This window comes from Pseudomonas sp. NPDC090201, from assembly GCF_044746825.1.
In the GTDB taxonomy this organism is placed as follows: domain Bacteria; phylum Pseudomonadota; class Gammaproteobacteria; order Pseudomonadales; family Pseudomonadaceae; genus Aquipseudomonas; species Aquipseudomonas putida_AD.
The window spans coordinates 842,011-884,084 of record NZ_JBIVCX010000002.1 but is presented as its reverse complement, the minus strand read 5'-3'; the positions used below and the strand labels follow the sequence as shown (position 1 = coordinate 884,084).

At 61.4% G+C, this 42,074-nt stretch carries 35 protein-coding genes and 1 pseudogene (1 of these 36 running past the window's edge); 26 read left to right on the top strand and 10 right to left on the bottom strand.

Features of this window, described 5'->3' with window-relative positions; all coding sequences use genetic code 11:
- The 7 genes and pseudogenes from ACIPOO_RS10170 to glmS form a co-directional block, all read left to right on the top strand.
- Positions 1 to 245 (top strand): annotated as a pseudogene (locus ACIPOO_RS10170) (F0F1 ATP synthase subunit alpha); the annotation flags it as partial.
- Positions 246 to 295: 50 nt separating this feature from the next.
- Positions 296 to 1,156 carry a F0F1 ATP synthase subunit gamma gene (gene atpG / locus ACIPOO_RS10165; protein WP_110951681.1) on the top strand — a complete coding sequence of 287 codons (861 nt, stop codon included), beginning with the start codon at positions 296 to 298 and terminating at the stop codon, positions 1,154 to 1,156.
- 28 nt (positions 1,157 to 1,184) lie between these two features.
- Positions 1,185 to 2,561 carry a F0F1 ATP synthase subunit beta gene (gene atpD / locus ACIPOO_RS10160; RefSeq protein WP_166593945.1) on the top strand — a complete coding sequence of 459 codons (1,377 nt, stop codon included), beginning with the start codon at positions 1,185 to 1,187 and terminating at the stop codon, positions 2,559 to 2,561.
- Positions 2,562 to 2,605: 44 nt separating this feature from the next.
- Positions 2,606 to 3,031: a F0F1 ATP synthase subunit epsilon gene (locus ACIPOO_RS10155; RefSeq protein WP_274132100.1), complete on the top strand. Its 426-nt coding sequence runs from the start codon at positions 2,606 to 2,608 to the stop codon at positions 3,029 to 3,031.
- Between the two features lie 133 nt (positions 3,032 to 3,164).
- Complete coding sequence (glmU, locus tag ACIPOO_RS10150) at positions 3,165 to 4,529, top strand: bifunctional UDP-N-acetylglucosamine diphosphorylase/glucosamine-1-phosphate N-acetyltransferase GlmU (RefSeq protein WP_400606310.1); 1,365 nt, start codon at positions 3,165 to 3,167, stop codon at positions 4,527 to 4,529.
- 140 nt (positions 4,530 to 4,669) lie between these two features.
- Positions 4,670 to 5,437 carry a DeoR/GlpR family DNA-binding transcription regulator gene (locus ACIPOO_RS10145; protein WP_274132102.1) on the top strand — a complete coding sequence of 256 codons (768 nt, stop codon included), beginning with the start codon at positions 4,670 to 4,672 and terminating at the stop codon, positions 5,435 to 5,437.
- Positions 5,438 to 5,446: 9 nt separating this feature from the next.
- Positions 5,447 to 7,282, top strand: coding sequence for a glutamine--fructose-6-phosphate transaminase (isomerizing) (gene glmS, locus ACIPOO_RS10140; RefSeq protein WP_274132103.1), 1,836 nt, complete (start codon positions 5,447 to 5,449; stop codon positions 7,280 to 7,282).
- A 102-nt stretch (positions 7,283 to 7,384) separates the two neighbouring features.
- Here glmS and ACIPOO_RS10135 read toward each other — a convergent pair whose 3' ends face one another.
- Together ACIPOO_RS10135 and ACIPOO_RS10130 are read right to left on the bottom strand one after the other, a co-directional pair.
- Entirely contained in the window at positions 7,385 to 8,305 is a 921-nt protein-coding gene (locus ACIPOO_RS10135; RefSeq protein ID WP_400606307.1) for a LysR substrate-binding domain-containing protein, read from the bottom strand.
- A gap of 63 nt (positions 8,306 to 8,368) precedes the next feature.
- Positions 8,369 to 9,292 (bottom strand): DMT family transporter, encoded by a 924-nt coding sequence (locus tag ACIPOO_RS10130; protein WP_400606305.1) that lies wholly within the window; start codon positions 9,290 to 9,292, stop codon positions 8,369 to 8,371.
- Positions 9,293 to 9,448: 156 nt separating this feature from the next.
- On the opposite strand from ACIPOO_RS10130, the gene gcvA reads away from it, so the two are divergent.
- From gcvA to ACIPOO_RS10085, 9 genes are all read left to right on the top strand, one after another.
- Entirely contained in the window at positions 9,449 to 10,357 is a 909-nt protein-coding gene (gcvA, locus tag ACIPOO_RS10125; protein ID WP_274132106.1) for a transcriptional regulator GcvA, read from the top strand.
- 358 nt (positions 10,358 to 10,715) lie between these two features.
- Positions 10,716 to 11,159 (top strand): cupin domain-containing protein, encoded by a 444-nt coding sequence (locus ACIPOO_RS10120; protein WP_400606302.1) that lies wholly within the window; start codon positions 10,716 to 10,718, stop codon positions 11,157 to 11,159.
- Positions 11,159 to 12,667, top strand: coding sequence for a methionine--tRNA ligase (locus ACIPOO_RS10115; protein WP_400606299.1), 1,509 nt, complete (start codon positions 11,159 to 11,161; stop codon positions 12,665 to 12,667). The genes ACIPOO_RS10120 and ACIPOO_RS10115 overlap by 1 nt, the downstream gene beginning before the upstream one ends.
- 15 nt (positions 12,668 to 12,682) lie before the next feature.
- Positions 12,683 to 13,807, top strand: coding sequence for an NAD(P)/FAD-dependent oxidoreductase (locus ACIPOO_RS10110; protein ID WP_400606296.1), 1,125 nt, complete (start codon positions 12,683 to 12,685; stop codon positions 13,805 to 13,807).
- Entirely contained in the window at positions 13,804 to 14,754 is a 951-nt protein-coding gene (locus ACIPOO_RS10105) for an ABC transporter substrate-binding protein (protein WP_400606294.1), read from the top strand. Before ACIPOO_RS10110 ends, ACIPOO_RS10105 begins: the two co-directional genes overlap by 4 nt.
- A gap of 52 nt (positions 14,755 to 14,806) precedes the next feature.
- Positions 14,807 to 16,165, top strand: a complete 1,359-nt coding sequence (locus tag ACIPOO_RS10100; RefSeq protein WP_400606292.1) for a SidA/IucD/PvdA family monooxygenase — start codon at positions 14,807 to 14,809, stop codon at positions 16,163 to 16,165.
- Positions 16,162 to 17,181 carry a 2,3-diaminopropionate biosynthesis protein SbnA gene (sbnA, locus tag ACIPOO_RS10095; protein WP_400606290.1) on the top strand — a complete coding sequence of 340 codons (1,020 nt, stop codon included), beginning with the start codon at positions 16,162 to 16,164 and terminating at the stop codon, positions 17,179 to 17,181. Before ACIPOO_RS10100 ends, sbnA begins: the two co-directional genes overlap by 4 nt.
- Positions 17,174 to 18,181 carry a 2,3-diaminopropionate biosynthesis protein SbnB gene (gene sbnB, locus ACIPOO_RS10090; RefSeq protein ID WP_400606288.1) on the top strand — a complete coding sequence of 336 codons (1,008 nt, stop codon included), beginning with the start codon at positions 17,174 to 17,176 and terminating at the stop codon, positions 18,179 to 18,181. The genes sbnA and sbnB overlap by 8 nt, the downstream gene beginning before the upstream one ends.
- Positions 18,172 to 19,989, top strand: a complete 1,818-nt coding sequence (locus ACIPOO_RS10085) for an FAD/NAD(P)-binding protein (RefSeq protein WP_400606286.1) — start codon at positions 18,172 to 18,174, stop codon at positions 19,987 to 19,989. Before sbnB ends, ACIPOO_RS10085 begins: the two co-directional genes overlap by 10 nt.
- Before the next feature lie 83 nt (positions 19,990 to 20,072).
- Here ACIPOO_RS10085 and ACIPOO_RS10080 read toward each other — a convergent pair whose 3' ends face one another.
- From ACIPOO_RS10080 to ACIPOO_RS10060, 5 genes are all read right to left on the bottom strand, one after another.
- Complete coding sequence (locus tag ACIPOO_RS10080) at positions 20,073 to 20,837, bottom strand: substrate-binding periplasmic protein (RefSeq protein WP_400606283.1); 765 nt, start codon at positions 20,835 to 20,837, stop codon at positions 20,073 to 20,075.
- A 159-nt stretch (positions 20,838 to 20,996) separates the two neighbouring features.
- Positions 20,997 to 22,280, bottom strand: coding sequence for a hypothetical protein (locus ACIPOO_RS10075; RefSeq protein ID WP_400606281.1), 1,284 nt, complete (start codon positions 22,278 to 22,280; stop codon positions 20,997 to 20,999).
- A gap of 2 nt (positions 22,281 to 22,282) precedes the next feature.
- Positions 22,283 to 23,584, bottom strand: coding sequence for a hypothetical protein (locus ACIPOO_RS10070; protein ID WP_400606279.1), 1,302 nt, complete (start codon positions 23,582 to 23,584; stop codon positions 22,283 to 22,285).
- Positions 23,585 to 24,045: 461 nt separating this feature from the next.
- A complete protein-coding gene (locus ACIPOO_RS10065; protein ID WP_274132118.1) occupies positions 24,046 to 25,665 on the bottom strand; it encodes a glucan biosynthesis protein D in 1,620 nt (539 codons plus the stop codon).
- Between the two features lie 180 nt (positions 25,666 to 25,845).
- Positions 25,846 to 26,475, bottom strand: coding sequence for a LysE family translocator (locus ACIPOO_RS10060; RefSeq protein WP_400606276.1), 630 nt, complete (start codon positions 26,473 to 26,475; stop codon positions 25,846 to 25,848).
- Positions 26,476 to 26,610: 135 nt separating this feature from the next.
- Here ACIPOO_RS10060 and ACIPOO_RS10055 point away from each other — a divergent pair, with 135 nt between their 5' ends.
- Positions 26,611 to 27,102 (top strand): Lrp/AsnC family transcriptional regulator, encoded by a 492-nt coding sequence (locus tag ACIPOO_RS10055; RefSeq protein ID WP_400606273.1) that lies wholly within the window; start codon positions 26,611 to 26,613, stop codon positions 27,100 to 27,102.
- A gap of 25 nt (positions 27,103 to 27,127) precedes the next feature.
- Here the strand turns inward: ACIPOO_RS10055 and lpdA are convergent, their stop codons facing one another.
- Positions 27,128 to 28,528, bottom strand: a complete 1,401-nt coding sequence (gene lpdA, locus ACIPOO_RS10050) for a dihydrolipoyl dehydrogenase (protein WP_400606270.1) — start codon at positions 28,526 to 28,528, stop codon at positions 27,128 to 27,130.
- A gap of 208 nt (positions 28,529 to 28,736) precedes the next feature.
- Positions 28,737 to 29,378: a CDP-alcohol phosphatidyltransferase family protein gene (locus ACIPOO_RS10045; protein WP_400606267.1), complete on the bottom strand. Its 642-nt coding sequence runs from the start codon at positions 29,376 to 29,378 to the stop codon at positions 28,737 to 28,739.
- Between the two features lie 401 nt (positions 29,379 to 29,779).
- Between ACIPOO_RS10045 and fae the strand changes: the two genes are divergently transcribed.
- From fae to ACIPOO_RS10025, 4 genes are all read left to right on the top strand, one after another.
- Entirely contained in the window at positions 29,780 to 30,292 is a 513-nt protein-coding gene (gene fae / locus ACIPOO_RS10040; protein WP_274132125.1) for a formaldehyde-activating enzyme, read from the top strand.
- Between the two features lie 10 nt (positions 30,293 to 30,302).
- Positions 30,303 to 31,337: an aldo/keto reductase gene (locus ACIPOO_RS10035; protein WP_400606264.1), complete on the top strand. Its 1,035-nt coding sequence runs from the start codon at positions 30,303 to 30,305 to the stop codon at positions 31,335 to 31,337.
- Positions 31,334 to 32,767 (top strand): NAD-dependent succinate-semialdehyde dehydrogenase, encoded by a 1,434-nt coding sequence (locus ACIPOO_RS10030; RefSeq protein WP_400606261.1) that lies wholly within the window; start codon positions 31,334 to 31,336, stop codon positions 32,765 to 32,767. Before ACIPOO_RS10035 ends, ACIPOO_RS10030 begins: the two co-directional genes overlap by 4 nt.
- A 207-nt stretch (positions 32,768 to 32,974) precedes the next feature.
- Positions 32,975 to 34,336 carry an MFS transporter gene (locus ACIPOO_RS10025; protein ID WP_400606259.1) on the top strand — a complete coding sequence of 454 codons (1,362 nt, stop codon included), beginning with the start codon at positions 32,975 to 32,977 and terminating at the stop codon, positions 34,334 to 34,336.
- 123 nt (positions 34,337 to 34,459) lie between these two features.
- On the opposite strand, the gene ACIPOO_RS10020 is transcribed toward ACIPOO_RS10025, so the two are convergent.
- Entirely contained in the window at positions 34,460 to 35,335 is an 876-nt protein-coding gene (locus tag ACIPOO_RS10020) for a LysR substrate-binding domain-containing protein (RefSeq protein WP_274132129.1), read from the bottom strand.
- Between the two features lie 355 nt (positions 35,336 to 35,690).
- Here ACIPOO_RS10020 and hflK point away from each other — a divergent pair, with 355 nt between their 5' ends.
- The 5 genes from hflK to cfaB all read left to right on the top strand — a co-directional run.
- A complete protein-coding gene (gene hflK / locus ACIPOO_RS10015) occupies positions 35,691 to 37,667 on the top strand; it encodes a protease modulator HflK (RefSeq protein ID WP_400606256.1) in 1,977 nt (658 codons plus the stop codon).
- A gap of 11 nt (positions 37,668 to 37,678) precedes the next feature.
- Positions 37,679 to 38,719: a protease modulator HflC gene (hflC, locus tag ACIPOO_RS10010; protein ID WP_400606253.1), complete on the top strand. Its 1,041-nt coding sequence runs from the start codon at positions 37,679 to 37,681 to the stop codon at positions 38,717 to 38,719.
- Positions 38,716 to 39,783: an SPFH domain-containing protein gene (locus ACIPOO_RS10005; protein ID WP_400606250.1), complete on the top strand. Its 1,068-nt coding sequence runs from the start codon at positions 38,716 to 38,718 to the stop codon at positions 39,781 to 39,783. The genes hflC and ACIPOO_RS10005 overlap by 4 nt, the downstream gene beginning before the upstream one ends.
- Positions 39,780 to 41,732: a cation-translocating P-type ATPase gene (locus ACIPOO_RS10000; protein ID WP_400606248.1), complete on the top strand. Its 1,953-nt coding sequence runs from the start codon at positions 39,780 to 39,782 to the stop codon at positions 41,730 to 41,732. Before ACIPOO_RS10005 ends, ACIPOO_RS10000 begins: the two co-directional genes overlap by 4 nt.
- Before the next feature lie 293 nt (positions 41,733 to 42,025).
- A protein-coding gene (cfaB, locus tag ACIPOO_RS09995; protein WP_274132134.1) for a C17 cyclopropane fatty acid synthase CfaB crosses the window boundary here: on the top strand, positions 42,026 to 42,074 show its beginning. 1,136 nt of this gene lie beyond the right edge of the window; 49 of the gene's 1,185 nt are visible here — the first part of the coding sequence; it begins with the start codon at positions 42,026 to 42,028; its stop codon lies off the right edge, out of view.

Sequence of the window (42,074 nt, the reverse complement as noted above, 5' to 3'; positions counted from 1 at the left end):
AGAAGCAATACGCGCCAATGTCGATCGCTGACATGTCGCTGTCGCTGTATGCCGCTGAGCGTGGGTTCCTGACCGACGTTGAAATCGCCAAGGTCGGCAGCTTCGAACAAGCGCTGATTGCTTACTTCAACCGCGATCACGCCGATTTGATGGCAAAGATCAACGTGAAGGGTGACTTCAATGACGAAATCGATTCTGGCCTCAAAGCCGGTATCGAGAAGTTCAAGGCCACCCAAACCTGGTAAGCCGCAGCGGGAGTCGCGAGGCTCCCGCTTGCTAACCTGATAGGTGTTACATGGCAGGCGCAAAAGAGATTCGCAGCAAGATTGCGAGCATCAAAAGCACGCAAAAGATCACCAGCGCCATGGAAAAAGTGGCGGTCAGCAAAATGCGCAAGGCTCAAATGCGCATGGCTGCTAGCCGTCCTTACGCGGAGCGCATCCGCCAGGTGATTGGTCATCTTGCCAACGCTAACCCGGAATACCGCCACCCGTTCATGATCGATCGCGAAGTAAAGCGCGTCGGTTATATCGTGGTAAGCAGTGATCGTGGTCTGTGCGGTGGCTTGAATACCAACCTGTTCAAGGCTTTGGTCAAGGACATGGCGAAGAACCGTGAAAACGGCGTAGAGATCGATCTGTGCGTGGTCGGCAGCAAAGGTGCGGCGTTTTTCCGCAACTTCGGCGGTAACGTCGTCGCTGCGATCAGCCACTTGGGCGAAGAGCCTTCGATCAACGATTTGATCGGCAGCGTCAAGGTGATGCTGGATGCCTACCTGGAGGGCCGTATTGACCGCCTGTCCGTGGTATCCAACAAGTTCATCAACACCATGACTCAGCAGCCAACGGTCGAGCAGTTGATTCCGTTGGTCGCCACCCAGGATCAAGAACTCAAGCACCACTGGGATTACCTGTACGAACCCGACGCCAAGGAGCTGCTGGACGGCTTGATGGTCCGTTACGTGGAGTCGCAGGTCTACCAGGCGGTGGTCGAGAACAACGCAGCTGAACAAGCCGCGCGGATGATCGCGATGAAGAACGCAACCGACAACGCCGGTGACCTGATCAGCGATTTGCAGCTGATCTACAACAAGGCGCGTCAGGCAGCGATCACCCAAGAGATCTCGGAAATCGTCGGCGGCGCTGCCGCGGTTTAACGGTTCAAATATTCAGAGGATCCAGCTAATGAGTAGCGGACGTATCGTTCAAATCATCGGCGCCGTGATCGACGTGGAATTTCCACGCGACAGCGTACCGAGCATCTACAACGCGCTGAAAGTACAAGGCGCGGAAACTACCCTGGAAGTCCAGCAGCAGCTGGGCGACGGCGTAGTTCGTACCATTGCGATGGGTTCCACCGAAGGCTTGAAGCGCGGTCTGGACGTCATCGACAGCGGTGCAGCCATCTCCGTACCGGTTGGTAAAGGTACCCTGGGCCGTATCATGGACGTCCTGGGCAACCCGATCGACGAAGCGGGTCCGATCGAAGCTGACGAGCGTTGGGGCATTCACCGTCCAGCGCCTTCGTTCGCTGACCAGGCAGGCGGCAACGACCTGCTGGAAACCGGCATCAAGGTTATCGACCTGGTCTGCCCGTTTGCCAAGGGCGGTAAAGTCGGTCTGTTCGGTGGTGCCGGTGTCGGCAAGACCGTAAACATGATGGAACTGATCCGTAACATCGCCATCGAGCACAGCGGTTATTCCGTGTTCGCTGGTGTGGGTGAGCGTACTCGTGAGGGTAACGACTTCTACCACGAGATGAAGGATTCCAACGTTCTGGACAAAGTGGCACTGGTATACGGCCAGATGAACGAGCCGCCGGGAAACCGTCTGCGCGTTGCTCTGACCGGCCTGACCATGGCCGAGAAGTTCCGTGACGAAGGTAACGACGTTCTGCTGTTCGTCGACAACATCTACCGTTACACACTGGCCGGTACTGAAGTATCCGCACTGCTGGGCCGTATGCCTTCCGCAGTAGGTTACCAGCCGACCCTGGCTGAAGAGATGGGCGTGCTGCAAGAGCGCATCACTTCGACCAAAGAAGGTTCGATCACCTCGATCCAGGCCGTTTACGTACCTGCGGACGACTTGACCGACCCGTCGCCAGCGACCACCTTCGCCCACTTGGACGCCACCGTCGTTCTGTCCCGTGACATCGCTTCCCTGGGTATCTACCCAGCGGTTGACCCACTGGACTCGACTTCGCGCCAGCTGGACCCGAACGTTATCGGCCAGGACCACTACGACACCGCTCGCGGCGTCCAGTACGTTCTGCAGCGTTACAAAGAGCTGAAAGACATCATCGCGATCCTGGGTATGGACGAGCTGTCGGAAACCGACAAGCAGTTGGTATCCCGCGCTCGTAAGATTCAGCGCTTCCTGTCGCAGCCGTTCTTCGTGGCTGAAGTCTTCACCGGTGCTTCGGGTAAATACGTTTCCCTGAAAGACACCATTGCTGGCTTCAAAGGCATCCTCGCCGGTGAGTACGACCATCTGCCAGAACAAGCGTTCTACATGGTCGGCGGCATCGAAGAAGCGATCGAGAAAGCCAAGAAACTGTAATCCAGGCGCCCGGCAACGGGCGCTAATCAGGTTGAGGCAAGCAAATGGCTATGACAGTCCATTGCGATATCGTCAGCGCGGAAGGAGAGATTTTCTCCGGTCTGGTCGAGATGGTGATTGCACACGGTAACCTGGGTGATATCGGTATTGCTCCAGGTCACGCGCCGCTGATCACTGATCTGAAGCCGGGTCCTATCCGTCTGATCAAGCAGGGTGGAGAAGCCGAGGTGTTCTACATCTCCGGTGGTTTCCTTGAGGTTCAACCGAACATGGTCAAAGTGCTTGCCGATACCGTGCAACGCGCTGCCGACCTGGACGAAGCCTCTGCTCAGGAAGCCGTCAAGGCTGCCGAGAAAGCACTGCATGAACGCGGCGCGGAGTTCGATTACGGATCTGCTGCTGCACGTCTGGCGGAGGCCGCAGCCCAGCTGCGCACCGTTCAGCAAATTCGCAAGAAGTTCGGCGGCTAAGGCCAACGATGCTTATGCGCGATTGAGTAAAAGGGTAGCCTCGGCTACCCTTTTTCTTTTTCAAGCCTTTGTACATCGGCCCTTCTTTTGAATCATCTGCACAGCTGTGGCTGCGCTCGTCTGGAATCTCTTCATGTCTCTCGATATCGTCATTCTTGCCGCCGGCCAAGGCACACGCATGCGCTCGGCCTTGCCCAAGGTGCTGCACCCTGTCGCCGGCAACTCCATGCTGGGCCACGTTATCCACAGCGCTCGCCAGCTGTCTCCGCAAAGCATTCAAGTGGTGATCGGCCACGGCGCCGATCAGGTACGTGAGCGCCTGTCGGCCGATGATCTGAATTTCGTTCTGCAAGACAAGCAACTGGGTACCGGCCATGCGGTCGCCCAGGCCGTGCCTGCACTCAACGCCGATACCGTGCTGATCCTTTACGGTGACGTGCCCCTGATCGAAGTCGAAACGCTCAACCGCCTGTTGACCCTGGTAAACGACCAGCAGTTGGGCCTGCTGACGGTCAATCTGAACGATCCGACCGGTTACGGCCGCATCGTGCGGGACGCGCAGAATCGCGTCAGCGCGATCGTCGAGCACAAGGACGCTAGCGAGGCGGAAAAAGCCATCAAGGAAGGCAACACCGGCATTCTGGCGGTGCCTGGCAAGCGTCTGGCGGACTGGCTGGGTCGCCTGTCGAACAACAACGCCCAGGGCGAGTACTACCTGACCGACGTCATCGCCATGGCCGTCAGCGACGGTCTGACTGTCGCCACCGCGCAACCGCTGGACGCCATGGAAGTGCAGGGCGCCAACGATCGCAAGCAGCTCGCCGAGCTTGAGCGGCATTATCAGTTGCGTGCAGCGCACCGCCTGATGGCCCAGGGCGTCACCCTGCGTGATCCTTCGCGTTTCGACGTGCGGGGCGAGGTCACTGTTGGCCGTGATGTGCTCATCGACATCAACGTCATCCTGGAAGGCACGGTCGTCATCGAGGACGACGTTTACATCGGCCCGAACTGCGTCATCAAGGACAGCACCCTGCGCAAGGGCGCGATCATCAAGGCCAACAGCCATCTGGAAGGCGCCATCGTCGGTGAGGCTGCCGATGCCGGTCCGTTCGCCCGCCTGCGCCCAGGCAGCGTACTGGAGGCTCGCGCCCATGTGGGTAACTTCGTCGAGCTGAAGAATGCACACCTGGGCGAGGGCGCCAAGGCGGGTCACCTGACCTACCTGGGAGACGCGGTCATCGGTGCGCGCAGCAACATTGGCGCCGGCACCATCACCTGCAACTACGACGGTGCCAACAAGCACAAGACCGTGCTGGGTGAAGACGTGTTCATCGGTTCCAACAACTCGCTGGTCGCCCCTGTGGATATCTCCACCGGTGCCACCACCGCAGCCGGTTCGACCATTACTCAGGACGTTGCCGCCGAGCAACTGGGCGTCGCCCGGGCACGCCAGCGCAACATCGATGGCTGGAAGCGCCCGGTCAAGATCAAGAAGTAAGTTATCCACAACGGGTCCCGGATCGCCCCTTGGGCGGTTTCGGGCCGTGCGTGATGAAATTTGCGCATCCTGCTTGACGAAAATCTTTCGATAGGTTTCTATTCGCATCGTTATCTTTCGAAACGAAACTTAAGCGCGAAATGTCGAAACGAAATACTCCCCAACGTCGCCACAACATCCTCGCCTTGCTCAACGAGCAGGGCGAAGTGAGTGTGGAAGCCTTGGCCCGGCGTTTCGAAACTTCCGAAGTTACGGTTCGTAAGGATCTTGCGGCACTGGAAAGCAACGGCCTGCTGCTACGTCGCTACGGTGGCGCAGTGCCCATGCCTCAGGAACTGATCGGGGAGCCCGGCCAGCCGGTGTCCAGGTACAAGCAGGCCATCGCTCGCGCTGCAGTGGCGCGAATCCGCGAACACGCCAGGATCATCATCGACAGCGGCAGCACCACCGCCGCGATGATTCCTCAACTGGGCCTGCAACCGGGCCTGGTCGTCATGACCAACTCCCTGAGCGTTGCCAACGCACTCGGTGAACTGGAGCACGAACCGGTGCTGCTGATGACAGGCGGCACCTGGGACCCTCATTCCGAGTCGTTTCAGGGGCAGGTCGCCGAACAGGTCCTGCGTTCCTACGACTTCGATCAGCTGTTCATCGGTGCCGACGGCATCGATCTGACGCGTGGCACCACGACCTTCAACGAGCTGTTGGGCCTGAGCCGTGTCATGGCTGAAGTGGCCCGCGAAGTGATCGTGATGGTGGAAGCCGACAAGGTCGGCCGCAAGATCCCCAATCTGGAACTGCCCTGGAGCAGCGTCCATACCCTCATTACCGATGATCGCCTGCCTCAGGAGGCACGCGAACAAATTCAGGCCCGCGGCGTTACTTTGATCTGCGCCGCTGTTTCCTAGGAGAAGACCATGTGTGGAATTGTCGGCGCCGTCGCTGAACGTAATGTCACTGCCATCCTGCTCGAAGGCCTCAAGCGCCTCGAGTACCGCGGCTACGATAGCGCCGGTGTGGCGCTTTTCAGCAACGCCGGTGTGCTTGAGCGCCGCCGCCGCGTTGGCAAGGTCAACGAGCTGGAGCAATCGCTGGCCGGCGAGCCACTGGCTGGCCGTCTGGGCATCGCCCACACCCGCTGGGCGACCCACGGTGCGCCGGTCGAGCACAACGCTCACCCGCATTTCTCCAGCGGCGAGCTGGCAGTTGTCCACAACGGCATCATCGAAAACCACGAGCCGCTGCGCGAGCGTCTGAAGGGCCTGGGCTACCTGTTCACCTCGGATACCGACACCGAAGTCATCGTCCATCTGCTGCATCACAAAATGCAGGACACGCCGGACCTGACCGCCGCCCTGAAAGCCACTGTGAAGGAACTGCACGGCGCCTACGGCCTGGCGGTCATCAGTGCACGTCAGCCAGACCGCCTGGTTGCCGCCCGCAGCGGCAGTCCGCTGGTAGTGGGCCTGGGCCTGGGTGAAAACTTCCTGGCCTCTGACCAGTTGGCCCTGCGCCAGGTGACCGACCGTTTCATGTATCTGGAAGAAGGCGACATCGCCGAAATCCGCCGCGACAGCGTGCAAATCTGGGACGCCGCCGGCCTGCCGGTCGAGCGTGAAACCGTGCAGTACCGCGAAGGCGCCGAAGCCGCCGACAAGGGCGAGTTCCGCCACTTCATGCTCAAGGAAATCCACGAGCAGCCAAAAGTCGTGCAGCGCACCCTGGAAAACCGTCTCGGCCAGCAGCAGGTACTGGTACAGGCCTTCGGTCCGCAGGCAGCCGAGCTGTTCGCCAAAGTGCGCAACGTGCAGATCGTTGCCTGCGGCACCAGCTACCACGCCGGTATGGTCGCGCGTTACTGGCTCGAAGGCCTGGCGGGCATTCCATGCCAGGTCGAAGTCGCCAGCGAATTCCGCTACCGCAAGGTGGTGGTCCAGCCCGACACCCTGTTCGTCTCGATCTCGCAATCCGGTGAGACCGCCGACACCCTGGCTGCACTGCGCAACGCCAAGGAACTGGGCTTCCTGGCAAGCCTGGCCATCTGCAACGTCAGCATCAGCTCACTGGTGCGTGAGTCGGACCTGACCCTGCTCACCCAGGCCGGCCCGGAAATCGGCGTCGCGTCGACCAAGGCGTTCACCACCCAACTGGTCGCGCTGATGCTCCTGACCCTGTCCCTGGGCCAGGTCAAAGGCACACTGGCCGAGGGCGTCGAAGCCGAACTGGTCGAAGAACTGCGCCGCCTGCCGACCCGCCTGGGCGAAGCACTGGCAATGGACGGCACCGTGGAAAAAGTCGCCGAACTGTTCTCCGAAAAGAACCACACCCTGTTCCTGGGTCGTGGCGCACAGTTCCCGGTGGCGATGGAAGGCGCCTTGAAGCTCAAGGAGATTTCCTACATCCACGCCGAAGCCTACCCGGCCGGCGAACTCAAACACGGCCCGCTGGCGCTGGTGGACAGCGACATGCCGGTGGTCACCGTCGCGCCCAACAACGAACTGCTGGAAAAGCTCAAATCCAACCTGCAGGAAGTCCGCGCCCGCGGCGGCGAACTGATCGTCTTCGCCGACGAACAAGCCGGCCTCAACAACGGCGAAGGCACCCACGTCATCGCGATGCCGCACATCATCGACGCCTTGGCCCCGATCCTCTACACCATTCCGCTGCAGCTGCTGTCGTACTATGTGGCAGTGCTGAAGGGAACGGACGTCGATCAGCCGCGTAATCTGGCGAAGTCGGTGACTGTGGAGTGAGTTATCCACATGCTTGAGTGGTCGGTTCGCTGACCTCAAACAATCTACAAACCCGCCTAAATGGCGGGTTTGTTATTTCTGGCTGTTGATAACTACCCCAACCTAAGCCGCATCGACCTCAACCGCCGTCCCCCGCGCACATTTCCCGGCCTGCTGCACCGCCCACTTCATGAATTCCACAATCGCCCATTCCTCCCGCCGTTCCTTGGCGCAGTACACGAAGTAATCGAATTTCAGCTCCGATGTGGCATGGGTGACTTGCACCAGCCGCTTTGATTGCAGGGCTTCGGAGGCGAATACGCTGTTGACCAGGGCGATCCCCTGGCCGGCGCAGGCGGCACTTATCAACAGGGACTCGTCGCCGTAGCTGGAGCCCTGGATCATTTTGCGGTTGCCCATGCCGAAGGCGTTCATCCAGACCTTCCAGTAGTTGCGTTCGGTGTCTTGCAGCAGTGGATAAGTCAGGCAGTCCTGTGGGCTTTCGATGTTGCGTTGCTTGGCCAGCAGGTCGGGGCTGCATACGGGGATCAGGTAGGACGACCACAGGCGGGTGGCGTGGTTGTCGGGGCTGGCGGCCATTTCGCGCTGGATCGAGATATCCACATGGCCGTGCTTGAGATCTGAGAGGCCGTTGCAGATCTGGATCGATATTTCGATGGTCGGGCAACGTTCCTTGAAGCTGCCCAGTGCCGGGATCAGCCAGGAGCTTGCAATGGTGGAGGTGGTGCTGATGGCCAGTCGGGTCTGGCGGGGTTGTTTGAGCGCGGCGCCTGACCAGGCTTTTTCGATAACGTCGAAGGTGCCGCTCAGTTCGTCGTACAGGGTCCGGCCGCTGGCGGTGAGTTGAATGCCCTTGGCGTCGCGCTCGAACAGGCGTTTGCCGATCTGGTCTTCGAGGCCCTTGATCTGCTGGCTGATGGCCGCAGGCGACACACACAGGTGATCCGCCGCACGTTTCATGCTGCCGACCTTGCACACTTCCACGAAGGTGCGAAGGGCTATCAACGGGATCGCTCTACTCATCGTGCGTACTCCACCCGGTTGCTACAGCCAGGAAACCATTGTCCTCTGTGGATAACTTTCAAATCAGCTGGTGGCTGGGGTGTCCTGGGTTTCCACCACCGGCTTGGGTTTGCTCTTGCTGAGGACGAACCACACGGCGAGGCAGATCAGTCCGCCGCCGTACAGGTGGCCAGCCGCCAGGCTTTCATTGAGGAACAACACGCCCCAGAGCACGCCGAAGGGAGGAATCAGGAAGGTCACTGTGAGTGAGCGAACCGGGCCGATGTCGGCAATCAGCCGGAAGTACAGAATGTATGCACAGGCCGTGCAGATAAAACCTACGGCTGCCAGCGACAGCCAGACCGTTGAATCACCCCAACTGGCCGGTGGGCTGACGGTGGTGGAGATGGCGAAGAACGGTGCGAGGAACAGCGTTGCACCGACCTGGCTGCCGAAGGCCACCAGCTTTGCGTCAAGGCCACCCTGGTCGGCGATCCATTGCCGTGTCAGGAAACCGGCTGCCCCGTAGCAACTGGTAGCGACCAGGCACGCCAGCGCGCCCATGACCACCGTGCTGGTGAATGTGACGGGGCCGGTGGTGGTCAGCAGAGTTATCCCCAGCAAGCCGATGAACACGCCGGCCATTTTCTTTGGCGTGAGGGAATCGTTGAAGAACATGGAGCCGATCAACACGCCCATCAACGGGGTGGTGGCGTTGAGAATGGCCGAATAACCGGCCGGCAACATCAAAGCGGCCATGCTGTACATCAGGAAGGGGATACCCGAGTTGATGACGCCCAACACCATGGTTGCCTTGAGTTTGCCTTGAAAGTCATGGCGAGTATTGAGTATCGCCAGAATCACCAATAAGCCAATGGCGCCGAGTAATACCCGGAAGAATGCAGTCGGTAATGCGCCTAATACTGGCGCGGCCACCCGCATGAACAGAAAACTTGCTCCCCAGATCGCGGCGAGGAGAAGTAACCGAACATAATCAGATAGCCTCATGACACTTCCTTCCTGGTTTACAACATTGAAAACGCGACCGGAAACTTGCCGATTGACGCTTGTCGAGTCGGGGTGTGATGATTTGAGCAGTGTCTGAAGCGGTGCTCAAGCGAGCTTTTCTAAAGCACATTAGATTTTCTTAACCCAAGGACCTGCATGAAATTCCCGCCCCTCTACGCATTACTCTGCTTTGAAGCGACGGGGCGTCACTCGAGCATGAAAGGCGCGGCGGGCGAGCTTTTCGTCACTCCAGCGGCGATCAGCCAGCAGATCGCCAAGCTGGAAAAAGCGGTCGGCGTCACCCTGTTCATCCGCAATACCAAGCGCCTGGAACTGACCCCCGAAGGCAAGATCTACTTGCGTGCGGTGCGCCCGGCGCTGGGCCAGATCAGCGATGCGACCCAGCGGCTCATGAGCGACAACGGCCCCAATACCATCACGGTCAGTTGCACCAGTGGCTTTGCGATGCAGTGGCTGTTGCCGCGCCTGCCGGACTTTCACGCACAGTGCCCGGGCATCGAAGTGCTCATCAGCACCACCAACCGCCTGGTGGACCTGCTGGGCGATGGCGTCGACTTCGCGGTGCGTCATGGCCTGGGGCGCTATCCGGGGCTGGAGGTGGAAATGCTGATCAACGACCGCCTGCAGCCGGTCTGTAGCCCCAGCCTGCTGCCGGACACACGCTACCTGTCTTCGCCTATCGATCTCACCAATTACAACCTGCTCCACGATGAGCATCGCGAAGACTGGGCATTGTGGCTGCGGGCGGTGGGTATCGAGGACGCTGAAGCGGCGGTGCACCGTGGCTCGGTTTTCGTTGATTCCAACGGGGTGATCGAAGCGGCGCTGGCGGGGATGGGGATCGCGCTGGTGCGTCGCTCGCTGATTCGCGAGGAGCTGGCTTCGGGGCGCTTGGTGGTGCCGTTTCGTGCGACGATCGACACGCCCATCGCGTATTACCTGGTCTATGACGAGACCGCGATCCTGCCCAAGTCCAGCCGCCAGTTCCGCGACTGGCTGGTGTCCCAGGCCATCGCCAGCCAGCGGGAATTCACTACCCGATAGTTCGTAGAACGACCCTGTAGGAGCGAGCTTGCTCGCGATGCGGTGTGCCAGGCACTACGGATGTGTCTGAACGGACGCATCGCGAGCAAGCTCACTCCTACAGGTCATCAATACAGTTAAGTCCTGCTTCAGTGTTGATAAATACAACATTGAACCGTCATTGGCGGCTTAAACACCTGATATTTTTAACGATTAAGCAAAGTTGAGTTAAGTCAGACTTAACTGCCAATTGCGTATTTCTTGTTTGCTCCCTTCCCCGAATTTCTTCAGCTTATCTCCCCATTCAACGGCGTTATTGCGCAGGGGTTGGCGCCGATAAAACAACGCGCAGCGATGCTGCGGGGTTAAGGAGAACTTCATGACTGACTTCCAAATCTTCCGTCCCATGGCTTGGGACAAACTGGTCCATGAATATGATCTGGACGGGTCCAGGCTGTTGCCCTGGAACGGTTATCCAACGCCAATCGGTGGCGGCTGGTGCGTCGTTCGCCCGCACACTCAGTCGTTGTCGCACACGCAGATCGATCAGGAATTCTTTATCGGTATCAAGGGCAGCGCGACGCTGGTGGTAGGCGATCAGACCTACCCCTTCACCATGGGCGATATCGCTGCTATCCCCAAACACACCGACCACTACGTGGTGAACGACACCGACGAAGACTTTCACTTCTACGTGGTCTGGTGGGACCGCGATTCGGCCAACCGTTTCCTCGATGAAGATGCTCAGCAAGCCCTGGCCTTGAACGAGTTCGCCATGCAGAAGGCGCCGATTCACGATGTGTCCGGGCCGAGGGCTTCGTAATGGGCAAGCTCCTGGTCACCATCACGCCGCCGACTCCCAACGGCGATCTGCACATCGGCCACATGGCCGGTCCATTCCTGGCGGCGGACATCTTCACCCGCGCCCAGCGCCAGCGCGGGCATGACTGCACGCTGGTGTCGTACTCCGACGATTACCAGTCCTACATGCTGCGCCGGGGCATCGAACTGGATCGCGCGCCTCAGGAGCTGGCGCTGGAAAACACCGACAAGATCAACGATACCCTGAAGAAAATGGGTATCGAGATCGACTTCTGGATGCGCCCGTACCGCAACAATTACTTCAAGAAAGCCGTTGATGAGATGTACGAGCATGCCGTGAAGGCGGGTGCCATTTACAAGAAAGTCAGCCAGGAACCCTACTGCGAACACTGCGACAAGTGGGGTTACGAGGCCTTTGGGCGGGGCAATTGCGATCACTGCGGTTCGGACTCCGACGCCAGCCAGTGCGAGGAGTGCGCGCACACGCCCAACGCCTCGAAGATGAGCAATTTCCGCTGCAAGCTGTGCTCTGCGGCCATGATCTGGAGGCCGGTGGAGCGTGAGTTCCTGGCGCTGTCCAACTTCCGCAGCCACCTGAAAAACAGCTTCGAGCACACGCCGCTGCGCCCGTTCATTCGCCGCTTCCTCAATGAGGAATTCGAGCTCGGCCCGGTGGACTGGGGCATCACCCGCCCACATGACGGCGGCCTGGACCTCAAGCCCGATGGCAGCCGGCGCATTCACACCTGGGTCATGGGGCTGTGCGGGTATCTGGGTGCGTTTCGCGAGTATCTCAACGAGCACAAGCACGCGCCGTGGGAATACGACGAGTACTGCCGCTCAGGCAAGGGCCGCCTCGTGCATTTCCTGGGTTATGACTGCGCCTTCAGCCACATGATGGTCTATCCGGCGCTGCTGCAGACCATGCATGGCTACCGCATGCGCCAGACGTTCTACACCAACCAGTTCCTGACCCTCAATGGCAAGAACTTATCCACAAGCCGCAACTACGCAATCTGGGCGCGGGACCTGGTCGCCGACGCCTGCACCGACAGCGCCCGGTTCTACCTGGCGCTGATCGCACCGGAGCAGGACACCGACGATTTCGACGTTGAGAAATTCGCCACCTGGCGCGAAGAGATTTTCAACGAGGTGCTGCTCAAGCTGGCCGTCCAGGCCGAACGCGAGCGGGTAGACGGTGACAATCTTAAGGTGACCTCGGCCGATGCCGCCGCGATCAAGATCCTGGTCGCCCGCTGGTTCGAGGTGACGTCCGTGGACCACTTCACCATGAAGGGCCTGGCGGTGCTGCTGTCCGACATCATCAACGCAGCCCGCGACCGGCAATTGCTGGGCAAGCGGATCCTGCCTTACATGGCCTTGATCGGGGCTATCGGCGCACCGGTGTTCCCTGATCTTGCCAGGCAGATCCTGCGCTACTGCCGGTTTACCGAAAACGAAGTGTTTCATCAGTTGGTGTACGTCAGCGCCGTCGAATACGAGATCTGATCGGGAGGCACGTTGATGAAAACCACCTTCGATGTGATCGTGATCGGCGCCGGCGTGATGGGGGCTTCGATCGCTGCGGCCCTGGTCGAGAACGGGCTGGACGTTGCCCTGATCGAAAAGGGCATCGGCGGCGGCCAGGGCGCGACCCGGGACACCGGTGGCATCGTGCGCAGCCTGGAACTGGACCCCGTGCTACGGCCGCTGACCAGCCGCGGCGCCAATTACGCCAGCACCGGCATCGTCAACACGTTGTTCGAGGGGGCGCTCAAACGCACGGGCGTTGCCTACATAGGCAGTGCCGAGGTGTGCGGCAAGTACCTTGACGCGGTGGGCAGCGAAGGCTCCCAGAGTGTCGAGCTGCACGCCTCGGTGGGCGCCCTGGACAACGGCCGGTTCTCCGCGTTCTGCCCGGACGAATGCCTGCTGATCGAACGCAACGCCGGCATGGTCGATGCGCGGATCGCGGTGTCCAGCCTGTGCCAGTACGTGCGCAGCAACGCGACCTTTCTTGATCATCTGGCTGTGGATAACTGCGTCGAGCTGGATGGCGCAGTCCAGGTGAACGCCGGCAAGCTGCGCCTGCAAGCCACCTGGGTGATCGATGCCTGTGGCGCCAGCAGTCCGGTGTCCAGGCCGTACGGTGCAGTGCATGCGCGCACCATTCCGTTCACCAGGCTCAGCTGTGACCAGGCGCCGAGCATGCCGGTGATCGCCCATCATCTGAACACTTACCTCCTGCCATTGGGCAGCAACCTGATGCAGGTCGGCGGACAGCGTCGCCATCGCGCCGCCCGTGTCGAACAGCTCAACCTGTCCGTGCTGGACAACGAGCAGGATGTCGTCGAGCGCATTGCCAGGCTCGGGTATGACAGCCAGCACAGCCTGCCGATTGCGACGCACATCGCCTGGGACGCCTACACAGAAGACGGCCGCCCCTTGATTGGCCGGGTGTCGAGCAAGAGTCATCTGTACCTGGCGACGGGGTTCTGCGGCATCGGTTTCAAGATGGCGCCACGGGTGGCTGAACTGCTGGCCTCGGAGCTGGGCGGGCTGATGGCGGGGATCGCACTGGATTCCGCGCACCGCTCGACCATGGAGGCGTTCTGTCCCTCGCGGTTCGCCGAGGTGGCCTTGTCATGATGCGCCTGGGTATCTGCGCGGCGCTGGACGTCGGCACCACACTGCACGCCCGCAGCTTTCTGCGCGGGGTTTATCTCTCCAGTCATCTGTTCGGCAACGTTCGCCGTGCGCAGCACTTCTATTTCGACGACGGAGCCAACGCAGCGGGAGGGCGGGCGGCGGCTGAGCGTTTCATCGAAGCAGGCGTCGATGCGGTGATCGGCCACTTCGCTTCCGAGTCCGCCGCGGCGGTGGTGGAAACTTATGCACAGGCACAGATTCCGCTGATCCTTCCGGCATCGACCTGTGCGGCGCTGACCGAAGAGGGCAGCACCACCTTCCGTATCTGCGCATCGGACCGTGTGCTGGCCAGGCGCTTGCTGGGGTTTGCCCAAGCCCAGGGATTACGCAGGCTGGCGTTGTTTGCCGACCCCAGCCTGCACGGTCAGCGGCAACTGCAAGAGCTGAGGGACGGGGCTGATGACTTATCCACAGTGCAGATCGTGGAGGACATCTCCCAAGCCGACGCAGTGGTGTTCTGTGGACGCCTGAAAGCCAGCCGCCAGTTCCTTGTGGAAAACCGCGCCAGCGGCTGTGGATTACCGCTGTTCTTCACCGACGACGCGGCATCACCTGCGCTGGTCGCGGGCCTGGAGCGCACCGGCACCATCTATGCCGTGAGCTTTCCCGTGGCGAGCGACCTGCCCGAGGCGCAGTCGGTGGACCATGCCTATCAACGTATTTATGGGGAACAGGCCCCGGTCTACGCCATCGAGACACTGGCGGCCTTTTCGCTGATTGAAATGGCCGCCGGCCAGCGCCGCAGCCTGCTCAACGCCCTGCGTTTCGACCAGTTCACGACGCCCGCAGGGCTCATCAGTTTCAGCAATGGGGAAAACGATCACGCCCGGGTTTCGCTGTGGGTCTACGAAGGCCAGCGCGTCCACGAGCGACGTCTGTTGAGTTGAATCGGGCCACGAGCGGCTCGCCAAGTCTTTGAACATTTCAGGAAGAACCATCATGAATCAGTTTGAAAACGAGGGACTGCGCCAGGAACTGGACGTCGTATCGGTCGGCTTCGGCCCAGCCGGTATCGCCCTGGCCTGTGCACTGGAAGATGAAGCCGAGGACAACGGCAAGAAGCCGTTCGCCAAGGTGCGGTTTTTCGAGAAGGGGCGCGATTCAACCTGGCACGGCGCGTTTCTGCTTTCCGGCACCGACATCAATCACCACGTGTTCCGCGACCTGGTGACCCCACGCAATCCGCGCAGCCGCTTCTCGTTCGCCATGTACCTGAAAGAGAAGGGGCGCCTGTATAAATTTGGCTTGCTGGGGCGTCCTGCAAGCCGGGTGGAATGGTCCGACTACATTGGATGGGTCGCGGCACAACTCAAAGACTACGTTGCCTACGACGAGGGCGTGCTGGATGTGCTGCCGGTGGCCGAAAAAGGCATCTTGCGGGCAGTCGATGTCGTGACAGCCCAAGGCACCTATCGCACAAAGCGCCTGGTGCTTTCCCACGGCAGCCTGCCGCGAATTCCCGAGGCATTCAGCGCCCATCTCGGCGGCAGGGTGTTCCACACCTCGCAATACCTGAAGAACATCCATCTGGGCGGCGGGCCGATTGCCCAGCGTTGGCTGGTGCTGGGGTCCGGGCAAAGCGCCGGGGAGGCGGTCGCGCACCTGCTGGGCGCCGCGCCGACCACCCAGGTGCATTCGGTGCATCGCGGGGTCGGTTTCCGGGTCGGACAATTGGGCCAGTTTCCCAACATGGCTTTCCTGCCGGAGCAGGTCGACTACTTCCATCAACTGGAGCCGGCCCGCCGCAGCAAGGTGTTCGACGAGATTCGTTCGACCAACTACGCAGGCATCGACGCCGATGAGAGCCAGGCGTTGTACTCCTTCATGTACGAAGGCGAGGTCAGCGGGCATCAGCGTCTGAACCTGCACACCTGGTCGAATGTGGTGTCTGTGGAAAAGGTCGGCGACGCCTACTCGGTGGTGCTGCGTGACAGCAATACCGGGCTTGAGAGCACGCTGTACGTCGATGGCATTGTGCTGGGCACCGGCTACGAGCAACTGGCGGTGCCGCCGCTGCTGACATTGCTGCAGCCCTGGCTGGTGCGCGATGAAGACGGCAGCCTGGCGGTGGATCGGCAGTACCGCGTGAGCCTGCAACACAGTGAAGGTGTACAGATTCTGGCCAACGGCACGTCGGAAAAGACCCATGGCATCAGCGATGCGCAGTCCTTCTCCATGGTCGCGTTGCGCGCCCAGCAACTGACCGATGCCTTGCTGGCGACGCAACCCCGGCAACTGGCGCCCGTGGTGGCTCACCCAAGGATGCCGAAACCGGCACGCGCCGAGGCCCGCCCATGAATTTCATCTCCCATATCGTCGGCGATTCGAACTTTGTCCGTCTCAAAGGGCTGGGCTTCGATAATCTGCATTTGAAGCTTGAGTCCTGCAACCCGGCCGGCTCGATCAAGATGAAAACTGCCATCGGCCTGATCGATTCCTACGCCGAGCGAAGACTTATCCACAAGGACACCGTGCTGATCGAGTCATCGTCCGGCAATCTCGGCGTGGCATTGGCCATGATCTGCGCCGAACGTGGCTACAAGTTCTGCTGCGTGGTCGATCCCAACACCAATCTGCACAACATCAAGATGATGGAAGCGTTCGGCGCGCAGATCGTGATCGTCACCGAACGTGATGACAACGACGGCTATCTGGGCACCCGCATTCGTTATATACGCGAAACCGTCACCCGTGACCCGCGCTACCTGTGGCTCAATCAGTACAGCAACCCGGCGAACGCACTGACTCACGAACAGACCACCGCGCGGTCGATTCACATCGCCTTTCCAGCCCTGGACTACCTGGTGGTTGGCGCCGGGACTACAGGCACGCTGATGGGGTGTGTGCAGTATTTCCGCAAGCATTCGCCGCGCACCAAGATCATCGCGGTAGACAGCGCAGGCTCCGTGACCTTTGGCCAGGCGCCGGGCAAACGATTCATTCCGGGGCTGGGATCGAGCCAGATGCCGCCGATCTTTCGCGCCACCCATCTGCACAAACAGCAGGTCGTGGACGAGCGCGCGACGGTTGCGATGTGCCGCTGGCTGGCCAAGTCCAACGGCGTCCTGGCGGGCGGATCGACCGGCACCGTGGTAGCCGGTCTGGCGGCGCCGTCGCTGGGGATTCCCAAGGACGCCGTGGTGGTCGCGATCTCTCCGGACGCCGGCGAGCGCTATCTGGAAACCATCTACAACGATGAATGGGTGATGCAGAAGTTCGGTCGCGCGGAGCTTGCCGCGCTAGGTTCGCAGCCCATCGGCCGTTACCTGAAAAACTATGTGCACACTTTCGAAGGAGAGGCGCTCAATGTCTGATTTCCATGTCATTCCGGGCGCGGTCATCAAGGATATCCTCGACGCCCAGGCCCACACCATGGTCGCCCGCGTCGAGCAGGTGTACCTGCAACATCACGACGGTCAGACCCTGAACCCCGACAGCTATTTCCTGCGTTTCCCACGGCAGCCCGCGAACCGCATCATCGCGTTGCCCGCATCGCTGGAAGGTGAAGAGGCGGTTGCCGGGATCAAATGGATTTCCAGCTTTCCGGGCAACGTCGCGCAGCACAAACCCCGCGCTTCTGCGGTGGTGATCCTTAACCATCGTGACACCGGCTACCCCTATGCCTGCCTTGAAGGGGCGCAGATCAGCGCTGTAAGAACTGCGGCGTCGGCGGTGTCAGGGGCTTACTGGCTCAATGGTCAGTCCCGCAGGGCCGCAACGGTAGGATTCATCGGTGCAGGGGTGATTGCCCGCAATATTGCGCGGATGCTGGCGGTGGAGGGTTGGGAAATCGCTCATGCGGTGGTCCACGATTTCGACGAGGCATCAAGCCGGGCGCTCACCGGTTATATCGAGCAGACCGACTTATGCACAGCCCGTAGCGGATCACTGGACGAGGCGTTGGCCGCCGATCTGGTGATTTTTGCAACAACGGCAGGCGAGCCTTACGTACAGCCGCCAATGAGCTTCCGCTCTGGTCAGGTAGTGCTCAACATCTCCCTGCGGGACATCGCACCGCAATTGTTGCTGGCGTCCAACAACCTGTGTGACGACATCGAGCACTGCATGAAGGCTAACACCTCGCCCCATCTGGCCGAGCAGTTGACCGGCAACCGGGATTTCATGATCGGTACGCTGGCAGGCCTGATTCGTGGGGAGGTCGCGCTGGATCCGCACAAGCCGTCGATCTTCTCGCCGTTCGGCTTGGGGGTGCTGGACCTGGCCTTGAGCAAGTTCATCGTCGACACCGCGCTGGCCGATTCACGAGCCGTCGCCATCGACTCCTTCTTCGGAGAAACCCTCAGATGGAACTGACCACCGCGCTTCGCCTGGATGAGGTGTTTGCTGACAAATGGCCTGTGGATAAATCAGGAGAGAAGCCCGCCGTCAGAATTGGCATCGTGGGCTGCGGGTCTCGCGGGCTGACGGTGCTTGAACGGCTGTGCGCGTTGGCGGAAAAAACTCAGCGGCGTATCGAGATCAGCGTGTTCGATCCGCACCGGCCGGGGCCGGGTCTGCATTCGGTCGAACAGCCCGAGTACCTGATGCTCAACACGGTTGCATCGCAGATTTCCATGTTTCCCGATCAGGCAGCCTTGGGCGGTTTCAGTGGGCGTCAGGGACCCAATTTCTATGAGTGGTGCCTGCGCTTCAAGCCTGCGAGGGTGGTCCAGCCCAATGAATTCCTGCCCCGTCAGTGGCTGGGTGAATACCTTGCCTGGACCTATGAAGAGATCATCAGGACGCTGCCCGAGCAAGTGCGGATCAACCATGTCTCCCGGACTGTGGATAACATCGAGCACACCGATTGGGGTGGCTATGTACTGTCCACAACGGGGGGGCATCGACATGCAGTGGACTGGTTATTACTGACAGTCGGGCATGCTCGGGCGCCGGCTATCGCTGAACACTCCACAGGCCAAACCCGTCGTTTGCAGGCTTATCCACAGCCGCTTTCCCTGCAAGGTATTTCATCCACAGACCGGGTCGGCGTCGAAGGGTTGGGCCTCTCGGCGATGGACGCCATCGCCGGGCTGACAGTCGGACGCGCGGGGCGCTTCGAACATGGCCCTGATGGCTTGCGATACATTGCGTCGGGTGAAGAACCGCAGGTGTTCATGTATTCGCGCAGCGGGCTGCCGTATCGCACGCGCCCCGACATTACCCCGAACAGGGCGGGCGGCACTGCCCTGATTTTCACCTTGTCGGCCGTCGCTGATCTGCGCGCTCAACACCCGCAGGGCCTGGATTTTGAAGCCCAGGTGCTGCCGCTCATCAAGGCGGAAATGTACGCCGAATACTTCGGGATGGTTGCAGAGCAGGCGGGGGAATCCGGGCTCAAGATCAAGTCGCAGATCATGACCGCGTTCCTCTTGGAAGATCTGGCGGCCAAGGTTGAAGAGCTTGCCCAGCGCTTCAGCGCGCCGATGTTGCCAGAGAGCCTTCTCAATTCTCGGGCCCTGCAGCCACCGATTGAGAATTATCCACAGTGGATGCGCAGTTTCATCGAAGCAGACCTGCTGCAAAGCCAAACCGGCCTGGATCGCTGCCCGATCAAGGCCGCTGCGGAAGTATGGAGAAGTTGTCGTGAACAATTGCGCAGGGTTGTGGATAACAAAGGCCTGAGTGCGAATTCCCATAGGGTTTTCTTCGAGGAGTACGCGCCATTGGTCAATCGTCTGGTGGCGGGGCCCCAGAAAGAGCGGCATCAGGAGCTGCTGGCGCTAGAGGAGGCGGGGATACTGAGGTGGGTACATGGCTCGAAAGTTATGCACAACGCGCACACGGGCCAGACGTCGATTGTGGACAGCGAGGGCAGCCATACCGTCCTCGACGCCATCGTCGTAGCCCATGTCACCGGGCCTGACGCACCCGCGCTGCCAGGAATCATCCGCCAGCTCAAAGCCAGTGGAATTATCCACAGCCAAAATGGCGAAGGTCAGGGTGTGAGTGTCGACGGAGAGGGCAGGGCCCAGCCCAATCTGTGGATAACCGGCCCGATCGTCGAAGGCGCGACCTACTACAACCACTATGTGCCGTCATCGGGCAGCTATTCTCGAGCTTTCGTGGACGCCGACCGGATTGCGCGGGAGATGTTGGGGCTTTGCGTGTCGGTCCAGTAGCAGCACGGCTTGCCGGCGGGGCGGCCTCAAGGTCGCTCCCGCTGGCAAGCCATGCTGCTACGAGAACCGGTGAGTGTGGACGATCAGCGTGCGGCCTGTTTAGGCACCTGCAAATACCGCCCCCTGATCCTCTCCAGTTCGCCACTGCTGCGCATCGTGTCGATAGCGTGATTGATCCGTGGCAACCACTGCGCAAGCTGGGGCTGGAGCTTGAACACCAGTGGCGCTTCGCTGAGTTGAGGGCCCTGGCGGAAGAGGCTGGGGTTGAGGTGGCTGGTGACGAGGAGGGTGTCGAAGATGTCATCGACCATCGCCACCGCATCGACCCGGCCGCTTTGCAGCAGCTTGAGCAGTGCGTCGTCCTGCGAGGTTTCCAGGCGGGTGAGCCGGTGGCCGTTGAAGGCGGGGTCGAGTGCCCAGTAGGTGTAGCCACGGACTGTGCCGATGGTGAGGTGGTCCATCTGCTTGATCGTTTGATCCGCGCCGGGGTGGTTGGCGAGGAAGTAGAGGTGCTCGTTGACGCTGGAGTAGGGTTTGGAGAACAGGTAATGATTCTGTTCTTCAGGGCTGTTCCAGATCAGCGCGTCGGCGTAGCTGATGTCTATCTCGCCCTTCTGCAGCATCGATTGCAGGCGGTTGACCGGGTAGGTGACGAAGGTGACGTCCAGCCCTGCCAGCTCGGTGATCCGTCGCGCGATATCGACTGACACCCCTTGCAGGTGACCGTTTTCATCCTCGAAGGCATAGGGCTTCCACTGCGCGCCACCGGCCACATATGGGCCAGCCAGCACAGGCAATGCGAGCAGGCAGAGCAGGCAACCGCCGATGAATCCGCGTCGAAACCCCATACACTCCCTCGTTCCGGGCGCTTCAAAAAGACGTCCAGCCTAACAGCCGGAAATGTCTGTGGTATGTCGTAATGCCACTATTTTGCGAATCGTCCGACAAAAATACCAAAAAAAACCCGCACTGATCGAGTCAGGCGGGTTTTTTGTCGTGCGAACCGCTCAAGCGCCGGGGTTTAGCCGGTAAATCTTTGGAAACTCGGTCAGGGTGACGGGCACTGCACACTGGTCGCCGGTGCAGGTCCAGCGCTGACCACTGTCGAGCATGCCCTTGTCCGGCACTTGCGTATCCAGCATGCGCAGCGGAGTGTTGTTCAGCGCGGTTGCGGTGATGCGATCCTCACGCGGGCGACCCGTCGCCCAGGCCACCATGATCCGCTCGCGCCCGTTACTGAACACCAGTTTGTAGACATTATCGGCCTGCAGGCTTTCGCTGGGGACGTAGTTGAAGTCACGCAGGTAAGGGGTGATCGCCTTGAGGGTCGAGTACGCCGGCTTGGAACTCAGATCGACGTTGAGCAGGCCGAAATGGTGTTCCTGCTCGTCGCGCACCTTGCCGTCGTCGATCAGGTCGTACCACCACATGCCCTTGATATTGGGCAGGGTGCGCGCCAGGAAATAGGCCCGCGCCAGATACGCCGACTGGCGTACCGGGCTGATGCCGCAGGTGCCTTCGTGGCTGGGCCAGCTCATTTCAGTGAGGTACAGGGGAACCGGTTTGCCGGCCTTGCTGCTGATGTCGTGGTCGACGCTGCGCATCCAGCCGATCCAGCTCTCCGGTGTGTTGCGGTCGCGGCCCTCGCAATGCACATAGGGGTGCAGCGAAATTCCGTCGGCGTACTTGAGCACGCCCGCTGCCACTATGCGATCGACAAAACCGCCCTTGATACCGGCGGACGTGACTGCGCCTGCAAGCACCCTGGCCTGCGGATTGTTCTTGCGGATGATGGGCGCCGCGTCGCGGACCAGCGCCACGTAGTCGCTGCTCAGGCGGGGGTCTTTGGGCCCCTCGATGTCCCACTCGTTCCAGACTTCGTAGTACTTCACCGGATTGCCCAACTGGCGGGTGATGTAATCGACATAGTTGAGGTAGGGAGCTTTCACCGCAGCGGTGCGTGGCTTGGCGTTGCCGTTGAACGAGGTGCCATAGCCCAGGATGACCATGGGTGAGAGGTCCAGCGCGTTGGCCGTGCTCAGCCATGCCCGCCACGGGGCAATGATGCGCAACTGGCCGGGGGCAGGTTCTGCGGTGGACCAGAAGCCATCATCGCGCACTGACGTCACCCCCGCCGACTTCGCCAGATCCAGGCTGCGCAAGGGTTGCGTCGTGTTGTTCATCGAATGGGTGGCGACGCCCACAATGAACGGCTCGGCCAGAACGAGCGGGCTGATGAGCAGACAGCACAGCAACAACAGGCCTTTGCGGCCAATACCAAATCCACTCATGGTCAGCTCAAGCCTGGCAGGCCGTTCCACTGGGCACGCTCATGGGGCTTTGGGGCGGTGATGTGAGCCCGCGACCTCGCCGCCATTGCGTGCCCGATGGCCATGCCGAGGAACAGGTTGGCGAGCGTCACTTCCAGCGTGTCGGTGGTCCAACTGACGATGCAGATGCAAAAGCCCGTGGCGAGCATGGCGCGCCCGTAGCGCGTGTTGGTCTGGGCCAGTACGAAAAACAATGGGATGTGCAGCGAGTAGAGGAACAGGCCGGCGATGCCGAAGATGGCCCAGAGGTAGACCACGGTGCTGTCGGACACCATGAATATGTCGGCGCCGGGAACAGGGAACGCTGCCACCGCGCTGCCCACCAGCCCGAAGCCTGCGCCCGTGTAGGCGCGGCCTTCGTGGGTCAGGGCCCTGATGACGTTGGGCCAGGTGTTGACCAGGCGATCGTAGAGGGAGGACAGCGAGTCGCCGGTGGAAATCTTGTTGGGGTCGAAGTCGAACATCATGGCCATGAACGGCAATGACATGCCCAGCAGTACGGCAAACACGATGAAGCCGCGGGCGGTCCAGTGCAGGCGGGTGATCATCATCAGCCCTACCGCGCCAGCGAAAGCAAGTACCGGCGCCTTGCTGGTGGTCAGGATGATGCCACCAAGACCCATGGCGCAGACCGCCAGTATCAGGGTTTTGGAGCGCAGCGTGGCCATCAGGTACAGGCTGAAGATCGCGATGATGATCGCCAGGGCACTGGAAATACGGGCGAAGCCGGCAGGGCGGTCGATATCTTCAGCGGCCCACGAGGTGTTGGCGCTCAGTTCGGTGCCGCCCACGGTGTAGCTGTAGCCTTTCCAGGGGAGGGCGGTGTATTTGTCCAGCACGATACCCGCCAGTGATGCCATCAGCGCGAGCGCGATCACCCACATGAACAGGCGCTTGTGGCGCATGATCTGGTCGCCACAGGCCAGGCCGAACAACAATGGGCTGATGCCGTAGAGGGCAAAGGCAAAATTGTTCACGGTTGCCCCGCCGAGCATGCCCCAGCCCGCGGAGAGCAGCAGCACCAGAAAGCACAGCCATACCGCGGGGCTGGCCTTGAAACTGCGCAGCTCCAGCGCGAAGAACACCAGGCACGCGACTTTGGGGCCGTACAGCAGCACCGAGAGGCCAGCCTGGTCGAGATAGAAGCGCAGGGCGCCGGAAAAGGTCTCGACGAAGATCAGGCTGATCGCAACCAGAACGATGGCGGTGGATTTGTCGAATGACAGGATCGACGGCTTTTCGACGTGAATAGGTGAGGTCGACATCATGGACACAGCCCCTCGGGAGCACTGGAGTAGGAAAGATCGGTGCAGGTGGCGCGAAGAAGGCAAAGCTACCGCTGATCGCGTTCGGAACGGGCCGGCGATGGCGTCTGGAGAAACACTGTTCGTTGCACGACCGTGACAGGAGGGGACCGCCGAAAAAGGTCCATTCAAACGGCGTGACAGGGATATATCAGCCTTCGGGACGCGGGCTGTCAATGAATTCGTCAAATATTCGGACAGAATTCATGAGCTGATTTTTCTTGGATCTATAAGCTGTTGATTTTATTGATGGCTAGAAATTTGACGCTGGTTATCGAGATAACAAATGGCCTGTTTGCCAGGCTGGCTATGACTCATTTTTGTTACACAGATTGTAGCAGCACGGCTTGCCGGCGGGGGCGTCCTCAAGATCGCTCCCGCGGGCAAGCCCGGCTGCTACGGGTTCTGGGTGTTCCCGTAAATCAGGTATACCGACGCTTGTCCGGCGCTGGCGGGAAGTACTGATACAGCCAGGTTTCGCTGAGGGTGCGGTCGCCGGTCTTGATGAACATGCGCATTTCCACGGGATCGACCGAATCGTTGGTCGGGTACCAGTCGAAGGTGACGCGGAAGCCCTTGATGTCCGGCAATACCAGCACGTTGAAATCCTGAACCTTGCCGTTGGACACCGTCACTACAGGCTCGATGCCGGAACCTTCGGGCAGGCGATCCAGACCGCCGCCGTTGAAGTCCACGGCGAAGCGCCGCGCCCAGACGTCCGGATAATGCTCGCCCGGTGCCCAGCCTTCGATGAAGCCGCCCATTCCTGAGCGCGTGGCGTGAACCTGTGCCAGGGGTGTGCTCACCGGTGGCAGCGGGCTCCAGTAGAGCTTGTAGCCGAAGTTCATCGACATGCCGGCCTTCACCGGATCCCGCGGGTTCCAGAACGCCACGATGTTATCCAGCGTCTCGCCCGTGGTCGGCAGTTCGAGCAGGTCGATGGAGCCCTCGCCCCAGGCGGTGGTCGGCTCGACCCACAGGCTTGGGCGACGGTGGTACCAGTCGACGGTGTCCTGGTAGGTCTTGAAGTCGTGGTCGGTCTGCACCAGCCCGAAACCCTTGGGGTCCTTGTCGGCGAAGGCGTTGAACTGAAGCTTGGCCGGATTGTTCAACGGACGGCAGATCCACTCGCCGTTGCCGCGCCACATGGCCAGACGGTCGGAGTCATGGATCTCGGGGTGAATGGTGTCGCACATGCGGCGCTCGTGAGTGCCACAGCTGAACATGCTGGTCATGGTCGCGATGCCCAACTGCTCGATGTCGGCGCGGGCGTTGATGTGCGCGTCGATGTCCATGACCACGCGGTCGGCCTGGCAATCGATGTCGAACTTGTAGGCACCGGTCGCGCTCGGCGAGTCCAGCAGCGCGTAGACCACGAAGCGGGTGGCGTCCTTGGTCGGCTTCTCGAACCAGAACTTGGTGAAGTCAGGAAACTCTTCAGGCTTGTGGGCATAGGTGTCGATTGCCAGGCCCCGCGCCGACAGGCCGTACTGCTTGTTGCTGTCGATGGCGCGGAAGTAGCTCGCGCCCAGGAACGAGAGGATGTCGTTGATCGCGATCTCAGGCGCCTTGAACAGCTTGAAGCCGGCAAAACCCAAGTCGCCCTTTAGCTGGGTCTGGTCGATGCGGCTGGCTTCGTAGTTGAACAGCTCGGGACGGAAATGCACTTCCCGCGCCTGCTGGGTCGCAGGATCGACGCTGAACATGCGCACCGGCGTCTTGAAGCCTGCGCCGACGTGGAAGAAATGCACGTCCAGCTGGCCTTTGACGTCGTTCCACAGGGAATGACCGGCGTCGTATTTGATTGCGTTGAACTGTTGCGGCGTCATGTTGGCCAGGGTCGGCGGCAGATTCTGCTTGGTGCTGACGTAGGCCTTGCCAGCCATTTGCTTGGCCAGGTCCTGCAAGGTTTTGAAATCGAAATGCTCGGCGTCGCCATCGGCTGCTGCAGCCAGCGCGCGTGCCGCGTAGAGACCTGAAGCCGGTAGCGCGCTATAGGCTGCCAGCGCCATGGAAGCTTTCAGGAGATTCCTGCGATTCATAAGGTGAAGCCTCTGAAGAAATGCCGTGCTTTCCTGCACGATGAAGTGCGCTTTCCCAATCCTTGCCGAACGCAAATTACCAACAAACAGATAACAATCTCGGCATCTTGTTCGCAAAAAAAAGAAAAAATCGTTTCAGGGCACTACTGGCAGATCGCCAAAGTACTTCCGGGCATGTTGCTACGCCTGCTGGATGAACGCCAGACGCACGGCAAAGCCGATGAGCAGGCTGCCAAACAGCCATTGCTGGACCCGTTGCGCTGTGGCGCTGCGAGCCATCCAGCGGCCAATCCAGCCGCCTGCCATGGCGTAGACGCTGTCGAACGACAGGCCCACGACCAACAGGATCGCCCCCAGCTCGGCAAATTGCGCAGCCACCGGGCCGGCTGCCGGATTGACGAACTGCGGCAGGAGCACAGAGCAGAACAGCAGCGCCTTGGGATTGAGCAGATTGGTCAGCAGGCCTTGCACTACGGCCGTTTGCCAGGAGATATGGCGTGCGTCCGCACCCTGGGACGCACTCGGGTCCATGGCCCCAGGCTTGAACATCTTGACGCCCAGCCACAGCAGATACGCCGCGCCGATGATGCGTACCGCTTCGAACGTCCAGGGTGACACCTTGAACAGCGCCGCCAGGCCCAATGCGGCGAGCGCCACGTGGCATCCCCGCGCCCCGGCCAGGCCCAGCGCGGTGGCAAAGGCCTTGGCGCGGCCATGGCGGGCGCCGGTTTGCAGCAACAGAATCATGTCCGGCCCTGGCACCAGCATGATCATCGACAGGGCCACGATAAACAGCGCGATACCTTCCATCTTCTGCAGCTCCGGGGTTAGGTGATGGAAGAAAATTCTACGGCCGAGGGGCAGGGCAGGTGCTTGCGTGTTTGACCCTGATGGCGCCTAGTATTGGCATCTTCTGCCAAAGCTGACGCTGAAAAGGTTCCAGATATGCCAACCAGTCAAAATCCCAAGCTTGACGCCTATGACCGGCGGATCCTCAACGCCCTGCAACGGGATGGTCGTTTGACCAACGTGCAACTGGCAGATGAAATTGGTCTGTCAGCGTCGCCCTGCCTGCGTCGGGTGAGGCATCTGGAGGAGGCGGGGGTGATTCGCGGCTACCAGGCCACCCTGGATGCCGACGCACTGGGGCTCGGGATGACGGTGTTCATCGGTGTGAAAGTCGACCGTCATCACGAAGATGAAGCGCAGAAATTTCATCAGATGGTGTCGGCATTGCCTGAGGTGATCGCGGCCCACCTGGTGTCGGGGGAGTCGGATTTTCTCCTGCATGTGGTGGTCCCGGACTTGCGCGGCTACGACCGTTTTCTCACCGAGACCCTGTTGAAAATGCCCAGCGTGCGGGACATCCGCAGCAACTTCGCGATACGCACGCTCAAGTCGCAAGCGCCGCTGCCGCTGGGGCATTTGCCGGTTTAGCGGCTGCTACGGTGAGCAGGAGTCTTTAAGCCTGCGTCGTATGCCCACCTGAGCCCATCGCCGCCTGGCGCAGCGCCTCGGAGCGGGTCGGGTGAGGGTGGCAGGTGAGGGCCACGTCTTCGGCCGAGGCGGCAAACTCCATCGCCACGCAATACTCGGCGATCATCTCGCTGACACTCGGCCCTACGAGATGCACGCCAAGAATCTCGTCGGTCTTCTCGTCAGCCAGCACCTTGGCGAAGCCATCCGTTTCGTGATTCACCTTGGCCCGGCTGTTGGCGCTGAACGGGAATTTTCCGACCTTGTAGACGCGGCCTTCCTCCTTCAACTGCTCCTCGGTCTTACCGACGCTGGCCATTTCCGGCCGCGTGTAAATCACGTTGGGGATCAGGTTGTAGTTCAGCTCGCCTTTCTTGCCGACGATGCGCTCCACGCACACCGCGGCTTCGTCTTCTGCCTTGTGCGCGAGCATTGGCCCGGATGTCACGTCACCGATGACCCAGATGCCGTCCACGGCCGTGCGATGGCCCTTGTTGGCGAGCACGCCGCGTTTGTCGACTTCCAGCCCGACCGTCTCCAGACCCAGACCTTTCGTTACCGGACGACGGCCGATGGACACCAGCACGTAGTCCGCTTCAATCACCTCGGCTTCGCCGCCAGCGGCAGGCTCGACGGTCAGGCTGACACCCGTTTCGCTGGAGACGGCCGACGTCACCTTGGAGCTGAGCTTGAAGTTCATGCCCTGACGGGACAGCGAGCGGTGTAGGGTTTTGCCGGTTTCCAGGTCAGTGCCGTGGGCGACGTGATCGAGAAACTCCACCACCGTGACCTTGGCCCCGAGCCTGCGCCACACCGAGCCCAGCTCCAGCCCTATCACGCCTGCGCCGATCACCACCAGGTGCTTGGGTACTTCACTCAGGGACAGCGCGCCGGTGGAATCGAGGATGCGCTTGTTGTCGATGGTCACACCCGGCAGCGGCGTGGGCTCGGAGCCCGTGGCAATGATGATGTCCTTGGCGGTCAGCTCGGTTTCGGCGCCGCTGGCGTCCTTGACGATGACCTTTCCGGGCCCTGCCAGGCGGCCCCAGCCCTTGATCCAGTCGGCCTTGTATTTGCGGAACAGGAACTCGATGCCCTTGGTCAGGCCCGTCACGCTTTCGACCTTCTGCGCCATCATCTGCCCAAGGTTCAAGGTGGGCGTGACCTCGATGCCCAGCTTCTTGAACTCATCGCCCACCGCCGCTTCGTACAGTTCCGAGGCGTGCAGCAGGGACTTCGACGGGATGCAGCCAACGTTCAGGCATGTGCCGCCCAGGGTTTCACGGCCTTCGACGCAGGCGACTTTCAGGCCTTTCTGGCCGGCGTGAATGGCTGCGTTGTAGCCGCCCGGGCCGCCGCCAATGATGACAACGTCATAGTTACTCATGTGCGCACTCCTGAAGGAAAAATCGACAATGGAGGGAAGCGTAGACTTCTGCTCGCAAAAGACTTGGAGACCTGTGCTGAATAAAAATTACGCTCATAATATTTCTTCACAATACGACTTCAGGTCAAGCGTCGATATTCAAAGGGTGAAATTCGCCTGTGGATAAGCTGTTTGCAGGGTGTGTGTAAAGCTGTTGAAACAGTGCAGGTCACTCCTGTGCATAAGCCTTCTGAGTAGCCGCTTCGACTGGCCTGGTGACCTCGGCCACAGCGCGCTTGATCCTGTTGAAAATCGTCACTAGTAGCAGGATGGCCATCACCGCCATGGCGATGTTGATCGGTGCGGTGAGCACGTGGCCGGAGCCGATTCCGACGCCGAAAATGGCAAAACACAGCATGCGGATATCGCTGGTCATAGGCCCGTCGCGTCTTCGGGAGGCCTTTATGGCGGGGCCGAGCAACCCGGCAAACTCACTGAAAATCGACAGCAGGGTCACCAGCAGGACCAGCAGCAGGCTGACCTTGGGAATCACTGAAAACGGCAAGAACAGAGCGGTTTCAGTCACCACGACGCTGAGTTCGCGGGCGCAGGTGCTCAGTTTCGACTGCTGCCCGAACTCTCCGGCGAGCACCGACTCGACCGCATTGAACAGCATACGAATCAGCAGCCAGGCCGGAATCAGCAGGAACATCCAGGGGTACCACGCAAAGGCCGCGACCAGTACCCCGACCGCGATGGAAATGAGGCCTGCGCACAGCGTCACGTGAATGGCGCGCACACCGTCATCGAACAGGACCTTGGCGACCGGATGCAGGATTTTCTGCAGCCAGGTTTTGAGTGTGGTCAGCATAATCGCGGGCCAGCTCCCTGTGGATAACTTTCTGGGAGCATAGTGCATCTTTCGCTTGTAGGAGCGCGCTTGCCCGCGACGGCGGTGTGTTATCCGACATATTTGTTACAGGCACATCGCGGTCGCGGGCAAGCGCGCTCCTACAGGGGATTTGCGGGGTATGACTTGAACTCATACCCCCTTGAGTTTTTATGGTTACAGCCCGCGAAAATCCCGGTGATACAAATCGCATCACAGCTCACCCACAACAACAAAGAGCGCTTGCGATATGACTTCACTGCACGCCCCCATTCCGTCCAGCCCAATGCGGCGCTCTCCGACTTCCTCCATTCGCCACGCGATGCCCGGCATCCGCGTGCGGTTCTGATCACCTGCATTTTTTCCGTTTCGGAGAACACCCCATGAAAGAACTCAACCTGTACATCGGTGAAGGCTTCGAAGGCCCAGGCGTCAACGCTGCCCACATCAACATCCTGATCGGCCCGCGCAACGGCCCTGCCGGCCAGGCCTTCGCCAACAGCCTCGCCTCGCCAAGCCAGGGTCACTGTCCGTTCATGGTCATCGCCCAGCCGAACATCCCGGTCAAACCGATGACCCTTTACGTGAACAAGGCCGCCATCGGCAGCGACCTGCACGGCAACGCCACCTGGGGCGCGTCTCAGGCCGGCATCGCCAAGGCCGTCACCGAAGCGCTGCTCGACGGCACCCTGCCAGCCGAAGCGGAGGACGAGTGGGCGATCGTCACCGCCAACTGGGTCAACCCGGCCTGCGACGACCTGGATGCCGTCTACCTGAACAACTACAACGCCTGCCGCACCGCGATCCGCGCAGCCCTGACCGGCAAGCCCGAGCGTTCGCAACTGGCCGATGTGGTCAACCGCATCAGCAACCCTTTCTACACGCCAAAAGCCTGAGGTCCGCGCCATGCAATACATTCGTTTGGGAAATTCGGGCCTCGAAGTCTCACGCCTGTGCCTGGGTACCATGAACATGGGCACCCCTGACTGGAAACCGTGGATCTTCGACGAGAAGAAAAGCGAGCCGATCGTGCGCCATGCGCTGGAAAACGGCGTCAACTTCATCGACCTGGCGGACTTCTACTCCGCCGGCGTCGGCGAGGAAGTGGTCGGACGCATCGTCAAGCGCCTGGCCCGTCGCGAAGACCTGGTCATCACCACCAAGGTCGGCTACGGCACCCGCGCCGGCAAGAACGCCAGCGGCCATTCGCGCAAGCACATCATGGACAGCATCGACGCGTCCCTGAGCCGCCTGGGCATGGATTACGTCGATGTGTTCATGCTGCATTACTTCGACGTGAACACTCCGGTCGAAGAAACCATGAGCGCCATGAACGACATCGTGCGTTCCGGCAAAGCACGCTACATCGGCGTCTCGACCATGCTCACCGGGCAGTTGGCGAAGATCCTCATGGCCTGCGAGCGCAATGGCTGGGTCAAGCCGATCAACATGCAGTTGCAACTGAACTGCGCCTACCGCGAAGAAGAGCGCGAGATGATTCCGTTCTGCCGCGACCAGGGCCTGGGCGTGTCGGTATTCAGCCCGCTGGCGCGTGGCCTGTTGACCGGCGACGTGCAATCCACCCGCAACCAGACCGACTTCTTCACCCAGCAGATGTACAGCGACGAAGCCTCGTTCCAGATCGCCCATTCGGTGCAGCGCGTAGCCCAGCGTCGCGGCGTGTCCAACGCGCAGATCGCCCAGGCGTGGGTCGCCAACCATCCGGGTGTCGATTGCATGCTGGTCGGCGCGGACACCACGCAGCAATTCGACAGCGCCCTGGCTGCGCTGGAAACCAAACTGGATGCCGATGAGCTGTACGAGCTGGAGCGCAACTACACCCCGTGCGACGTCATCAACGATTACACCGCCGGCAAACGCATCCTGCGCACCGCGCGCCCTGCCACTCAAGTCTTCAGCCTGACTGAGGCCGTAGCATGAGCGCGCTGATTCGCAACGGGCACTACATCGACGGTCAATGGACGACCGGCGGCCCAACGTACCCAGTCTCCAACCCTGCGACCGGCGAGCTGATCGCCCAGGTGCAGAAGGGTGGGGCCGAGGAAACTGATCTTGCCATCGCCGCCGCCGAACGCGCGCTGCCGGCCTGGCGCAAGCTCACGGCCAAGGAACGCAGCGTGAAGCTCAAGCGCTGGAGCGAGCTGATGCTGAGCAATCAGCGCGAGCTGGCGACCTTGCTCAGCCGCGAACAAGGCAAACCCTTTGCCGAAGCCATGGGCGAAGTGGGCTACGCCGCGAGCTTTCTGGAGTGGTTTGGCGAGGAAGCCAAGCGCGCCTACGGCGACGTGATTCCGAGCCACAAACCGGATGCGCGGATCGTCGTGACCAAGGAAGCCATCGGCGTGGTCGCCGCCATCACCCCGTGGAACTTCCCGTTGGCGATGGTCACCCGCAAGGTTGGCCCGGCGCTGGCGGCTGGCTGCACCATGATTCTCAAACCTTCTGAAGAGACGCCGCTGTCGGCCTTCGCGCTGGCGGTGCTGGCCGAGCAGGCAGGCATCCCGGCGGGCGTGTTCAACGTGGTGTCCGGTGATGCAGTCGCCATCGGCGGCGCGCTGCAAGCCTCGACCGTGGTGCGCAAGCTGTCGTTCACCGGCTCCACCCGCGTCGGCAAATTGCTGATGCGCCAGGCCGCCGACACCCTGAAAAAGGTCTCGCTGGAGCTGGGCGGCAACGCGCCGTTCATTGTCTTCGACGACGCCGATCTGGATGCCGCCGTCAAAGGCGCCATGGCCTCGAAATTCCGCAACACCGGGCAGACCTGCGTTTGCGTGAACCGCTTCTTCATTCAGGACGGCGTGTACGACGCCTTCACCCGCAAGCTGGCCGAAGCTGTGGCTTTGATGCGCGTGGGCAATGCCCTGGAAGGCGACACCGAGCAGGGCCCGCTGATCAACGACGCGGCGCTGGGCAAGGTCGAGCAGCACGTCGGCGATGCGCTGGAGAAGGGCGGCAAGTTGCTGTGCGGCGGCCAGCGTCATGCGCTGGGCGGCACCTTCTTCGAACCGACCGTGATCACTGAGGTGAACGATCAGATGCTGATCGCTCAGGAAGAGACCTTCGGCCCTGTGGCAGCGTGCTTCCGCTTCAAGGATGAAGCCGAGGTGCTGCGCCGTGCCAACGACACGCCGTTCGGCCTGTCGGCGTACTTCTACAGCCGCGACATCGGACGCGTGTGGCGAGTGGCCGAAGGCCTGGAAGCAGGGATGGTGGGCATCAACGAAGGGCTTGTTTCCACGGAAGTGGCGCCATTTGGCGGCGTCAAGGAGTCGGGCCTGGGGCGCGAAGGATCGCGTTATGGTCTGGAAGACTATATGGAAATCAAATACTTGCTGATGGGTGGGCTTTAAGCACACGCGAAGTACCGTAGGAGCGCGCTTGCCCGCGATGGCGTTGCGTATGTGACAGATTCATCGTCTGGCACAACGCAATCGCGGGCAAGCGCGCTCCTACAAGCAGGATGTCGCAATGACCTTCGTGCATTAGCCACGCACGCTTTCACACCGCCGAAGGATTCGGTTTCGCTTCTCCGTCAATAACAATAACTGGAGGCAAACATGTCTGTTCAACCGGTAAAAATCGATGATCTGCCCATCGGCAAGTTTCACATCAAGATCGCAGGCCTGACGTTCGGTGCGCACTTCACCGATGGCTACATCCTGGGCCTGATCGGTATCGCATTCACCCTGCTCAGCCCGCAGTTGCACCTGAATGCCTTCTGGCAGGGACTGATCGGCGCCTCCGCGCTGATAGGACTGTTTCTGGGCAGTCTGTTTTTCGGCTGGATTTCCGACCGGGTCGGGCGGCAGAAAATCTTTCTCGTCAGCTTCGTGCTCATCACCCTCGCTTCGGTCATGCAGTTCTACGCCGAAACCGCGATGCAGCTATTCCTGTGCCGTGTGTTGATCGGCATCGGTTTGGGGGGCGACTTCAGTGTCGGCCACGCCATGCTCGCCGAGTTCTCGCCGAAGAAACATCGCGGTGTGCTGCTGGGTTCGTTCAGCGTGATCTGGACCTTCGGTTACGTGGCTTCCACCTTCGTCGGCACAGCGATGCTGTCCCTCGGTGACGACGCCTGGCGCTGGATGCTGTCGTCTTCGGCCATTCCCGCCGCGCTGATTCTGCTGGCGCGGATCGGTACCCCGGAATCGCCGCGCTGGCTCATCAACCAGGGCCGGGTTGCCGAGGCTCGTGCCATCGTCAAGAAACACCTGGGTGACAATGTGGTGCTCGACGAAGAGCGCTCCAGCGACACCCGCTCCGGCTACGCCATTCTGTTCAGCCGCGAGTACCGTACCCGCACGCTGTTCAACTGCCTGTTCTTCGTCTGCATCGTGATGCCGTATTTCGCGATCTACACCTTCCTGCCATCGATCTTGCAGAAGATGGGCCTGGCTGAAGGCTTCGGCACCGAACTGATGCTCAACATGCTGCTGATCCTTGGTGCGCTGATCGGCATCTGGTGCACGATCAAGTTCACCCGTCGGGGTTTCCTCATCAACTCGTTCATCATCCTGGCCATCGCGCTGTTTCTACTGGCGGTGCTGCCCAGCAGCTCGGCGGTGCTGATGGTGGCGGCGTTTGCGCTGTTCACCCTGGTGTTGTCGGCGGTGAGCAACCTCGTGGGCGTGTTCCCGGCCGAAAGCTTCCCCACCGAAGTGCGCGCCAGCGGCATTGGCCTGGCGACTGCGGTGAGCCGCCTGGGTTCGGCGATCAGCACCTTCCTGTTGCCGATCAGCGTCGCCGGCATCGGCCTGAGCCCGACCATGGGCGTGCTGGCCGCTATCCTGGCGCTGGGTGCGTTGATCTCCTGGGCCTGGGCGCCGGAAACCAAGGCGCTGACCTTGAGTCAGGCGTGTACGGTGAAGGAGGGGGATGCTGCACCCGTGGTTGAACCCGCGCTGACTTCCCAGGCCTGACGCAGTCCGCTGTAGGAGCGCGCTTGCCCGCGACGGCGTCCATCCAGACACAATTGAATGGAATGACACACCGCCATCGCGGGCAAGCGCGCTCCTACAGGCGTGGGCTGCGCGGCGCACCTGTCACGGATTACTCACCAGACTCAACCACTCGGTAAACAGCTTCACCTTCGACAACCCCTGCTTGTCGTTGGGCACGTCCAGCCAGTAGCCGTAAGGGCCGAGCACTTCCACCGGGGTGATCGGCAGCAGGCTGCCATTGGCCAGTTCGCGCTCGATCATCTGCCGGTCGATGACGGCCAGCCCGCCGCCTGCCAGGGTGGTATTGATGACCTGATCCAGGGTGCTGAATTCCAGGCCCTGGGTTGCGTCGACATCGATCCTGCCCACCGCACTCAGCCAGTTTTCCCAGACCTTCAAACGCTTGCCTTCGTGCAGGATGTGCAGCAACGGAAAGCGCCGCAGGTCCGGCGGCTCACCGTTGTCGAACAGCTCGGGACTGGCGACGGCGATGTGCCGCTCCATGACCAGCAATTGGCTCTGGCAATGGGTATCCGCTTCAAGGCCAAAGCGAATATGGCAATCCACCTCGGCATAGCCCTCGTGGCTCGCCTGGTTGGTAACGCTCAGGCTGATGTCCGGATAGCGCTGCACAAAGGTGCGCAGTTGCACCGACAGCCAGCGCGTCGCCCAGGTCGGTGGGGCGAGGATGCGCAGGCGCTGGCGCAGGTTCGGCACCCGCACGGCCTGCAGGGCGCGTTCGATGTGATCGAAGGCCTGGGCCAGGTTCGGTGACAGCGCCGCGCCCGACTCCGTGAGGGAAAGCCCCTGTGGGGTGCGTATGAACAGGGTGACGCCCAGGTAGTCCTCTAGCTGTTTGATCTGTCGGCTAATGGCCCCCTGGGTGACGTTCAGCGACAGCGCCGCCTTGCTGAAGCTGCGATGCCTGGCCACCTCTTCGAAGATGCGCAAGGTGTTCAGCGAGGGTAATTGACGCATCGGGCAGGGCTCCGGCACCGACCTCTGAGACACCGACACGTGCATGTCGGGAGGGGTGGGCTGTGTTGATTCTTGGCGAATTTTTTGTAGGACGTATCTGACGCTGTGGCGCAGGCCGATGCAAGGCCTTGCCGCAGAAAAACCAGACCTGTTCGCGGTCGTGAGGGGCTAACCTGTCTGCTGGCTGTCTGAGTGAAGAAATCGTCATGTTTGCCCTGCAGAGCGGGACGAAAATTTCACCACAACTGTTATATCGTAACGCCCCATAAATTTTGTGTTTCATCCCGTGAATTCACCACGCGCAGCGGGGCAGGAAATGCAATGACTACAGCGTTCAGCAGGTTCTGGAGTGTCGATGCGGGTTGATCTGGATGTTGAGGGTGTTGAACCGGCGAGCCTGCCAAGGTTTCAGCGAGCGAGCTTTCAGGCGCGGCGCCTGTCCCGGCTGACGTATGTGCTGGGTGGCCTGGGCGTGCTGGGGCTGGTGGTGTCGTTGTTCGTCGACCTGTTTTCCCCCAATTCGCTGTGGACGGCAGTGCTCACCAACAGCGCCGCGAGCCTGCTGGTACTGGCCTCGGCGTTGCAGTCGGCGCTGGTGGTTGCCCTGTGGCGCGCCCACGTGCTCACGCCTGCCGAGGCTGGCAGCGAGCTTGATGCCGAGGACGCCGTGGAGCCTGGCTGGTATGACCGCCTGCTTTCGCGAATCGGCGGGGCAGGGGCGTCGATGGCGGGGCAGATCGGCGTGCCGGTGTTCTGGCTGGCGGGCTGGTCGCTGCTGGCGCTCATCAGTATTTCCATGATCTGGAACCTGAACCTGGTCGGCACCTCCGTGGGGCTTGCCGGCAGTATCGTCGCGGGCCTGTTGCTGCTGGTCGCATTCGGCTTGCTGGTGCTGGAGCGCCAGTTCAGCAACGAATCCGAAGCCAGTTGGCCGGAAGCCGAGCAGCTGGCGCAGATTGCGAAGGTGGCAATCGGCACCTTGCTGGTGGCTGCGTTCTGTCTGTTTTTCTCATCGCCGGATCGCGTCTGGCCCGCTCGGTTGGCAGTGCTGATCGGACTGCTTCCCGGGCTTGTGGCGCTCGAGTTGCTGACCCGTGCGTTGCTTTCGGTCTTCAGCCCGCGCAACGAACGGCTGGAGCCACGGCTGGTCGCCAGCAGTTTCGTCGCCGGCCTGCTGCGCTGGCCACCGCGTCCGCTGATGGCGCTGCAGAACGAACTGCACAATCGCTTCGGCATCGACCTGCGTCAGGTCTGGGCCTTTACCTACATGCGCCGGGCCTTTTTGCCGGTGCTGGCGGTCATTGTCGCACTGGGCTGGGCGTTGAGCGGCGTGCATGAAATCCCGATGCAGGGCCGCGGCATCTACGAGCGTTTCGGCAAGCCGGTCGAGGTGATGGGCCCAGGCTTGCACGCCGGTTTGCCGTGGCCGTTCGGCACGGTGCTGGCGGTCGAGAACGGTGTGGTGCATGAGCTGGCGACCAGCGTCTCGGAAGGCGGCAGTGGCAAAGACGCTGCTGCACAGCCGATGGCCGACCTTGCCGAGGGCCCGCCGCCGACCACCGCCAACCGCCTGTGGGATGCCACGCACATCAATGACAAATCCCAGGTCATCGCCAGCGGTTCGGGCGACAAACAGAGCTTCCAGATCGTCAACATGGACGTGCGCTTCGTCTATCGCATCGGCCTGAGCGACGAGGCGGCCATGGCCGCGACCTACAACAGCGCCGACATTCCGAGCCTGATCCGCAGCACGGCCAGCCGCATCCTGGTTCACGATTTCGCCTCGCGCACCCTCGACGAACTCCTGGGCGAGCAGCGCACGGATCTGGCCAATGACATTGGCAGCGCAGTGCAGCGCGATCTCAAGAAGCTCGACAGCGGCGTGGAAATCCTCGCCACGGTAGTCGAGTCGATCCATCCACCGGCAGGCGCGGCCAATGCCTATCACGCTGTGCAGGCGGCGCAGATCAGCGCCCAATCGCTGATCGCCCGCGAGCGCGGTGCGGCGGCGGACAAGGCCAACCTTGCGCAGTTGCACGCCAGCATTGCCCACGATCAGGCGGCGGCGAATTCCCGCGAAGTCATGTCCACGGCACAAAGTGCAGACCTGCGGTTTACCGCCGAGCAGCAAGGTTATGCCAAGGCCGGCCAGGCGTTCTTGCTGGAGCAGTACCTGAGCCAGCTGACCCAGGGCCTGACCCACGCCAAATTGCTTGTACTGGATCATCGTCTGGGCGGCACCAGCGCGCCCACCATCGATCTGCGTTCTTTCACTCTCCCGGTCGACCCTGCGGCGTCGTCCAAGTCAGCCGACCAGCCATTGGCTGAATAAGGAGTCGTCCCTTGAGTCTGTTTCATTCCCACGATCATTCCGGCCACGACCACGGCGGCCATGGCCACCATCACGGTCACCATCATCACCACGGCGACGAGTCCGGGCCTGCGCTGTTTCCGTGGCGTCGTGCAGGGCTTGCGGCGGTGCTGATTGCCTTTGCGGTGGCGGCTGCAAGCCTGGTGCAGGTGCGCTCCGGCGAGGCCACGGTGGTCACGCGCTTCGGCAACCCTGCGCGGGTGCTGCTCGACCCGGGACTGAGCTGGCGCTGGCCGGCGCCGTTCGAAGCGGCGATTCCAGTGGACTTGCGTTTGCGCACCACCTCAAGCGGTTTGCAGGATGTGGGCACCCGCGATGGCCTGCGCATCATCGTCCAGGCCTACGTGGCCTGGCAGGTGCAGGGCGACCCGGACAACGTGAAGCGCTTCATGCGCGCAGTGCAGAACCAGCCCGATGAAGCCGCACGGCAGATCCGCACCTTCGTAGGTTCCGCCCTGGAAACCACGGCGGCCAGTTTCGATCTGTCGAGCCTGGTCAACACCGACGCCAGCCAGGTGCGCATCGGTGACTTCGAAGATCAACTGCGCCAGCAGATCGACAAGCAACTGCTGACCACCTACGGCGTGCGCGTCCTGCAGGTGGGTGTGGAGCGTCTGACACTGCCCTCGGTGACCCTCAACGCCACGGTCGATCGCATGCGCGCCGAACGCGAAACCATCGCCACCGAACGCACCGCCATCGGCAAGCGCGAAGCGGCGCAGATCCGTTCTGCCGCCGAGCGCGACGCCCGTATCGTTGAAGCGGATGCTGCGGTGAAGGCCGCCGATATCGAGGCGCAGTCCCGCGTGGAGGCTGCGCTGATCTACGGTCGCGCCTACGCCAGCTCGCCGCAGCTGTACAACCTGCTGCGCTCGCTGGACACCCTGGGCACGGTCGTCGGGCCGACCACCAAGCTGATCCTGCGCACCGATGCCGCACCGTTCCGGGTGCTGGTGGACGGACCGCCGAGCCTGGATGGCAAGTCCGATGGCAAGGCTGGAACGCAGCCATGAGTGAGCAAGACTCGATGCAGGTCGAGCGCGCACCGGTCAACAGCCCCTGGTTGCAGGCCAGCCGCTTGGCCTTCCTGGGCCTGTACGCTGTGACGCTGCTGGCCGCGCTGGGGTGGGCGGTGTCCAACGTTCGGCAGATCGACCCGCAGAACCGCGCCGTGGTGTTCCGTTTTGGTGAGCTGGATCGGGTGCAGAACGCCGGGCTGCTGCTGGCCTGGCCGCAACCCTTTGAACAGGTGACGCTGCTGCCTTCGGCGGACCGGGTGATCGAGCGCCATGTCGAAACCCTGCTGCGTTCACCTACCGCGTTGGCTGCCGACAAGGTCACCAGTTTCGCCACGCCCATGAGCGATGCGCTGGCCGGATCCGGCTATCTGCTGACTGGGGATGCCGGTGTCGTGCAGCTCGATGTCACGGCGTACTACAAGGTCACTGACCCTCGCGAGTTCGTCCTGCAAGGCGAGCATGTGCTGCCGGCGCTGGATCGGCTGGTCAATCGCAGCGCCGTGAGCCTCACCGCCGCACGAGATCTGGACACCATTCTGGTGGCGCGCCCTGAGTTGATCGGCTCCGACAGCCAGTCTGCCGAGCGCCGCGAGCGACTGCGTGGCGATCTGGTGCAGGGCATCAACAAGCGTCTTGAAGAGTTGACGGCCACCGGCGTCGGCCTGGGTGTCGAGGTGGTGCGCGTGGACGTGCAATCCAGCCTGCCCGCTGCGGCGGTCAACGCCTTCAACGCGGTGCTGACCGCCAGCCAGCAAGCTGATCAAGCCGTCGCCAATGCCCGCACCGACGCCGAGAAGCAAAACCAGACTGCCAACCAGCAAGCCGACCGCACGCTGCAAGTCGCCCATGCCCAGGCTTCCGAGCGGCTGGCCAAGGCGCAGACCGATACCGCGGCGGTGACCGGCCTGGCCCAGTCGATCCAGGACAAGAGCGACCCCGGCCTGCTGCTGCGTCTCTATCGCGAGCGGGTGCCGGGCATTCTCAAACAGGCAGGGTCGGTGACCACGGTCGATCCCCATGACGATTCACGCCTGATCATTCAGGGAGCCGACAAATGAGTGGCGAAGCTGTTCACAACCATGGCGCTGACCATAGCCATGACCATCATCACGCTGATGCGCCCGAGCCCGGCAGCATGCTGACCAGCACCGAGCAACGCAGCGCCGCACGCCAGCTGACCCTGGCAATGCTTGCCCTGGGCTTGCTGGCGCTGGGGCTGGTGTGGCGCTTCTTTGCCCCCGAGCAGGTCGGCGTCAGCCAGTTGCTGCTGGGTGCGGCCTCGCTGCTGGTGGCCATTCCGGTGGTCAGTGCGGGCTGGCACAGCCTGCGCTATCCAAGCCTGCACGGCATCACCGATCAACTGATCGCGCTGGCCATGCTCGGCGCCTGGGCCACGGGCGACCTGATGACTGCCGCCTTGCTGCCGATCATCATGATCTTCGGCCATGTGCTGGAAGAGCGCAGCGTCATCGGCTCCCAGGAAGCGATTCAGGCGCTGGGGAAACTGACTCGCAGCCATGCACGATTGATCACCGCCGACGGCTCGATCCGTGAAGTGGACAACGGCACCCTGGTCGCCGGGGACCGGGTTGAAGTGCGCGCCGGGGACCGGGTGCCCGCCGACGGCATGGTCATGTCCGGCCAGGCGAGCCTGGACACAGCGCCGATCACCGGTGAGTCGGTGCCGTTGGAAGCGCGTGCCGGCATGGAGGTGTTCGGCGGCGCGATCAACCTCGATGGCCTGTTGCGCATCGAGGTGACGCGCATCGGCAATGAGTCGACCCTGGGCAAAGTCATCGCCCTGATGCAGAGCGCCGAGCGTTCGAAGCCGCCGATCACTCGGCTGCTGGAGCGTTACGCGGGCAGCTACATGGTGCTGGTGTTGCTGATCGCCGCTGTCACCTGGTTCATCACCAACAACGCGCAGGCCATGCTGGCGGTGCTGGTTGCGGCATGCCCTTGCGCGCTGGTGCTGTCGGCGCCGGCCACGGCGATTGCCGGGATCGCTGTGGCGGCGCGCCACGGCATCCTGATTCGCAGTTCGGCCTTCCTTGAAGAACTCGCCGACCTGACATCCCTGGTGGTCGACAAGACCGGCACCCTGACTTACGGCAGCTTGCGCCTGCAATCGGTACAAGCCGAGGAGGGCGCCGGCGATGAGCTGATTCCGCTCGCTGCCAGTCTCGGTTCGGCCAGCAGCCACCCGGTCAGTCGCGCGCTGGCGGGGTTGGTCGAGAAGGATCAACTGCTGGCGCTGCGAGACATTCGCGAACGCCAGGGCCTTGGCGTCGTTGCCCAGACCGAGCGCGGAGAAGCTGCCCTTGGCCGGCCTGAGCTGTTCGCGCAACTGGGCATCGCCACCTCGCCTGTGCCCGATCACGACGGCCCTATTGCCGGGCTGTCGGTCGATGGTGTGTTCCTCGCCTGGTTGCTGCTGGCCGACAGTCTCAAGCCCGAGGCCCGTCAGGCCCTGAGTGAATTGCGTGAGCTGGGCATGGGCCGGCAACTGCTGCTGACCGGCGACCGGCAGAGTGTGGCCGACAGCCTGGCCCATGAGGTCGGCATCAGCGACATCCACGCCCAGGCCCTGCCCGAAGACAAGCTCAACCGAGTGATGGGGGAGATCAAGAGCGGCTTCCGGCCGATGGTGGTGGGTGACGGCATCAACGATTCGCTGGCCTTGAAGGCTGGCGTGGTGGGCGTGGCCATGGGTGCGGGCGGCGCTGACATCGCACTGGCCTCGGCCGATATCGTGCTGATCGGCAGCGACCTGCGCCGCCTGGGGACTTGCGTGCGCTTGAGCCGGCAGTGCCGCAGCACGTTGCAGGTCAACGTCATCATCGGGCTGGGCTGGACGCTGGCGATTGTCGCACTGGCGGCGTTCGGGGTGCTGGGGGCTGCGGGCGCGATGATCGCTGCTATCCTGCACAACCTCAGCACCTTGCTGGTGCTCGGCAACGCCGGACGCTTGCTGCGCTTCCACGAGCCTATCGGCAAAATTTCATAATTGCCTGCAAGCCTTGATTACCGGTGCTCGCGCTGTGAGCACCGGTTTTGACAGGCTCACGTAAGTATAAAAATTCGCTTGAGCTTTGAAGAACTCTGTAACAAATTATGAGTCAGTCACGAAGAGGGTGCTCCATCGCAGGCTTCGCATTGGCTGGAAATCCGGAGTACAGGGCTGTACTCGATTTCAGATTTGTCGTCGCTCTCATAACAAGCCGATAGCCTGACGGTTCCTACTCTGGAGCCGGTTTTGGACTACCCTTTTCCGTGTTTCCGGATCAGGGGGATATCTCAATGCTTGCGCAACTTCCACCGGCGTTACAAAAGCTTCATTTGCCTCTAC

What these genes read in the sequence shown, in the direction of transcription:
- hflK (WP_400606256.1), top strand. Translation starts at nt 35,691, where the DNA reads ATGCGGGTTGATCTGGATGTTGAGGGTGTTGAACCGGCGAGCCTGCCA.
- ACIPOO_RS10070 (WP_400606279.1), bottom strand. Translation starts at nt 23,584, where the DNA reads ATGTCGACCTCACCTATTCACGTCGAAAAGCCGTCGATCCTGTCATTC.
- ACIPOO_RS10085 (WP_400606286.1), top strand. Translation starts at nt 18,172, where the DNA reads ATGGAACTGACCACCGCGCTTCGCCTGGATGAGGTGTTTGCTGACAAA.
- ACIPOO_RS10110 (WP_400606296.1), top strand. Translation starts at nt 12,683, where the DNA reads ATGAAAACCACCTTCGATGTGATCGTGATCGGCGCCGGCGTGATGGGG.
- glmS (WP_274132103.1), top strand. Translation starts at nt 5,447, where the DNA reads ATGTGTGGAATTGTCGGCGCCGTCGCTGAACGTAATGTCACTGCCATC.
- fae (WP_274132125.1), top strand. Translation starts at nt 29,780, where the DNA reads ATGAAAGAACTCAACCTGTACATCGGTGAAGGCTTCGAAGGCCCAGGC.
- ACIPOO_RS10155 (WP_274132100.1), top strand. Translation starts at nt 2,606, where the DNA reads ATGGCTATGACAGTCCATTGCGATATCGTCAGCGCGGAAGGAGAGATT.
- ACIPOO_RS10065 (WP_274132118.1), bottom strand. Translation starts at nt 25,665, where the DNA reads ATGAATCGCAGGAATCTCCTGAAAGCTTCCATGGCGCTGGCAGCCTAT.
- ACIPOO_RS10075 (WP_400606281.1), bottom strand. Translation starts at nt 22,280, where the DNA reads ATGAGTGGATTTGGTATTGGCCGCAAAGGCCTGTTGTTGCTGTGCTGT.
- atpD (WP_166593945.1), top strand. Translation starts at nt 1,185, where the DNA reads ATGAGTAGCGGACGTATCGTTCAAATCATCGGCGCCGTGATCGACGTG.
- ACIPOO_RS10045 (WP_400606267.1), bottom strand. Translation starts at nt 29,378, where the DNA reads ATGCTGACCACACTCAAAACCTGGCTGCAGAAAATCCTGCATCCGGTC.
- gcvA (WP_274132106.1), top strand. Translation starts at nt 9,449, where the DNA reads ATGAAATTCCCGCCCCTCTACGCATTACTCTGCTTTGAAGCGACGGGG.
- ACIPOO_RS10120 (WP_400606302.1), top strand. Translation starts at nt 10,716, where the DNA reads ATGACTGACTTCCAAATCTTCCGTCCCATGGCTTGGGACAAACTGGTC.
- ACIPOO_RS10080 (WP_400606283.1), bottom strand. Translation starts at nt 20,837, where the DNA reads ATGGGGTTTCGACGCGGATTCATCGGCGGTTGCCTGCTCTGCCTGCTC.
- atpG (WP_110951681.1), top strand. Translation starts at nt 296, where the DNA reads ATGGCAGGCGCAAAAGAGATTCGCAGCAAGATTGCGAGCATCAAAAGC.
- ACIPOO_RS10000 (WP_400606248.1), top strand. Translation starts at nt 39,780, where the DNA reads ATGAGTGGCGAAGCTGTTCACAACCATGGCGCTGACCATAGCCATGAC.
- ACIPOO_RS10025 (WP_400606259.1), top strand. Translation starts at nt 32,975, where the DNA reads ATGTCTGTTCAACCGGTAAAAATCGATGATCTGCCCATCGGCAAGTTT.
- ACIPOO_RS10035 (WP_400606264.1), top strand. Translation starts at nt 30,303, where the DNA reads ATGCAATACATTCGTTTGGGAAATTCGGGCCTCGAAGTCTCACGCCTG.
- ACIPOO_RS10105 (WP_400606294.1), top strand. Translation starts at nt 13,804, where the DNA reads ATGATGCGCCTGGGTATCTGCGCGGCGCTGGACGTCGGCACCACACTG.
- ACIPOO_RS10055 (WP_400606273.1), top strand. Translation starts at nt 26,611, where the DNA reads ATGCCAACCAGTCAAAATCCCAAGCTTGACGCCTATGACCGGCGGATC.
- ACIPOO_RS10005 (WP_400606250.1), top strand. Translation starts at nt 38,716, where the DNA reads ATGAGTGAGCAAGACTCGATGCAGGTCGAGCGCGCACCGGTCAACAGC.
- sbnB (WP_400606288.1), top strand. Translation starts at nt 17,174, where the DNA reads ATGTCTGATTTCCATGTCATTCCGGGCGCGGTCATCAAGGATATCCTC.
- ACIPOO_RS10060 (WP_400606276.1), bottom strand. Translation starts at nt 26,475, where the DNA reads ATGGAAGGTATCGCGCTGTTTATCGTGGCCCTGTCGATGATCATGCTG.
- ACIPOO_RS10130 (WP_400606305.1), bottom strand. Translation starts at nt 9,292, where the DNA reads ATGAGGCTATCTGATTATGTTCGGTTACTTCTCCTCGCCGCGATCTGG.
- ACIPOO_RS10145 (WP_274132102.1), top strand. Translation starts at nt 4,670, where the DNA reads ATGTCGAAACGAAATACTCCCCAACGTCGCCACAACATCCTCGCCTTG.
- lpdA (WP_400606270.1), bottom strand. Translation starts at nt 28,528, where the DNA reads ATGAGTAACTATGACGTTGTCATCATTGGCGGCGGCCCGGGCGGCTAC.
- ACIPOO_RS10115 (WP_400606299.1), top strand. Translation starts at nt 11,159, where the DNA reads ATGGGCAAGCTCCTGGTCACCATCACGCCGCCGACTCCCAACGGCGAT.
- ACIPOO_RS10030 (WP_400606261.1), top strand. Translation starts at nt 31,334, where the DNA reads ATGAGCGCGCTGATTCGCAACGGGCACTACATCGACGGTCAATGGACG.
- sbnA (WP_400606290.1), top strand. Translation starts at nt 16,162, where the DNA reads ATGAATTTCATCTCCCATATCGTCGGCGATTCGAACTTTGTCCGTCTC.
- ACIPOO_RS10135 (WP_400606307.1), bottom strand. Translation starts at nt 8,305, where the DNA reads ATGAGTAGAGCGATCCCGTTGATAGCCCTTCGCACCTTCGTGGAAGTG.
- ACIPOO_RS10100 (WP_400606292.1), top strand. Translation starts at nt 14,807, where the DNA reads ATGAATCAGTTTGAAAACGAGGGACTGCGCCAGGAACTGGACGTCGTA.
- ACIPOO_RS10020 (WP_274132129.1), bottom strand. Translation starts at nt 35,335, where the DNA reads ATGCGTCAATTACCCTCGCTGAACACCTTGCGCATCTTCGAAGAGGTG.
- glmU (WP_400606310.1), top strand. Translation starts at nt 3,165, where the DNA reads ATGTCTCTCGATATCGTCATTCTTGCCGCCGGCCAAGGCACACGCATG.